Source organism: Streptomyces violascens (assembly GCF_014649955.1).
Classification (GTDB): domain Bacteria; phylum Actinomycetota; class Actinomycetes; order Streptomycetales; family Streptomycetaceae; genus Streptomyces; species Streptomyces violascens.
Window position 1 is genome coordinate 1 of sequence record NZ_BMUA01000023.1, and the last position, 57,671, is coordinate 57,671.

44 protein-coding genes, 1 tRNA gene and 1 pseudogene (1 of these 46 running past the window's edge) are annotated in these 57,671 nt (G+C 72.1%); 20 read left to right on the top strand and 26 right to left on the bottom strand.

Going from position 1 to position 57,671, the window contains the following annotated elements:
• The first annotated feature begins 289 nt into the window (after positions 1 to 289).
• From IE206_RS31880 to IE206_RS31890, 3 genes are read left to right on the top strand one after another with little or no spacing between them, the layout of a single operon-like run.
• Positions 290 to 3,511 (top strand): ABC transporter permease, encoded by a 3,222-nt coding sequence (locus IE206_RS31880; protein WP_189968291.1) that lies wholly within the window; start codon positions 290 to 292, stop codon positions 3,509 to 3,511.
• Between the two features lies 1 nt (position 3,512).
• Positions 3,513 to 6,230 (top strand): FtsX-like permease family protein, encoded by a 2,718-nt coding sequence (locus IE206_RS31885; protein WP_189968293.1) that lies wholly within the window; start codon positions 3,513 to 3,515, stop codon positions 6,228 to 6,230.
• Positions 6,227 to 7,165 carry an ABC transporter ATP-binding protein gene (locus tag IE206_RS31890; protein WP_189968295.1) on the top strand — a complete coding sequence of 313 codons (939 nt, stop codon included), beginning with the start codon at positions 6,227 to 6,229 and terminating at the stop codon, positions 7,163 to 7,165. Before IE206_RS31885 ends, IE206_RS31890 begins: the two co-directional genes overlap by 4 nt.
• A 54-nt stretch (positions 7,166 to 7,219) precedes the next feature.
• Here IE206_RS31890 and IE206_RS31895 read toward each other — a convergent pair whose 3' ends face one another.
• From IE206_RS31895 to IE206_RS31925, 7 genes are all read right to left on the bottom strand, one after another.
• A complete protein-coding gene (locus IE206_RS31895; protein WP_189968297.1) occupies positions 7,220 to 7,912 on the bottom strand; it encodes a DUF8010 domain-containing protein in 693 nt (230 codons plus the stop codon).
• Positions 7,909 to 8,361: an acyl-CoA thioesterase gene (locus IE206_RS31900; protein WP_189968299.1), complete on the bottom strand. Its 453-nt coding sequence runs from the start codon at positions 8,359 to 8,361 to the stop codon at positions 7,909 to 7,911. Before IE206_RS31900 ends, IE206_RS31895 begins: the two co-directional genes overlap by 4 nt.
• A gap of 6 nt (positions 8,362 to 8,367) precedes the next feature.
• Positions 8,368 to 10,032 carry an energy-dependent translational throttle protein EttA gene (gene ettA, locus IE206_RS31905; RefSeq protein ID WP_189968301.1) on the bottom strand — a complete coding sequence of 555 codons (1,665 nt, stop codon included), beginning with the start codon at positions 10,030 to 10,032 and terminating at the stop codon, positions 8,368 to 8,370.
• A 288-nt stretch (positions 10,033 to 10,320) separates the two neighbouring features.
• Complete coding sequence (locus tag IE206_RS31910) at positions 10,321 to 11,727, bottom strand: thioester domain-containing protein (protein ID WP_189968303.1); 1,407 nt, start codon at positions 11,725 to 11,727, stop codon at positions 10,321 to 10,323.
• A 302-nt stretch (positions 11,728 to 12,029) separates the two neighbouring features.
• Complete coding sequence (locus IE206_RS31915; protein ID WP_189968306.1) at positions 12,030 to 12,566, bottom strand: single-stranded DNA-binding protein; 537 nt, start codon at positions 12,564 to 12,566, stop codon at positions 12,030 to 12,032.
• Between the two features lie 263 nt (positions 12,567 to 12,829).
• Positions 12,830 to 14,533: a GTPase gene (locus IE206_RS31920; protein ID WP_189968308.1), complete on the bottom strand. Its 1,704-nt coding sequence runs from the start codon at positions 14,531 to 14,533 to the stop codon at positions 12,830 to 12,832.
• A complete protein-coding gene (locus IE206_RS31925) occupies positions 14,530 to 16,137 on the bottom strand; it encodes a dynamin family protein (RefSeq protein WP_189968310.1) in 1,608 nt (535 codons plus the stop codon). Before IE206_RS31925 ends, IE206_RS31920 begins: the two co-directional genes overlap by 4 nt.
• 365 nt (positions 16,138 to 16,502) lie before the next feature.
• Here IE206_RS31925 and IE206_RS31930 point away from each other — a divergent pair.
• Positions 16,503 to 16,575: transfer RNA gene (locus IE206_RS31930), tRNA-Arg, on the top strand.
• Positions 16,576 to 17,040: 465 nt separating this feature from the next.
• On the opposite strand, the gene IE206_RS31935 is transcribed toward IE206_RS31930, so the two are convergent.
• The 3 genes from IE206_RS31935 to qcrB all read right to left on the bottom strand — a co-directional run bounded on the left by IE206_RS31935 (position 17,041) and on the right by qcrB (position 19,864).
• The gene (locus IE206_RS31935) at positions 17,041 to 17,796 is read right to left on the bottom strand and encodes a TetR/AcrR family transcriptional regulator (protein ID WP_189968311.1); all 756 of its coding nucleotides are present in this window, start codon (positions 17,794 to 17,796) and stop codon (positions 17,041 to 17,043) included.
• An 80-nt stretch (positions 17,797 to 17,876) separates the two neighbouring features.
• The gene (locus tag IE206_RS31940; protein WP_189968313.1) at positions 17,877 to 18,299 is read right to left on the bottom strand and encodes a hypothetical protein; all 423 of its coding nucleotides are present in this window, start codon (positions 18,297 to 18,299) and stop codon (positions 17,877 to 17,879) included.
• Positions 18,300 to 18,310: 11 nt separating this feature from the next.
• Positions 18,311 to 19,864: a cytochrome bc1 complex cytochrome b subunit gene (qcrB, locus tag IE206_RS31945; RefSeq protein WP_226598923.1), complete on the bottom strand. Its 1,554-nt coding sequence runs from the start codon at positions 19,862 to 19,864 to the stop codon at positions 18,311 to 18,313.
• A gap of 240 nt (positions 19,865 to 20,104) precedes the next feature.
• Here qcrB and tsaD point away from each other — a divergent pair, with 240 nt between their 5' ends.
• Positions 20,105 to 21,166, top strand: coding sequence for a tRNA (adenosine(37)-N6)-threonylcarbamoyltransferase complex transferase subunit TsaD (gene tsaD, locus IE206_RS31950; protein ID WP_189968316.1), 1,062 nt, complete (start codon positions 20,105 to 20,107; stop codon positions 21,164 to 21,166).
• A gap of 40 nt (positions 21,167 to 21,206) precedes the next feature.
• Here the strand turns inward: tsaD and IE206_RS31955 are convergent, their stop codons facing one another.
• Positions 21,207 to 22,208, bottom strand: coding sequence for an aldo/keto reductase (locus tag IE206_RS31955; protein WP_189968319.1), 1,002 nt, complete (start codon positions 22,206 to 22,208; stop codon positions 21,207 to 21,209).
• 195 nt (positions 22,209 to 22,403) lie between these two features.
• Between IE206_RS31955 and IE206_RS31960 the strand changes: the two genes are divergently transcribed.
• On the top strand, positions 22,404 to 23,675 hold the full coding sequence (locus IE206_RS31960) for an aspartate aminotransferase type Ic (protein ID WP_189968321.1): 1,272 nt from the start codon (positions 22,404 to 22,406) through the stop codon (positions 23,673 to 23,675).
• Positions 23,676 to 23,771: 96 nt separating this feature from the next.
• On the opposite strand, the gene IE206_RS31965 is transcribed toward IE206_RS31960, so the two are convergent.
• Together IE206_RS31965 and IE206_RS31970 are read right to left on the bottom strand one after the other, a co-directional pair.
• The gene (locus tag IE206_RS31965; RefSeq protein ID WP_189968323.1) at positions 23,772 to 24,641 is read right to left on the bottom strand and encodes an ABC transporter permease; all 870 of its coding nucleotides are present in this window, start codon (positions 24,639 to 24,641) and stop codon (positions 23,772 to 23,774) included.
• On the bottom strand, positions 24,638 to 27,247 hold the full coding sequence (locus tag IE206_RS31970; protein ID WP_226598942.1) for an alpha/beta fold hydrolase: 2,610 nt from the start codon (positions 27,245 to 27,247) through the stop codon (positions 24,638 to 24,640). The genes IE206_RS31965 and IE206_RS31970 overlap by 4 nt, the downstream gene beginning before the upstream one ends.
• A gap of 195 nt (positions 27,248 to 27,442) precedes the next feature.
• Between IE206_RS31970 and IE206_RS31975 the strand changes: the two genes are divergently transcribed.
• Entirely contained in the window at positions 27,443 to 27,865 is a 423-nt protein-coding gene (locus IE206_RS31975) for a GNAT family N-acetyltransferase (protein WP_189968327.1), read from the top strand.
• Positions 27,866 to 27,890: 25 nt separating this feature from the next.
• On the opposite strand, the gene IE206_RS31980 is transcribed toward IE206_RS31975, so the two are convergent.
• The 7 genes from IE206_RS31980 to IE206_RS32010 all read right to left on the bottom strand — a co-directional run bounded on the left by IE206_RS31980 (position 27,891) and on the right by IE206_RS32010 (position 36,644).
• Positions 27,891 to 28,664 (bottom strand): maleylpyruvate isomerase family mycothiol-dependent enzyme, encoded by a 774-nt coding sequence (locus IE206_RS31980; RefSeq protein WP_189968329.1) that lies wholly within the window; start codon positions 28,662 to 28,664, stop codon positions 27,891 to 27,893.
• 56 nt (positions 28,665 to 28,720) lie between these two features.
• Complete coding sequence (locus tag IE206_RS31985) at positions 28,721 to 30,118, bottom strand: APC family permease (protein WP_189968331.1); 1,398 nt, start codon at positions 30,116 to 30,118, stop codon at positions 28,721 to 28,723.
• Between the two features lie 408 nt (positions 30,119 to 30,526).
• The gene (gene mmsA / locus IE206_RS31990) at positions 30,527 to 32,029 is read right to left on the bottom strand and encodes a CoA-acylating methylmalonate-semialdehyde dehydrogenase (protein ID WP_189968333.1); all 1,503 of its coding nucleotides are present in this window, start codon (positions 32,027 to 32,029) and stop codon (positions 30,527 to 30,529) included.
• A gap of 14 nt (positions 32,030 to 32,043) precedes the next feature.
• The gene (gene iolD, locus IE206_RS31995) at positions 32,044 to 33,933 is read right to left on the bottom strand and encodes a 3D-(3,5/4)-trihydroxycyclohexane-1,2-dione acylhydrolase (decyclizing) (RefSeq protein ID WP_373301021.1); all 1,890 of its coding nucleotides are present in this window, start codon (positions 33,931 to 33,933) and stop codon (positions 32,044 to 32,046) included.
• Positions 33,924 to 34,739 (bottom strand): 5-deoxy-glucuronate isomerase, encoded by an 816-nt coding sequence (gene iolB / locus IE206_RS32000; protein WP_189968338.1) that lies wholly within the window; start codon positions 34,737 to 34,739, stop codon positions 33,924 to 33,926. The genes iolD and iolB overlap by 10 nt, the downstream gene beginning before the upstream one ends.
• 16 nt (positions 34,740 to 34,755) lie before the next feature.
• Positions 34,756 to 35,640: a Cgl0159 family (beta/alpha)8-fold protein gene (locus IE206_RS32005; protein ID WP_189968340.1), complete on the bottom strand. Its 885-nt coding sequence runs from the start codon at positions 35,638 to 35,640 to the stop codon at positions 34,756 to 34,758.
• Positions 35,637 to 36,644, bottom strand: coding sequence for a 5-dehydro-2-deoxygluconokinase (locus IE206_RS32010; RefSeq protein WP_189968474.1), 1,008 nt, complete (start codon positions 36,642 to 36,644; stop codon positions 35,637 to 35,639). Before IE206_RS32010 ends, IE206_RS32005 begins: the two co-directional genes overlap by 4 nt.
• A gap of 271 nt (positions 36,645 to 36,915) precedes the next feature.
• On the opposite strand from IE206_RS32010, the gene IE206_RS32015 reads away from it, so the two are divergent.
• The 5 genes from IE206_RS32015 to IE206_RS32035 all read left to right on the top strand — a co-directional run bounded on the left by IE206_RS32015 (position 36,916) and on the right by IE206_RS32035 (position 42,346).
• Positions 36,916 to 37,818: a sugar phosphate isomerase/epimerase family protein gene (locus tag IE206_RS32015; RefSeq protein ID WP_189968342.1), complete on the top strand. Its 903-nt coding sequence runs from the start codon at positions 36,916 to 36,918 to the stop codon at positions 37,816 to 37,818.
• A gap of 1 nt (position 37,819) precedes the next feature.
• Positions 37,820 to 38,827: a Gfo/Idh/MocA family protein gene (locus IE206_RS32020; protein WP_189968344.1), complete on the top strand. Its 1,008-nt coding sequence runs from the start codon at positions 37,820 to 37,822 to the stop codon at positions 38,825 to 38,827.
• A gap of 297 nt (positions 38,828 to 39,124) precedes the next feature.
• The gene (locus tag IE206_RS32025) at positions 39,125 to 39,325 is read left to right on the top strand and encodes a helix-turn-helix transcriptional regulator (RefSeq protein ID WP_189968346.1); all 201 of its coding nucleotides are present in this window, start codon (positions 39,125 to 39,127) and stop codon (positions 39,323 to 39,325) included.
• A gap of 179 nt (positions 39,326 to 39,504) precedes the next feature.
• Positions 39,505 to 39,813 (top strand): heavy-metal-associated domain-containing protein, encoded by a 309-nt coding sequence (locus tag IE206_RS32030; RefSeq protein ID WP_189968348.1) that lies wholly within the window; start codon positions 39,505 to 39,507, stop codon positions 39,811 to 39,813.
• A gap of 145 nt (positions 39,814 to 39,958) precedes the next feature.
• Positions 39,959 to 42,346 carry a heavy metal translocating P-type ATPase gene (locus IE206_RS32035; RefSeq protein ID WP_189968476.1) on the top strand — a complete coding sequence of 796 codons (2,388 nt, stop codon included), beginning with the start codon at positions 39,959 to 39,961 and terminating at the stop codon, positions 42,344 to 42,346.
• A 358-nt stretch (positions 42,347 to 42,704) separates the two neighbouring features.
• Here IE206_RS32035 and IE206_RS32040 read toward each other — a convergent pair whose 3' ends face one another.
• Both IE206_RS32040 and recD2 read right to left on the bottom strand, forming a co-directional pair.
• On the bottom strand, positions 42,705 to 44,003 hold the full coding sequence (locus IE206_RS32040; protein WP_053727334.1) for a citrate synthase: 1,299 nt from the start codon (positions 44,001 to 44,003) through the stop codon (positions 42,705 to 42,707).
• Between the two features lie 180 nt (positions 44,004 to 44,183).
• On the bottom strand, positions 44,184 to 46,406 hold the full coding sequence (gene recD2, locus IE206_RS32045) for an SF1B family DNA helicase RecD2 (protein ID WP_189968351.1): 2,223 nt from the start codon (positions 46,404 to 46,406) through the stop codon (positions 44,184 to 44,186).
• Positions 46,407 to 46,697: 291 nt separating this feature from the next.
• Between recD2 and IE206_RS42735 the strand changes: the two genes are divergently transcribed.
• Entirely contained in the window at positions 46,698 to 46,961 is a 264-nt protein-coding gene (locus IE206_RS42735) for a hypothetical protein (RefSeq protein ID WP_226598925.1), read from the top strand.
• Positions 46,962 to 47,072: 111 nt separating this feature from the next.
• The gene (locus IE206_RS43260; protein ID WP_264198254.1) at positions 47,073 to 47,201 is read left to right on the top strand and encodes a hypothetical protein; all 129 of its coding nucleotides are present in this window, start codon (positions 47,073 to 47,075) and stop codon (positions 47,199 to 47,201) included.
• 64 nt (positions 47,202 to 47,265) lie between these two features.
• On the opposite strand, the gene IE206_RS32055 is transcribed toward IE206_RS43260, so the two are convergent.
• Complete coding sequence (locus IE206_RS32055; protein WP_189968353.1) at positions 47,266 to 47,499, bottom strand: hypothetical protein; 234 nt, start codon at positions 47,497 to 47,499, stop codon at positions 47,266 to 47,268.
• Positions 47,500 to 48,073: 574 nt separating this feature from the next.
• Entirely contained in the window at positions 48,074 to 49,120 is a 1,047-nt protein-coding gene (locus IE206_RS32060; RefSeq protein WP_189968354.1) for a LacI family DNA-binding transcriptional regulator, read from the bottom strand.
• A gap of 158 nt (positions 49,121 to 49,278) precedes the next feature.
• On the opposite strand from IE206_RS32060, the gene IE206_RS32065 reads away from it, so the two are divergent.
• From IE206_RS32065 to IE206_RS32080, 4 genes are all read left to right on the top strand, one after another.
• A complete protein-coding gene (locus IE206_RS32065; RefSeq protein WP_189968356.1) occupies positions 49,279 to 50,433 on the top strand; it encodes a Gfo/Idh/MocA family protein in 1,155 nt (384 codons plus the stop codon).
• On the top strand, positions 50,430 to 51,581 hold the full coding sequence (locus tag IE206_RS32070) for a dihydrodipicolinate synthase family protein (RefSeq protein WP_189968358.1): 1,152 nt from the start codon (positions 50,430 to 50,432) through the stop codon (positions 51,579 to 51,581). The genes IE206_RS32065 and IE206_RS32070 overlap by 4 nt, the downstream gene beginning before the upstream one ends.
• A complete protein-coding gene (locus IE206_RS32075) occupies positions 51,578 to 52,408 on the top strand; it encodes a sugar phosphate isomerase/epimerase family protein (RefSeq protein WP_226598926.1) in 831 nt (276 codons plus the stop codon). Before IE206_RS32070 ends, IE206_RS32075 begins: the two co-directional genes overlap by 4 nt.
• Positions 52,409 to 52,544: 136 nt before the next feature.
• Positions 52,545 to 53,366, top strand: a complete 822-nt coding sequence (locus IE206_RS32080; RefSeq protein ID WP_189968360.1) for a VOC family protein — start codon at positions 52,545 to 52,547, stop codon at positions 53,364 to 53,366.
• Between the two features lie 323 nt (positions 53,367 to 53,689).
• Here IE206_RS32080 and IE206_RS32085 read toward each other — a convergent pair whose 3' ends face one another.
• Positions 53,690 to 54,853: an alpha/beta fold hydrolase gene (locus tag IE206_RS32085; RefSeq protein ID WP_189968361.1), complete on the bottom strand. Its 1,164-nt coding sequence runs from the start codon at positions 54,851 to 54,853 to the stop codon at positions 53,690 to 53,692.
• A 203-nt stretch (positions 54,854 to 55,056) separates the two neighbouring features.
• Between IE206_RS32085 and IE206_RS32090 the strand changes: the two genes are divergently transcribed.
• On the top strand, positions 55,057 to 56,019 hold the full coding sequence (locus IE206_RS32090) for an AraC-like ligand-binding domain-containing protein (protein WP_189968364.1): 963 nt from the start codon (positions 55,057 to 55,059) through the stop codon (positions 56,017 to 56,019).
• Between the two features lie 333 nt (positions 56,020 to 56,352).
• Positions 56,353 to 57,021: pseudogene (locus IE206_RS42740) on the top strand (sugar phosphate isomerase/epimerase family protein); the annotation flags it as partial.
• Here the strand turns inward: IE206_RS42740 and IE206_RS32095 are convergent.
• Positions 56,960 to 57,671, bottom strand: the 3' portion of a protein-coding gene (locus IE206_RS32095; protein ID WP_189968366.1) for an EamA family transporter. It continues 269 nt past the right edge of the window; 712 of the gene's 981 nt are visible here — the last part of the coding sequence; the start codon falls outside the window, past its right edge — the gene reads right to left on this strand; the stop codon is at positions 56,960 to 56,962. The pseudogene IE206_RS42740 and the gene IE206_RS32095 overlap by 62 nt on opposite strands.

The following is a 57,671-nucleotide window of genomic DNA, read 5'->3' on the forward strand; positions in this document are numbered from 1 at the left end:
CTGCCTCGCCCGCCGCCGAGCCGACGTCCTGTTCGCCATGCTCCGCGACGGCACCTTCTACGACCCCCAACCCGCCCCGACCCCTTGACCAAAGTCATAGGGGCACCCCCCCGGGGGGGGCCGGAAGCCCCAAGTTGCGCCCCCCTTGACCGGAATCCGAACTTCCGTGGTCGCATTCCGATCACGATCGGGCAAGATCGTACGGCAAGCGGTTTCCATGACCCCATGCCCTCTGAAAGCATCTGGGCACATTTCGGGGGGATGGCTTGAAAGCCGCCGAGGGGGCCACGTGCCGGGGTTCGTCTTTCTGCGGGTGCGTGCGCACCGGCTGCTGCTGGTCGCGGCGCTGCTCGCGGTGCTGCTCACCACGTCGGTCCTCGCCGCCCTGGCGACGTTCTCCGGGTCCGTCGGGGACGCGGCGCTTCGCCACACACTGGCCACCCGGTCCGCCGCGCCCGCGGCCCTCGCCGTCAAGTCCGAGGTCAAGCCGGACCGGCGCAAGGCCGCGGCGGACGCGGTACGCACCGGAGCCCGCGCCACCTTCGACCAACTCCCGGTCACTACAAGGGAGTTGACCGAATCCGGACCGTACGCCCTGCCGCGCTCCCTGCAGTCGCCGGACGCCCGCGGCGGCGACCCCGACCTCACCCTGTTCGCCGCCATCGACCGCTCACGCGTCCGCCTCACCGCGGGCGCCTGGCCGACCGCCAACGGCTCGCCCGAGATCCAGGTCGCCCTGCCCGAGTCCGCGGCCGGACGCCTCAACCTGCGCCCGGGCGCCACGCTCGCCCTCACCGACCGGCTCGACGGCCCGGCTGTAACCGCCAGAATCACCGGTATTTACAAGGCGGTTGACGTCTCGGACGCGTACTGGCGGCTCGACGACCTCGGCGGCCGCGGCATGCGCAAGCTCGACTTCACCACGTACGGGCCGCTGCTCGCCGACGACTCGGTGCTCGCGGGCGGCCGGGTCAGCGCGGGCCGGAGCGCATGGCTGGCCTCCGCCGACTTCTCCGAGATCGGCGTCGACCGCATCGACCGGCTGCGCGCGGCCGCCACCGACGGGCCCAAGTCCCTTGTGAAGCAGCCCGTGTTCGGGGGCGGCGCGACCGCGGTGACGGCGCTGCCGGAGATCCTCGACCGGGCCGAGCGCTCCCTGCTCGTGTCCCGCTCGACGCTGCTGATCGTGGCGCTCCAGCTGGTGCTGCTCGCCGGGTACGCGCTGCTGCTCGTCGCCCGGCTGCTGAGCAGCGAGCGGTCCGGCGAGACCGAACTCCTGCGGGCCCGGGGCGGATCGCGGGGCCAGATCACCTGGCTCGCGGCCGCCGAGGCACTGCTGCTCGCGGTGCCGGCCGCGCTGGTCGCCCCTCTGCTCGCGGGCCCGCTGACCCGGCTGCTCGCCGGGCAGGGCGCGCTCGCGCGGGCGGGGCTCCACCTGGACACCTCGGCCACCTCCACGGTGTGGCTGGTCGCCGTCCTGGTCGCACTCGGCTGCGCGGCCGCCGTGGTGGCCCCCGCGCTCTCGGCGGGCCGCCTCGGCCGGGCCGGCCGGGACGGGGCCTTGCCCGCGCCGGTCCGGGCGGGCGCCGACATCGGGCTCCTGGTGATCGCCGGGGTCGCCTACTGGCAGCTGGACCGGCAGACCTCCGGCTCCGGCGCGATCAACACGGACGCCTCGGGCGGGCTCGGCGTCGACCCGCTCCTCGTGGCGGCCCCCGCGCTTGCACTGCTCGCCGGGACCGTCCTCGTCCTGCGGCTGCTGCCGCCCGCGGCCCGGCTCGCCGAACGGCGGGCGGCGGGCGGGCGCGGGCTGCCGACGGCGCTGGCGGGCTGGCAGTTCAGCCGCCGCCCGCTGCGCGGCGCGGGCCCGGTCCTGCTGCTCATCCTCGCGATCGCGATGGGGCTGCTCACCCTCGGCCAGGCAGCCACCTGGAACCGTTCGCAGAGCGACCAGGCCGACTTCCGCGCGGGCACCGACATCCGGGTGCTCGGCTCCACCCTCAGCCCCTTCGGCCAGGCCGGCTCGTACGACGCGGTCCCCGGGGTCACCGCGGCCGCCCCGGCCGCGCGCGGCTCGATGCCGCTGAGCGGCGGCCGCTCGGGCACGCTGCTCGCCCTCGACACCCGCCACGCGGACGGCTTCCTGCTGCGCGATGACCTCGCGGGCCGTTCCGCCGAGGACCTGCTCGCCGCGCTCACGCCCAAGCAGGACGCCCCGGCCGGTGTCACGCTCCCGAAGGGCACCGAGCGGATCGGCCTCGACCTGCGGCTGACCGCCGGGGCCCCGGGCGGGCCGCCCGGCACGGTGACGGCCACGCTTGAGGACCGCTTCGGAGAGCAGTTCCGCTTCACCCTCGGCAAGCTGGCCCCGGACGGCCGCCCCCACCCCCTCGACCTCGACCTGACCACAGCCGCGGGCCGCCCGACGGGACACCCGGCCGGGCCCCTGCTCCTGACCGGCCTCGACGTGGTGAGCGAGCTGCCCGACGGCGCGGCCGAGCCGCAGGCGGTCGCCCTGGACGGGCTGCGCGCCACCGGCCCCGGCGGCAAGGAGACCGCCGTCGCCGTGCTGCCGGCCGGCCGGTGGAAGGCGGACACCGACAGCGCCAAGGACATGAACTGGGAGACGGGCACCTCGTCCGTGACCCGCACCGTGCGGCTCACCGCGCCGCGCCCCGCGCCGCCCGCACCGGCCGCCGTCGCCGACGACAGGTTCCTGCAGTCCAGCGGCAGCAAGGTCGGACAGACCATCGACGTGCCGCTGGCGGGCCAGAGCGTGAAGGTGAAGCTCGCCGCCCGCGTGCAACAGCTGCCGACCACCGGAAGCGGCGCGGTCGGCCCGGCCGCAGCCCCCACCGGCGCCGTCGGAACCGACGGCGGGGGGCTGCTCCTCGACCTGCGGGCCGTCAACCGGGTCCTCCAGGACAAGGGCGACGGCCTGACCGCCACCGAGTGGTGGCTGACCACCGCGCCGGACCGCTCGGCCGCGGCCGTGGCGGCGCTCAAGGCCCGCCCCGACGCGGACCCCGCGCAGATCGTGTCCCGTGCGGAGATCGCCAAGGAGCTCGGCGACGATCCGCTGGGCGCGGGCCCGCAGTCCGCGCTCGCGGCCGTGTCGATCGTGGCGGCAGCGCTTGCGGCGGTCGGCTTCTCGGTGAGCGCCGCCGGGTCGCTGCGCGAGCGGGGCCGGGAGTTCGGCGTGCTGCGCGCGCTCGGCACCCCGCGCCGCCAGCTCGCCCGGCTGATCGCCGCCGAACAGGGCGTGCTGATCACGATCGCCCTGCTTGCGGGGCTCGGCCTCGGCGAAGTACTGACCAGAGCGGTGGTGCCGCTGATCGTGCTGACCGACCAGGCGACCCAGCCGGTGCCCGCGGTCCTGGTCGAGCTTCCGGCCGGCCGGGTGGCGCTGCTGCTCGCCGGGGTGGCCGCCGTGCCGCTGCTCATCGTCGCGGCGATCGCGCTGCGCCGCACCGATCCGGCCGTCACACTGCGGCACCAAGGGGGCAACTGACATGTCCGGCACGGCAGTTGCGCCCTGGGTGCGCACCCGGCTGCGGACCGCGCCGGGCGCCGCGGCGGCGCTCGCCCTCCTGGTCCTGCTGACCGCGTGGCTGGCCGCGGCCTACCCGCGCGCGATCGACACGTACGAGGACGACGGGCTGCGCCGGGCCGTCGCCACGGCCGCGCCGGGCCGCACCGCCCTCCAGTTCGCGGCGGGGTCACCGGGCCTCGCCCTGCCCGACGAGCAGCGGGCCGCGCTGGTCTCCCCCCACGAGATGCAGCGGCGCTTCGAGTCGGTCGTGAACAACGTGCCCGCCCCGCTCACGATCGACCGCTCCCAGTCGGCGTACGGGCTGCGCACCACCCAGAAGCTGGAGTCCGACGAGCCGTTCCTGGCGCGGCCGTACGGGCTGCCGCCGCGGCTCACCGTGGCCACCCAGTCCGACCTGGCCGCCCACGCCCGCGTGGTGTCGGGCCGGCTGCCCTCCGGTTCGGCCGACCAGAAGTCGGCGGAGGCCGAGGGCGCCGTCACCACGGCCACCGCCAAAACCCTGAACATCAAGGCGGGTTCGGTGCTGCACGTGGCCACGCTCGGCGGCCCGCGCCTTGCGTTCAAGGTGACCGGCATCGTGGAGCCGCTGCTTCCGGAGGCCGGCTACTGGTCGGTCCTGCCAGTGCTCCGCACCCCGCAACTGCTGTCCGCCTCCAGCCAGCCCGATCCGCCGAAGTACTGGCACGGCGGTCTGCTGCTCGCCCCGGGCGCCGCCCCGGCCCTGCTCGCGACCGACAGCAAGCCCGAGACGTACGCCCAACTCGCCCCTAGCAGCGCAGACTTGAATGCCCGCCAGTTCGACGGGCTGAAGGCGTCGGTCGCGGGCCTGCAGAACGGTCCCGCGCTCTCCCGGATCCGCACCTCCTTCTCCATCTCGACCAGCCTGTACACCGAACTCGACCGGGTGCTCCTCTCGTACGCCACCGTGCGCGACTCGATCACCCCGGTGGTCGCGGTCGCGGGCTCCGGCACCGCGACCGTGGCGGCCGTGGTGCTTCTGATGGCGGGCGGCCTCGCCGCCGCCCGCCGCACCGCCGAGCTCGCCCTGCTGCGGGCCCGCGGCGGATCGCTGCGCCAGATCGCCGGGCGGCTGCTCGCCGAGAGCGCGGTCGTGGTGGTCCCGGCCGCGGCCCTCGGCCTGCTGCTCGCGGTGCTCGCCGTGCCGCACGGCCGCCTCGGCCCCGCGCTCGCGGCGGCGGGCGGGGTCGCGGCCCTCGGCTGCCTCGCCCTGCCGGTGCGCGCGGCCCTCACCCACCGCACGGTCCGCTCGGCCGCCGAACGCGCCGATCTCGTACAGGAGAAGCCCTCGGCGCGGCGCACGGTGGCCGAGCTGACGCTGCTCGTGCTCGCGGCGGGCGCGGTGTTCGCGCTGCGCCGCCGCGGCACCGGCGGTGGCCCCGCCGACTCGCTGGTCAGCGCGGCGCCGGTGCTCGTCGGGGTGATCGCGGCGTTCGTCCTGATCCGCCTCTACCCGCTGCCGCTGCGCTGGGCGGCCCGCCCGGCAGCCCGGCTGCGCAGCACGGTCGCCTTCCTGTCGCTCGCCCGCGCCGGACGCGCCTCGGGCGGCGGTGTGCTGCCGCTGCTCGCCCTGCTCACGGCGCTGACGACGGCCGCGTTCGGCGGCTCGGTCCTGGCCGGCGCCGACGACGCCCGCGACCGGGCCGCGCTGTACGCGACCGGCACCGACGCCCGCATCGACAGCGACCTGGCGCTGCCCAAGGACCTGCCGGGCCGCATCGCCCGGGTCCCCGGCGTCCACGGCGTCTCGCCCGTGCACATCGAGTACGCGGTGCGGCTGCCGGACGACGACACGACCGCGGTCGCGGGCGTGGACCCCACGACGTACGCCGCGCTGACCGCGGGTACCGCGCTCGGCGTCCCGGCGGACCGGCTCAAGGCGCCGGCAGCGGCCCCGGGCAAGGCGGTTCTGCCCGCCGTGGCCTCGCCCTCGGTCGCCCGGCGCCTCGGCAAGGAGCCGGTGAAGCTGCGCGTCGCGGGCTACGACGTGACGATCAGGGTGGTCGCCGCCCAGGACGGCTCGGCGGCCGTGCCGTCCAGCGACTTCATCCTGGTGGACACCGCCGGACTCGGCGCGAAGGACCCGACCGCGCTGCTCGTCGGCGGCACCTCCATCGACGCCAAGGCGCTGCGCAAGACCGCCGTGAGCGGCCATGTGAGCGTGCGGCTCCAGTCCGAGGCCCGGCGGGAGTTCGCCGACTCCCCGCTCCAGAGCGGCGCCGGGCGCATCTACGCGGCGGCCGTCGCGGCGGGCGCGGGCCTGGCCGTCCTCGCACTGCTCCTCTCGCTCCTGCGCGGCGCCCCCGAACGCTCCGCGCTGCTCGCCCGCCTTCGCACCATGGGCCTCACCCGCCGCCAGGGCCGCACGCTGCTCGTCCTGGAGGCGCTGCCGCCGGCGTTCCTCGCGGCGGCGGGCGGCGCGCTCACCGGCTGGGCGTCGATCGTGCTGCTCGCGCCCGGCATCGACCTGGCGGGCCTGGCGCTCGCCACCAGCAGCGGTCTGGCGCCGGTCGGCTCCGAGCTGCGCGCGGACCCTTTGTCGCTGCTGCTGCCCGCCGTGTGCGTGGTGCTGCTCGCGGCGGGCGTGGCGACCGCGCAGGCCTGGTGGAGCGGCCGCCGCGGATCCATCACCGAACTCAGGGCAGGAGACGCTCGATGACCACATCGCTCGAAGACCTGGAGCGCCGGGCCACGGCCCACCGCGACCGGCCCGTCTACGGCCACGACGCCCTGATCGCCTGCGACCGTCTGGTACGGGTCTTCACGACCGACGGCGTGGAGGTGCAGGCCCTCCAGGGTCTCGATCTCCTGGTCACCGACGGTGAGTTGATGGCCCTGGTCGGCGCATCGGGCAGCGGCAAGTCGACGCTGATGAACATCCTGGCCGGCCTGGACGTGCCGACGGCCGGAGCCGCCAGGGTGGCCGGCCGCGACCTGCTGACGATGGACTCCGGGGCGCGCCTTGGCTACCGCCGCGATGTGGTGGGCTTCGTCTGGCAGCAGACCGCCCGCAACCTGCTGCCGTATCTGACCGCGATTCAGAACGTGGCGCTGCCGATGCAGCTCAAGGGCGGCCTGTCCAAGCGCGGCAAGGCCGAGCGGGCCGACTCGCTCCTGACGATGCTGGACGTCGCGCACTGCCGCGACCGGCGCCCCCACCAGCTGTCGGGCGGCGAACAGCAGCGCGTCGCGATCGCGGTGGCGCTGGCCAACAGCCCGTCCGTGCTGCTCGCCGACGAGCCGACGGGCGAGCTGGACTCGGCGACGGGCGAGCAGATCTTCGCGGCGTTCCGCACGGCGAACGAGGAGCTGGGGACGACCATCGTGATCGTCACCCACGACCAGGCCGTGGCGAGCGAGGTCCGCCGCACGGTGGCCATCCGCGACGGCCGCACCTCGACGGAGGTCCTGCGCCGCACCGAGGTCGACGCGGCCACGGGCGAGGAGTCCCTGGTCGCCCGCGAGTACGCGATGCTCGACCGGGCCGGGCGACTGCAACTCCCGGCGGAGTACACCCGCGCCCTGAACATGGAGCACCGGGTGGCCCTGGAGCTGGAGACCGACCACATCCAGATCTGGCCGGACGAGCGGTAACTGCCTTACGGGGCACGGCAGTCGGGCCGCCGGGCACGGCGCTCGGGGTGCGGGTCAGGCGGGCGTGACGGTCAGCCCGCCGAGGCCGGCCCTGCGCAGCGCGACGGACCCGTACGGCGTGCGGAGCCGCAGCCACGGGCCGGAGGCGAACAGCGCCACCGGTTCGGGCGCAAAGGGTGCGCCCGCCGAGGCGAGCGCGCGGACGGGCCGCAGGAAGCCGAGCGACTGGGCCGCGTGCACGGCCCGCAGCGGCAGCTCGGTGGAACCGAGCGTGCGGGACCAGATCTCGCGCCCGATCAGCTCGCGCTCGGCGCGGGTGCGCCGCTCCTCGGGCAGCGCCTCGTCCCGGGCACGGAACTCGGCGACGGCGGCCGTCACCGCGCCCCGCATCTGTTCGGGCCCGGGCAGCCCCGGCACCGGCTGCCAGCCGCCGCGCGGCGGAAGCACCCCGGCCCACGGCGGCCCGGTGACGGCCTCGGGGACGGTCGTGGTCGCGTGCAACTCGTCGAGGGATTCGAGGAGTTCACCGGCGGATACGGTCACGTCCAGGGCGACGGAGTCGTCCTGGAGCCGGGCCGTGCGGATCGCGAGCACCTCGAAGGAGGGCGGCCGGCCGAACACGGCGAGCGCGCCGCCGCCCGCCTGGAGGCGGACCGCGGCGGCCCGGTCGTAGTGGATCAGCCGGCCGAGGAAGGCGGCGAGGTCCGCCGCCTCCCTGGCATCGTCGAACCGCAGCAGGGCGTTCATGCCGCGGCCCGCTCCTGCCCGTCGTCGCGCGTGCCGTCGTCCAGGTACTCCTTGAGGAAGGCCTTCTCCTCGGCGGTGATCCGCCGCGGCCGGCCCGCCGCCAGGTCGTAGGGCACGACGACGGTGGCCGCGGCGACGTACACCAGGCCGCCCTCGCCGGGCTCCTTGATCTCGTAGGAGATGGTCAGTGAGGCCGCGCCGATCTTCGTCACCCACGACTCGATGATCACCGGCTCGTGCCGGTGGACCAGGGGCCGCTTGTAGTCGATCTCGTGCCGGGCCACGACGGACCCGCCCTGGAACGACGGCGACCCGTCGCCCGGCTGCAGCCGGAACATGAAGTCGATGCGGGCTTCCTCCAGGTACCGGACGAAGACCGCGTTGTTGACGTGCCCGAAGGCATCCATGTCCGACCAGCGCAGCGGGCAGCGGTAGATATGACGCGTCACTGACACTCAGCCCCGGGTGAGCTTCTTGTACGTGGCGCGGTGCGGGCGGGCCGCGTCCGCACCGAGGCGCTCGATCTTGTTCTTCTCGTACGACTCGAAGTTGCCCTCGAACCAGTACCACTTGGACTCGCCCTCGTAGGCGAGGATGTGGGTGGCCACTCGGTCCAGGAACCAGCGGTCGTGGGAGATCACGACGGCGGCACCGGGGAACTCCAGGAGCGCGTTCTCCAGCGAGGACAGCGTCTCGACGTCGAGGTCGTTGGTGGGCTCGTCGAGGAGCAGCAGGTTGCCGCCCTCCTTGAGCGTCAGCGCCAGGTTGAGGCGGTTGCGCTCACCACCGGACAGGACACCGGCCGGCTTCTGCTGGTCCGGGCCCTTGAAGCCGAAGGCGCTGACGTACGCGCGGGACGGCATCTCGACCTGGCCGACGTTGATGTAGTCGAGCTCGTCGGAGACGACGGCCCACAGCGTCTTCTTCGGGTCGATGTTGGCACGGCTCTGGTCGACGTAGCTGATCTTGACGGTCTCGCCGACCCGGATGGAGCCGTTGTCCGGCGTCTCCAGGCCCTGGATCATCTTGAACAGCGTGGTCTTGCCCGCACCGTTCGGACCGATGACGCCCACGATGCCGTTGCGCGGCAGCGTGAAGCTCAGGTCGTCGATGAGGACCTTGTCGCCGAAGGCCTTCGAGAGGTTGTTGACCTCGACGACGATGGAACCCAGGCGCGGGCCCGGCGGGATCTGGATCTCCTCGAAGTCCAGCTTCCGCATCTTGTCGGCCTCGGCGGCCATCTCCTCGTAACGGGCGAGACGGGCCTTGGACTTGGTCTGGCGCCCCTTGGCGTTCGACCGCACCCACTCCAGCTCTTCCTTGAGCCGCTTCTGGCGCTTCTCGTCCTTGCGGCCCTCGACCTTGAGGCGGGCGGACTTCTTGTCCAGGTACGTGGAGTAGTTGCCCTCGTACGGGATGGCGCGGCCGCGGTCGAGCTCCAGGATCCACTCGGCGACGTTGTTCAGGAAGTACCGGTCGTGGGTGACCGCGACGACGGCGCCCGCGTACTTCGAGAGGTGCTGCTCCAGCCAGTTCACCGACTCGGCGTCGAGGTGGTTGGTGGGCTCGTCGAGGAGCAGCAGGTCGGGGGCCTCGATGAGCAGCTTGCAGAGCGCCACGCGGCGCTTCTCGCCACCGGAGAGGTTGACCACGGGCCAGTCGCCGGGCGGGCAGCCCAGGGCGTCCATGGCCTGCTCCAGCTGTGCGTCCAGGTCCCAGGCGTTGGCGTGGTCCAGGTCTTCCTGGAGCTTGCCCATCTCGTCCATGAGCGCGTCCGAGTAGTCGGTCGCCATGAGCTCGGCGACCTCGTTGAAGCGCTTGAGCTTGCCCATGATCTCGGCGGCGCCGTCCTGGACGTTCTCCAGGACGGTCTTGGACTCGTCGAGCTGGGGCTCCTGCATGAGGATGCCGACGCTGTACCCGGGCGACAGGAAGGCGTCGCCGTTGGAGGGCTGCTCAAGGCCCGCCATGATCTTCAGCACCGTGGACTTACCGGCACCGTTGGGCCCCACCACACCGATCTTCGCGCCGGGCAGGAAGCTCAGCGTCACGTCGTCAAGGATCACCTTGTCGCCGTGCGCCTTGCGCGTCTTGCGCATCGTGTAGATGTACTCAGCCAAGAGAAACCGTCCGGCAATCGATGTGTGGGCAGATACACCCCATCTTGCCTGACGGCTAGCCCTGGGGGGAAACCCGTATCGCGCTGCACCCCTGACCTGCCCACCTTCGGACCACTCCCGTAACCGATCCCTCACGGACTGTCGCTGTCGACCGGCTGCCCGGCCGGCCCGCGCGGTCCCGGAAGTTGCCCCGCACGACGAAGCGGCCCCGGTACGCGATCGCGTACCGGGGCCGCTGCCCGTCACCGGGCGCTCACTTCGAGCTCAACTACTGCCGTGCAGACTCGCTTACTGACCGGCGGTCTTCCTCTTGCGGAGGAAGAACACCGCGCCGCCGCCGAGCAGCACCAGGACGACCGCCGCGCCGGCGATCATCGGGGTGGCGCTGGAGCTGCCGGTCTCGGCCAGGTTGGTGCCACCGTTGGTCCCGGTCGAGCTGCCACCGGCCGAGGCGGGGCTGGGCTTCGAGGACGGGGCCGGGCCGGTGCCCGCGGTCTTGCAGTCCAGGACACCGGAGAAGTGCTGGCCCGCGATGGTGAAGTCGTACTTCTGGTCCTCGGCGACGGGGAACAGAACGGACTTCGAGCCGCCGGCCGGAACCGTCGCGATGGTCTTGCCACCGACGGTCACCGGGAAGGCCTCGTCACCCTTGTTGGTGACGGTGATGTCCACGCCGCCCTTGGCGCAGTCCTTCTTGACCGACACCGCCGGGATGGCGCCCTGCTTGGCCCAGGTCACCTTGGCCTCGGCGTTGACCGTCGAGTCGCTGGAGCCGGCCAGGATCTGCGTCTGGCTCTTGGAGTCACTGGCGAACGCGCGGCCGACCGGCACCTGAGTGGTGGCGGACAGGCGCAGCGAGCCGGAGCCCGGCTGGGCACCCGCGGGCACGTCGAAGAACAGCTGGCTGTTGTTGGCGGCGGAGCTTACGGTCTTCCCCGCCTTGTCGACGATCTTGACGCCGGCAGCCTGGAGCTCCTGGGACGGCGTGACCGTCACCTTGTCGGCGTTGGTGTGCACCGTGACCGGGCCGAGCTTCTGGCCGGCCTTGCCCGCCACCGACGCGCCGTCGAGCGTCAGGGAGGCCTTGGGCTCCTCGACGACCTTCGCGTTGTTGAACAGCCAGTCGGCCAGGGTCTGCGCGTCCTTGTCGACCGCTTCGACCTTGACGTGGTCCGAGTAGCGCCAGATCGCGACCTGGGTGGCCGCGGCCGCCTCGCCGTTGCTGAGCTTGCCCGTGACGCCCGCGTCCTTGGCCAGCTGGCCGAGGTCGTTCTTCTGCGGGTAGGAGTTCTCCAGGATCCAGCGGATCTTGCCGGCGTCCTTGTTGTTCGCCAGCGAGGTGCCGCTCCACGGCGTCTCGCGGTACTGGGCCTCGCGCTGCGTCGGATTGTGGATGTCGATGCAGTACGTGCGCAGCGTGCCGCCACCGTCGACGTTCATCCGGAACAGACCGGCGGAGACCTGCTCCTTGTTGCCGTTGTCGCCCGTGATGACGGCGTAGGCGGACGAACCGGGCTCCAGGCCCTGGAGGGTGGCGGTCGCGCCGCCCTGGCCCTGCTGGTCAGGCGTGTCCGCGACGGCCGCACCGGCGCCGGCTATCGCTCCGGCCGCGACGAGTCCCGAGACGGCTGTGGCGGTGGCGAGGCGCAGAGCACCCCGCTTGCGGGCAGTACGCCCGTGAACGGCTGAAAACACAGAATTCCCCTTCGGGCGAGGCACTTTCGCATGTGGTGCGCGTGCACTGGGGTGCGCGTGGGGGAAGTGCCTCACCGGCAGACTCAAGTGCCCCGTGAGTACGCGGGAATCCTAGGGATACGGAAGTCAACGATCCGCAGCGATGACATCAGATAAGCATTCTGATTCGGAATCGTTATCCCGGAACGCGTGTGGCACCTGGCCTTATCGACAAATCCCCGGTACAGAAGGGGAGTTTCGGGACACCTTCACCGCTCAACCATCCCTCCGCTCCCCCTCCCCGCTCCCTCAAGTGCCCCCGGTTAGGCGCCCGTAGGAGCGGCCGCCGGAGCGGCGGATGTGGCCGATTCCCATACCACTTCCGGGACACCGCCGGCCGAAATCGCCCGGCCCGCCCGGGACGAAGCCGGCTCGCGGCCGGGTGCCGGGCCGCCCTCCGCGCCCTGGGCCCCGGCCCGTTCGACCGGGGCCGCCTCTCCCTTGAACACCCGGCGGAACGCGGTGGTCCCCCGCGACATGTCGTGCCCGATCGCCACCGCGTCGACGTCCGCCGAGAACCACCGCGGCCCGTCCCCCCGGTCCTCGTCCCGCACCTTCAACCGGCCGTGCACAAGGAGCGGTTCTCCGATCGCGACCGAGCCCGTCAGATTCATCCCGAGCGCCCGCGCCGCCCACACCGTGTAGAAGCTGGTGGCCCCGTCCACCCAGGACTGCTTCTCCCGGTCGAAGCGGCGCGCGGTCACCGCGAGCCGGAACCTGGCCGCCCCGCCCGTCGCCGACTCCCGCCACTCCACCTGCGTCGCCACATTGCCGACCAGCGTCACCATCGTCTCGTTCACTGCCCACAACCCCCGTACCCCGTAGAAACCGTGGGCCCGATCTCTCGTACGCCGGAGCGGAATGAGGCAATGAAAAGCCCCGCCCGGCCCGGCACTCGATCGAACCCTTGCGCTGTCGATCTCCATGCTGGACCGGACGGGGAGTCTGTGCCGGAGCCTGTGGACCACCGCCCCGTTGTGGAAAACCCGCTCACCCGGCCGTGCGGCTCGGGCTCACCCCGGCCGCACTCCTCAGCCGGAGCCGGGGCCGGGCCCGCCCCGGATCACCCCGGCCCCGCCACCGCCGCGTACTGCTCCCGCACCTCCCGGTACCGCAGCAGTTCGGTGGCCACCGGATCCAGGACCCTGGCCCGGCCGCAGCCTGCCGCCGCCTCGCGGAGTCTGCGTTCGGTCTCCTGCCCGTAGCGCCGCCCGGGCCCGCGGGCCGCCACCGCGCACGCCCACTCCACCAGCGGACCGCCCACGATGCCGCCCAGCATCACGAGCGCGGGGACGATGAGCCCCGGCTGGAGAACCCCGACGATCTGGCCGAGCAGCCACAGCCCGCCGGCGACCTGAATGCCCGTCATCACCATCTGGGCCAGCACCGCGGCCGGCCACCAAGGGGGCCGGGGCGAGGTACCGCGCTCCAGTTCCTCCCGTACCGCGAGTTCGTCCAGGGCCTCGGGGAGCCCCTCCGCACCGCGCACGGCGGATTCGCGCACGGCCTGCGCCCAGGGTGCGGGCAGCCCGGCCGAGGCCTCGTCGGCGACCATACGGACCGCCTGCTCGACCCGCTGACGGGCGGTTACCTCCTCCTCGACCTCGGCGTCGGCCCGGGTCCGCTGCACGGCCGGGGAGCAGAGCCGGTCCAGCCAGCGCCACAGCCGCAGCCACGGAGTCCCGCACGCGTGCTGGGCGTTGCGCTGCCACTCGCGTTCGGCGGCCTCCCCGGCGGCCGAGGCGCCGACCGCCGCGGCGAGACGGTCCGCGAAGTCCTTGCGGGCCCGCTCGTCGAGCCCGGACCGGCCGTCCGCGACGTACAGCGGGCGCAGGTCGGCGGCGGCCGCGTCCACGTCGGCGGCCAGCCGGCGGGCGGCGGCGCCGCGTTCCTGCACGAACCGGCCGAGCAGTTCGCGGAGTTCGCCCACGCCCTTGCCGGTCAGCGCGGACACGGAGAGGACCGTGGCACCGGGCTCGCCGTGTTCGCCGAGCGCCATGCCGTCCTCGTCGAGCAGCCGGCGCAGATCGTCGAGCACCTGGTCGGCGGCCTCTCCGGGCAGTCGGTCCACCTGGTTGAGCACGACGAAGCTGACCTCCGCGTGCCCGGCGAGGGGCCGCAGATAGCGCTCGTGGAGCACGGCGTCGGCGTACTTCTCGGGGTCCACCACCCACACGATCGCGTCGACCAGGGCGAGCACCCGGTCGGCCGCCTGGCGGTGCGAGACGACCGCCGAGTCGAGGTCGGGCAGGTCGACGAGGACCAGGCCCTCCAGGTCGGTGCCCGCGCTGTCGAGCGGCCGTCGGCGCAGCCGACCGGGGATGCCGAGCCGGTCGAGCAGCCCGGCGGCGCCGTCGGTCCAGCTGCACGCGATGGGTGCGCCCGTGGTGGGCCTGCGCAGCCCGGTGTCCGAAATCTGGCTTCTGGCAAGGGCGTTGAAGAGAGTGGACTTGCCGCTTCCGGTGGCGCCCGCGACGGCGACGACGGTGTGCCGGGCGGAGAGCCGCTGGCGGGCGGACGCCTCGTCGAGCACCCGCCCGGCCTCGGCGAGCGCCTGGGCGTCGATCCGGGTGCGGGAGAGCCCGACCAGTTCGCGCAGCGCGTCGAGCCGGCCCCGCACCGCACCGACGTACGGCCCGCCGATGGGCTCGAACTCCAGGTCGTCCTCCTGGGGTTCCTCGTCCTCGGGGGTGGTCGTCTCGCCGGGATCGGGGGCGCGCCGCGCGATCAGCCCGTCGGCCCATTGGTCCTCGACCTGCTGCGTCATGCCGCTTTCCTCTCCTTCTGCACCACGGACAGTGCGGCGATCAGCTCGGCCTGCGGCTCGGGTGTCACCTCAAGCGCGTCCAGCGGCGCGAGCCGGCGCTCACGCTCGGCGCCGAGCACCTGGTTGATGTACGTCACGACGAGTTCGGCGCCCTTGTCGCGGAGCCGCAGCGCCCCCTGGGCGCCGATCTTCTCGGCGAGCCGCTCGCCCGCCCGGCCGGCCCTGCGCCCGCCGAGCAGCGCGGCCGCAAGCAGCGCCGCCACGGTCTCGGGATCGGGGGCCACCGAGCGTTCCATCTCCCGCACTTCGTCCTCGGCCAGCTCTTCGAGCACCCGCCGCCAGCGCCGTACGGCGAGCCCGATCCGGTCCTCCGGGTCCACCTGGCGTACGGCGCTGCCGAACCGCGCCGCGGCCGGCTCGCGCGCCCACGCCTCCCTGACCCGCTCGTCCGCCGCCGCAGCCGCGCACCGCAGCAGTTCGGCGAGGCTGTCCACCAGCGCGTCGAGGAGCTCGGCGGAGGAGGCGCCGCGGGGGTGGGCGCGCCAGCGAGTGAGCGCGTCCCCGGCGAGCACCCCGCCGGCCTGCAACCGCCGCCGCACCCGGGCGCCTTCCTTGGCGTACGCGTCCTCGACCGCGCCGGTGAGGCGTACGGCGGCGGCGTACTGGGCGGCGACGGCCGAAGCGAGCTCCGGCATCCGTGCGTTGAGCGACTCGATCGCGCCCGACGCGGTACGGGCCACGGCCTGCTGGCGAGCGGCCGGGTCCTGACAGCGGTGGATGAGCCAGGCGCGCAGCGCGGCGACCGCGGTGGCGGGCAGCAGCCCGTGCGAGGCCCCGGCGGACTCGGGCAGTTCGGGCACGGTGAACCGCGGCACGTCCCCGAGCCCGGCCTTGGTGAGCAACGCCCCGTACTGCCGCGACACTTCGGCGAGCACCGGATGCGGCACCCGGTCGAGCACGGTGACGAGCGTGGCGTCGTACTCCTTGGCGGTACGCAGCAGGTGCCAGGGCACCGCGTCGGCGTACCGGGAGGCGGTGGTGACCATGACCCATACGTCGGCGGCGCAGATGAGTTCGGCGGCCAGGATGCGATTGCTGACGACCAGTGAGTCGATGTCCGGGGCATCCAGGAGGGCGAGCCCGCGCGGCAGCGTGGTGGCGGTCTCGACGCGTACGGCCCCGTCGTCGTCCCCGCCGGGCAGCTCGTCCCCCTCGGCGCCGTCCTGCTGCTGCGGCGGCAGCCATACGCGGGTGAGTTCGGGCAGCACCCGCGCCCCGGCGAACCAGTCCTTGTCATCGGGATGGCATACGAGCACCGGAGTACGGGTGGTGGGCCGCAGCACCCCGGCCTGGCTGACCCGCCGCCCCACAAGGGAGTTGACCAGGGTGGACTTCCCCGCCCCCGTCGACCCGCCAATAACAGCCAGCAGAGGCGCTTCAGGATCTTTGAGCCGGGGCAGCAGATAATCGTCAAGCTGTGCGAGCAGCTCGCTGCGTGTCTGCCGGGCGCGTGGAGCACCCGGCAGGGGCAACGGGAGACGCACGGCGGCGACACTGTCGCGCAGGGCGGAGAGTGCGTCGATGAGCTGAGGCCGTACGTCCATGGTCACCACATGCGAAGAATGCCCAATTTTGCCGCCTTTTTGAAGCGTATGGCCACTTCCGCGCGCGTCCGTAGGCCGCCAGGACATGCCGAACGGACACATGGGACACACGGGACGAGTGGGACGCAGGCATAACGAGTGCACAACACCCTGCGCCGCGAGCGTCAAAAGCGCTGCATGATTCGCACCCGCCTGCGATTATCGGTTCGCTTCACCGAACCTCCACATCGTGCCACGCAGGTGAAGCAACCGGGACGAGGTGACAGGAGCCCTATCCTTGTCCCCGGCAAGGTCATCGGCCCGGGATCCGTCCCGGACCTCCGCCCTTGCCCGCCCGGGGCTCCAGGCCACCGAGGCCCCATCCGGCCCCCGTAGCTCAGTGGATAGAGCAGGCGCCTTCTAAGCGCTTGGCCGCAGGTTCGAGTCCTGCCGGGGGCGCCCAAGATCACTGGGCGCTCGGCCCTCCTTCGGGAGGGCCTTTTTGCTGGTGGGGGCAGGATAGCGAGAGCCGGGTAGAACGGGCGTAGGGGTTGGCCCGGGCCGCTGGTGGGCGGGTGCGGGCGTCTCGCGTTTCCGGCATCGCACCACTGCCATTCTTCCGCTTCCCCTACGGCGACACCACGCCCCGGCAGATCGCCGAGGCCAACGCGCTCGGCCACGCCGACATCGAGTGGACCACCAGCACCACCGGCTACCGCGGCACCGCCACCGGAATGACGTCCAGAAGGCCGTCAAGCGCTCCCTCGACGCCCTGCGTCCCGGCGAGATCCCGGCTGCACATCGGCTCGCTCGACGGCCAGGGCCCCGTCCTGGGCGCTGAGGCGCTCCCCCGGATCATCGACGCCGTCCGAACCCACGGCTATACGATCACGGACCCTGGAGCCTCCTCGCAGGGTGAGGCCGTCACGCCTCCGGCGGCTCTCCCCCCAGCTCCCGGTGTACGAGATCCGTCTCCTGCGCCGTCAGCGGCCGCTCCGGCAGCGGGCGTTGGGCCGTGGAGCGGAAGCCGTCGAGCAGGAGGGACAGGGGGCGGCGCCAGGAGCCCGGGCGGATGGATTCGATCGCGGGGAGCGAAGCGCCCAGGGCGCTCAGGGCGAAGAGGAGGTCCTCCGTGACCACGTCCGTGCGGAGTTCGCCGGCCGCCGCGGCCCGGCGCATCAGTCCGCTCAGGGTCTCGTGGTTGTGGACGTGGATCGCGTCCAGGGTCGGGGCGCCCTCGATGCCCGTGGTCATCAGGTCGCTGACCCCCCGGTCCCGGGCCAGCAGCGCGCACACGCCCTCCAGGTACGCGGTCAGCGCGCCCCACGCGTCGTCCTCCCGGCGCGCCCGCTCGCCGGCGGCCATCACCGCGGCCAGGTCGTCGTGGAAGACCGCCTCCACCAGGTCGCCCCGGGCCGGGAAGCGCCGGTACAGCGTCGCGTTGCCCACCCCCGCGCGCTTCGCGATCTCATCCAGCGGGACGTTGATCCCCTGCTCCGCGAACAGTTCCCGCGCCGCCGCCACCAGCAGATCCCTGTTCCGCAGCGCATCCCGCCGCAGGGGCGCGGGCTTCTTCTGGTTCTGCCGCTGATGGTGCTGCTGCTGATGGTTCTGCCGCTGATGGTTCTGCTGCTGACGGTGGTGGTGATCATTCTGCTGTTGGTTCTCCGGCGGGGCCATGGGGCCAGACCTTATATCGGCAAGCGAGGAACCCTCCCCGGTTGCCCGGGGCGACCCCCGCCCGGCTGCCGCCGCCCCCCTCAGTTCACGCTGTACGACCAGTCCGGCTGCCACGCCCTCCCCATCAGGCCCCGGTCGCCCGCCCCCAGCACCAGGCGGACCCCCACCGTCCCGGCCGGCCCGTGCCGCAGTCGCGCGCGGGCCAGCCTCACCACCGCCGTCAGGCCGTACTTGTCGATCAGCGCGGTCCGGTAGCTCACCGTGGACTCCTCGTCGAGGAACGCCGCTCTCGCCCTGAGCGCGGCAGATCCGATCAGGATCCCGGAGCCCGCGCGCAGTCGCCCGGCGAGCGACGAGGCCTTCGGCATGAGGATGCCGAGAGCCGAGGCGCCGTCCTGGATCACCCATCTCCGTTCCGTCACCGCCGCGCCGTCCGGACCGTACGTCGTCATCAACAGGCGCCTGGCTGCGCCCAGTTGGCCGACCCCGGTGCGCGTCGACATCCGCACCCCGCTCACTGTCCGCCGCCCCCGGCCGTCAGGCTCTCGCGGTCCTTCGGGGCCGCCTTCGCGACCTGCCCGCCCTCGCCGAAGTACGCGCGGGACAGCCGGGCCCGCAGCGACCGCCCGCCGGCCATCGGTTCGGGCTGTTCGTGTGCCGTCAGGGTGTGAAGGCGCTCCGCGGGCAGCGGCTCGTGCACCTCGACGTACTCGCCGTGCGGCAGCTTCCTGATGCGGCCGGTCTCCCTGCCGTGCAGCACCAGGTCGCGGTCGCGCCGCTGGAGGCCGAGGCACCAGCGGCGCGTGATGTCGAAGACGAGCACCGGCACCACGAAGAAGCCGATCCGCACCGTCCAGGTCATCGCGTTGAGCGAGAGGTGGAAGTGGGTGGCGAAGAGGTCGTTGCCGCCGCCGACCAGCGTCACCAGGTACAGGCTGATCCAGGCCGTGCCCAGCGCGGTGCGTACGGGCGCGTTGCGCGGCCGGTCGAGGAGGTGGCGCTCGCGCCGGTCCTTGGTGATCCACGCCTCCACGAAGGGATAGACCGCGATCAGGCCGAGGATCGTCGGGAAGAGGAGGAAGGGGATGAGCACGCCGAGAGCGAGAGTGTGGCCCCACGCGCTGATCTCCCAGCCCGGCATCACCCGGATCAGGCCCTCCGCGAAGCCCATGTACCAGTCGGGCTGGGCGCCCGTGGAGACCTGGTCGGGGCGGTACGGGCCGAACGCCCAGATCGGGTTGATCGTGGCGATCGCGGCCACCACCGCCGTCACCCCGAACACCAGGAAGAAGAAGCCGCCCGCCTTCGCCGCGTACACGGGAAGGAGCGGCATGCCGACCACGTTCTTCTCGGTGCGGCCGGGCCCGGCGAACTGCGTGTGCTTGTGGAAGAAGACCAGGATCAGATGGGCCACGAGCAGACCCAGCATGATGCCCGGGATGAGCAGGACGTGCAGGCTGTAGAAGCGCGGAATGATGTCCGTACCCGGGAACTCCCCGCCGAACAGGAACATTTGGATGTACGTTCCGACCACCGGCACCGAAAGGATCACGCCCTCGATGAAGCGGATGCCCGTGCCGGAGAGCAGGTCGTCGGGGAGCGAGTAGCCGAAGAAGCCGTCCAGCATGCCGAGGAACAACAGGCCGAAGCCGAACAGCCAGTTGACCTCCCGGGGCTTGCGGAAGGCGCCGGTGAAGAACACCCGCATCATGTGCACGAACATCGCCGCGATGAAGATCAGCGCCGCCCAGTGGTGGATCTGCCGGATCAGCAGCCCGCCGCGCACCTCGAAGCTGATGTGCATCGTCGAGTCGAAGGCCTCGGAGACCTTCTGGCCGTTGAGCGGGACGTACGAGCCGTCGTAGACGACCTCCACCATGCTCGGCTTGAAGAACAGCGTCAGATAGACGCCGGTCAGAATGATGATGACGAAGCTGTACAGGCAGATCTCGCCCAGCATGAACGACCAGTGGTCCGGAAAGATCTTCCGCATGTTGCTCCTGGCGAGCCGGTGGAGGCCCACCCGCCCGTCCGCCCATTCGGCGATCCGCTCTCCACGTCCGGCCACCCCGAACCCCCTCGCTCCGGCGCGCCCCCACTGAGGACGCGCACGTCGGACGTCGGCAGGGACCGACCGTTCCACTCCCCTGCCGACGTCCGCATACTAACTGGGGAGAGATCCCCAGTTAAGCCCGGCTCCACTCCACCCCAGGCCCCCGCCCCTCGCGGCCCCCGCCCGCCCCGGCACCCCTATCCTTATTGCGAACTACTTGCAATAACGGCAGGGCAGGCGGAAGGGGTGTTCGGGGTGGGCCGTCCAGTGGTGCTCGGGATCGAGTCGTCCTGCGACGAGACGGGGGCCGGTCTCGTGCGGAACGGGCGGCTGCTCGGCCATGCGGTCGCGTCGAGCATGGACGAGCACGCCCGCTACGGCGGGGTCGTGCCGGAGATCGCCGCCCGCGCCCACGTCCACTCCTTCACCCCGGTCGTGCACCGGGCGCTGGACGATGCGGGGCTGCGGATGTCCGACATCGGCGCGATCGCCGTGACGACCGGACCCGGCCTCTCCGGCGCCCTCCAGGTCGGCCTCGCGGGCGCGAAGGGGCTGGCGTACGCGCTGGACGTACCCCTGTACGGCGTCCACCACCTGGCCGGGCATGTCGCCGCGGACACTCTTGAGCACGGGCCGCTGCCCGACCCGTGCATGGTGCTGATCGTGTCCGGCGGCCACACCTCGCTGCTGCTCGTGCGGGACCTGGCACGCGACCCGATCACGCACCTCGGCGACACCCTCGACGACGCGGCGGGCGAGTGCTTCGACAAGGTCGCCCGCGTCTTCGGGCTGCCCTATCCCGGCGGCCCCGCCATCGACCGGGCGGCCAGGGGCGGCGACGCGGGCGCGGTCACCTTCCCCCGGCCTCTGACCGGGCCGCGCGACGACCCGTACGCCTTCTCCTTCTCCGGGCTCAAGACGGCCGCCGCCCGCTGGGCCGAGCGCCACGCCGGCGCCGAGCTCCCCGTCGCCGACGGCTCGGCGGCCCTCCAGGAGGCGATCGCCGACGTACTGACCCGCAAGGCCGTGGACGCCTGCCGCACGCACGGCGTCGACACCCTGGTCGTGGTGGGCGGGGTCGCAGCGAACTCCCGCGTACGGTCCCTGGCCGAGCAGCGCTGCGCGGCGGCCGGGATCACCCTGCGCGTGCCGCCACTCGGCCTGTGCACCGACAACGGCGCGATGATCGCCGCGGTGGGCGACCTCCTGGTCCGCGCGGGCGCCGAACCCGCCCCGCTTGACGTCTCCATCGACCCGTCCGCCCCGCTGGACTACGCGGCCCTGCACCCGGTCGCGCGGGGTGCGCGGGCCGCCTGACGAAGGCGGGCCTGCCGCGCCCCGGCAAGGGGGTGCCCCCTCAGTGCCCCAGCCTGGCCAGGGCCGCGTCCGGGTAGCGGCCCCCGGCGACCGCACCCTCGGGGACGGCGCGGGTCAGCAGGGCCACCTGCCCGGCGGTCAGGGTCAGCTCGGCCGCCGCCGTGTTCTCCTCCACGTAGCGGCGCTTCTTCGTGCCGGGGATCGGGACGACGTCCTCGCCCTGGGCGAGGAGCCAGGCCAGGGCAGCCTGCCCGGGGGTGCAGCCGAGCTCGGCCGCGACGGCGCGCACCGCGTCGACCAGCGCCAGGTTGTGCCCGAAGTTCTCCTCGGCGAAGCGCGGCCAGCGCCTGCGGTTGTCCGCGCCGTCCAGGTCGGCCGTGGAGGTGATGCTGCCGGTGAGCATGCCGCGGCCCAGCGGGCTGTACGCGACCACGGCGATCCCCAGCTCGCGGCACGCGTCCAGCATGGCGCCCTCGACGACGTCCCGGGTGAACAGCGAGTACTCCAACTGCACGGCGGCGATGGGGTGTTCGGCATGCGCCCTGCGCAGCGTGTCGACGCTGATCTCGCTGAGCGCGAGATGGCCGACCTTGCCCTCGGCGACCAGCCCGGCCATCGCGCCCACCGTCTCCTCGATCGGGACGGCGGGGTCGCGGCGGTGCACGTAGTACAGGTCGATGTGCTCGACGCCCAGGCGCCGCAGCGAGGCCTCGCAGGCGTTGCGGACATGGGCCGCCGAGGTGTCCACCCGGTCCACCCGGCCCGTGTCCGGGTCGTGCCGCAGCCCGAACTTCGTCGCGAGCACCAGGCGCTCCCGGACGGCCGCGCGCCGCCGCAGCCAGCGGCCGAGGAACTCCTCGTTGGCGCCACGGCCGTACGCGTCAGCCGTGTCGAGCAGCGTGACGCCCAGGTCGAGCGCCCGGTCCAGGGCCCGCTCGGACTCGGCGTCGTCCGCCACCCCGTACGCCGTCGACATGCCCATGCACCCCAGACCCACGGCCGAGACGGTCGGGCCCCCGGTGCCCAGCTCGCGATACCTCACGTGGCGTTCAGCTCCCCTTCTGTCACTCTGCGAAGTTCCGGGCTCCGATTCTCCCGTATTGAGCCTGCGTACGGGGGCTGCGCACGGAGGCGGGGAAGCCGGTCGTCCGGGCCTCAGGGGGCTCTTTGTAAGCTCGACAGGGCGCACCCACCCCATGCCGTTCCACGCACGCGCGGCCCCGCGAGAGGAATCACCATGACCACCGAGCTGAGCCCCGACGCCCTGGCCGGGCTCCTCGACCAGGCCCGGCAGGACTACGCGGCGCTTGCGGCCCGCAGCCTCAAGCTCGACCTCACCCGGGGCAAGCCCGCGCCCGAGCAGCTCGACCTCTCCGAGGACCTGCTCAGCCTGCCCGGCGGCCGCTACACCGCCGCCGACGGCACGGACGTACGCAACTACGGCGGCCTCCAGGGCCTCATGGAGCTCCGGGAGATCTTCGCCGAGGTGCTCCAGGTGCCGGCCGGGCAGCTGCTCGCCGCGGGCAACTCCAGCCTGGAGCTCATGCACGACTGCCTGGTCCACGCGATGCTGAGCGTCGTCCCCGGCGCCGAGTCCCACTGGGTGGACCAGGAGCGCCTCGCGTTCCTGTGCCCGGTGCCCGGCTACGACCGGCACTTCTCGCTGTGCGAGCGGTTCGGCATCGAGATGATCCCGGTGCCGATGACCGATGCGGGCCCGGACATGGACGTCGTGGAGCGCCTGGTCGCCGAGGACGCGGGCATCAAGGGCATCTGGTGCGTGCCGAAGTACAGCAACCCGAGCGGCATCAGCTACAGCGACGAGACCGTGGCGCGCCTGGCCCGCATGGAGACCGCGGCCCCCGACTTCCGGATCTTCTGGGACAACGCGTATGCCGCCCACCACCTGACCGACGAGCCCACCGAGATCGCCGACCTGCTCGGCGCCTGCGCGCAGGCCGGTCACGCGGACCGCGCGTTCGTCTTCGGCTCCACCTCGAAGATCACGGCCGCGGGCGCGGGCGTCGCCTTCTTCGGCTCCTCGCCCGCCAACGTGCAGTGGCTGCTCGCCAACAACTCCAAGCGCTCGATCGGCCCCGACAAGATCAACCAGCTGCGCCACGTCCTGTTCCTGCGGGACGCGGACGGCGTGCGGGCCCACATGGAGCGCCAGCGCGCGCTGCTCCAGCCGAAGTTCGAGATCGTCCAGCGGATCCTGGAGAGCGAGCTCGGCGGCACCGGCCTCGCGAGCTGGACTGTTCCCAAGGGCGGCTACTTCGTCACCCTGGAGGTCCCCGAGGGCTGTGCGAAGGAGGTCGTGGCACGGGCCGGCGAGGCGGGCGTCGTGCTGACCCCGGCCGGTGCGACGCACCCGTACGGAAACGACCCGAAGGACGCCACCATCCGCATCGCGCCCAGCTACCCGGGCCTGGCGGAGCTGGAGCAGGCGATCCTGGGCCTCACGGCCTGCGTGCGGCTCGTCGGGTACGAGAAGCTCCTCGCGGCCTGAGCCGGACGAACCGAAAGCGGGAGGCCGCCTTCGCACCCGGGGTGCGAAGGCGGCCTCCCGCTTTCCGGGGATACGAGCCGGGGACAGGGCCCGGGCCTACGACACGATGTCCTTGCGGGCGAACCCGCGGAAGGCCAGCGCGAACAGGACGAGCGCGTACGCGACCGACACCGCCGAGCCCTTCAGCATGCCGCCCCACTCCAGGTGCGGCTGGAGCGCGTCGGCCCAGGCGAACTGCCAGTGCGCGGGCAGGAAGTCCCGCCAGTCGCCCAGCGCCGTCACCGCGTCCAGGACGTTGCCGACGATGGTCAGGCCCACCGCGCCGCCGACCGCGCCGAGCGGCGCGTCCGTCCTCGTGGAGAGCCAGAACGCGAGCGCCGCCGTGACCAGCTGGGACACGAAGACGAAGGCGACCGCGATGGCGAGCCGGGGTATCGCCTGGCCCGAGCCGAGCGAGCCGCCGGTCGGGATCTGGAGCGGCCCCCAGCCGTAGACCGCCGTGCCCGCCGCGAGCGCCACCACGGGCAGCAGCACGATGGCCGCCGCACTGAACCCGAGCGCCACCGCCAGCTTCGACCACAGCAGCCGGGCCCGCGGCACGGGCGCGGCCAGCAGGTACCGCAGCGAGGACCAGCTCGCCTCCGAGGCCACCGTGTCGCCGCAGAACAGCGCGACGGGCACCACGAGCAGGAAGCCCGCCGACACGAACAGGCAGGTCGCGGCGAAGTTGGCGCCGGACGCGGTCGCCGTGTCCATCAGGGTGATGCGGCCGTTCCGGCTGCTCGGGCTGCCGCCGATGGCGAAGGCGACGATCAGGACGAACGGCAGCGCGCCGAGCACCGCGCCCATGACCAGGGTGCGCCGGCGCTTGAGCTGCCGCACGGCCTCGACGCGCAGCGGCAGGGTGCGCCGGGCCCGGTAGCCGGGGGCCGTCTCGCCCGACGGGGACTCCATCAGCGTGGTCATGCGGAACCTCCGATCAGGGTGAGGAACGCGTCCTCCAGGCGGCGGTGCGGGCCGACGCCGGTCAACTGCACGTCCAGGCGCAGGAGTTCGGCGATGAGCTCGGTGGTGGTCGCTCCTTCGAGGCGGATCAGGAGGCCCTCGTCGGTGCGCAGCGCCGAGCCGATGCCGGGCAGGGCCGCCACCTTGTCCACGACGGCCTCGGCGACGGGTTCGGCGGTCGTGACGAGCAGGGTGTCGCTCGCGCCGGTGATCTCGGCGACGGGACCCGCCTGGACGAGCCGGCCCCGGTCCATCACCACCAGATGCGTACAGGACTGCTCGACCTCCGACAGGAGGTGGCTGGAGACGATCACGGTGCGGCCGCCCTCGGCGTACCGGATCATCACGTCCCGCATCTCGCGGATCTGTGGCGGATCGAGCCCGTTGGTCGGCTCGTCGAGGATCAGGAGGTCCGGCATGCCGAGCATGGCCTGCGCGATGGCGAGCCGCTGCCGCATGCCCTGCGAGTACGTGCGGACCGCGCGCTGGAGGGCGTCGCCCAGGCCCGCGATCTCCAGTGCCTCCTCGATGCGGGAGTCCTCGGCGGGGCGGCCGGTCGCCGCCCAGTACAGCTCCAGGTTCTCGCGGCCCGACAGGTGCGGCAGGAAGCCCGCGCCCTCGACGAACGCGCCGACCCGGGACAGCACGGGCGAGCCCGGCCGGATGGCGTGGCCGAACACGCGGATCTCGCCGCCGTCGGGCCGGATCAGGCCCATGAGCATGCGCAGGGTGGTGGTCTTGCCCGCGCCGTTGGGCCCGAGCAGCCCGAGCACCTGGCCCTTCTCGACGCGGAAGGAGAGGTCACGCACGGCGTACCGGTCGCTGGACTTGGCGTACTTCTTGGTCAAGCCGGTGATCTGGAGCGGTACTTGGGCCAGCTCCGGGTCCGGGGCGGGGGTGTGGGTGCGCCGGGTGACCAGGAGCGCGCCGCCGATGAGAGCCCCGGCGAGCGGCAGGCCCCACACCCACCAGGAAAGACCCGCGGAGGCGGTGCGCGCGGCGGGCACGGTGGGCACGCTCAGGCCGCCGCCGTCCAGGGACACGGTGTACGTGGCGGGGCCGGCCGGGGAGGCGAAGCCGAGGTCGGTGGCGGCCAGGACGAGGCGAAGGCGGTGACCGGCCTCGACGTTGTGGTCGACGGCGGGCAGGGTCAGCTCGACGGTCTTGCCGTCCTTCGCGCCGTCGACCCGTATCGGGGCGACGAGCTGGGAGGGCAGCACCTGCTGCTTGCCGTCGGGGCCGACGTCGTACACCTTCCCGAAGAGCACGGCAAAGTCGCCGCTCGACTTCACCCTGAGCCTGACGGTGGGCGAGCCGGTGACATGGACGCCGGTCTTCAGGGGCGCCGAGTCGAACCTGGCGTACTGGCCGGGGAAGTCGAGGGAGAGGCCGACGCCGAGCGAGGACAGGCCGGACAGGCCCGAGCCGAGGCCGGGCACCGCCGAGATCGCGGGCGGCGCCCCGCCCGGCGGGTTGTCGAAGCTCTGCTCGCGGCCGGTCAGCGCGATCGTCTGCCGCCCGCTCTCCAGACCGGGGTAACCACCGCTGCTCGCCCCCCTCAACTGGGCCGCGCCATCAGTGGAGTTGACGCCTCCGGTACGGGTGACGCGGAAGGCGGGGCCGGTGTCAGTCCCCTTCTCGTCCTTCAGATACCGGTCGAACCACTGGGTGACACGGGCCTGGGTGCGGCCGGCCTCGCGGTCGCCGCCGTCGTGCCCGCCCGCGACCCAGTCGACGGAGACCGGCGCTCCATTGCCGGAGATCCTCTTCGCCATGGCGTCGGCCTGCCCGAGCGGGAACAGCGAGTCGGTCTGGCCCTGCATGATCAGCGCGGGCACCTTGATCCTGTCGCCCACGGCGGACGGGCTCTTGGATTCGAGGAGCTTCTCGGCCTCGGCGTCGGGCTGTCCGGCGGTCGCGACGCGGTTGTACATGCCGCAGATCCGGGGCTCGAACTTCTGGCAGCCGCCGGCCGTGGAGACGAAGATCCCCGCCCAGAGCTTCTTGTAGACCCCGTCGGGGAAGAAGACGTCCGACAGGTTCCAGTACGTCATCTCCGGGGCGATCGCGTCGACCCTCTTGTCGTACCCGGCGGCGAGCAGCGAGATCGCCCCGCCGTACGACACCCCGGTCACGCCGACGCGCGGGTCGCCCGCGCCGTCCAGCCGCACTTCGGGCCGCCCGGCCAGCCAGTCGATCAGCCGGGAGACGTCCTTGACCTCGAACTGCGGGTCGTTGAGCCCGATCTGGCCGGTGGACTTGCCGAAGCCGCGCGCGGACCAGGTCAGCACCGCGTACCCGTCCCGCGCGAGCTGCTCGGCCTGGCCCCTCACCTCGTCCTTGCTGCCGCCGAAGCCGTGCCCGATCAGCACGGCGGGCCGCTTGTCCTTGGTGCTGCCCGCCGTGAAGAACGAGGTGTCGATCTTCGCTCCGGGCATGTCGAGCACCCGGTCCTCACGGTGCACGGCGGGGGCGCCCGAGGCGCCCGCGGCACTCCAGACGCCGGCCCCGGCGAGCGCGGCAAGGGCGGCCGCCCCCGCGGCCACCCGCCATCGGCGTCTGCGCATGCTGATCTCCATCCCACAACGGTATGCGCCCGCACCGACAACCGAGCCTGCCGCTGGGTGGAAGTGCCTGCTGTACCCGGGGAGTACGGTCGCTCTGTCCCGTACCGCAGCGGGAGTAGTGGACCCACCGCACGCGCCCCGCGAGGGACTGACGGGGCCGCCGTGGACACGCCGTACGAGAAGGGAGCGCCCGTGATGGAGAGTCCGTACGAGATCCGCCGCGCCACCACCACGGCCGAGCTGACCGCCGCGCAGCACCTGTACGACGGCCCGGCCCGCGAGGAGTGGGCGGCCCGGTTCCTCGCCGCGCCGGGCCATCTGATGCTGATCGCGTACGCCGACGGCGCCCCGGTCGGCTTCGTGTCCGGCATCGAGATGCTGCACCCGGACAAGGGCAGCGAGATGTGCCTGTACGAACTGGCGGTGGCCGACGCGTACCGCCGCCGGGGCATAGGGCGCGCCCTGGTCGACGCGCTGGCCGTCGTCGCGCGGGACCGCGGCTGCTACGACATGTGGGTGGGCGTGGACACCGACAACGACCCGGCCCTCGCCACGTACCGCGCGGCGGGCGCGAAGGACGACGGCCCGTTCGCGATGCTGACGTGGCCCTTCGGCTGAGCCCGGTCCGGGTGAGAGCCCGGGCTCAGCCGAACGACGCCGCGCTCAGCCACTGGTCGAGCACGGCCGCCTCGCCGAGGACCTCGACGGACGGGGCGTCGGCGGGCAGGCGGCGGTAGAAGACGCGCAGGATGTCGGCGAGGGGGCCGCGCAGGGCGACCGTCGCCTTGTCGTGGGCGTGGCTCCAGGTGAAGCCCTCCTCGCCGATCTCGATGAGCCACTCGGCGCCGGGGGCGTCGGTGGCGTGCAGGTGCAGGGACTGGCCGGGCTCGCCGAGCGGGGTCTCGGAGCGCTTGAACGCCCGGGCGAAGTCGATGATGCCGAGCCATTCGTCGAGGGCGTCGGCGGCCACGTCGGCGGGCAGCGTGTAGACCGCGCCCACCGCGCCTGCCGCGTCCGCACGGTGTACGGCGGTCTCGTGGGTCATCCGGCGCGACCAGAACGAGGCGGTCGTCATGCCCGCCCAGGACCAGACCTCCATGTCGGGCCCGGCGTCCCGCAGCGCGCCGGCGCAGAGCTCGACGCCCTCGGCGAGCCAGGCGTCCAGGGCGGCCGGGTCGTCGCTCTCGGGCCCGCCGCGGCCGGCCACCTGCTCCGGCGAAACCGGCTCCGTGGCCTTGGTGCTGACGATGTGGTGGACCCAGCGGTGCGCTCCGCCCACGTGCCGGGCGAGTTCGCGCAGGGTCCAGTCGGGACAGGTCGGCACCTTCGCCGAGAGGTCCGCACCGGACAGGTGGGACCTCAACTCGGCGGTCTGGCGGACGATTTCGTCGCAGTACGTCGCGTGTTCGAGAGTCATGGCGCCACCCTAGGCGACCCCTGTGACAACCCGCCGGACACCCACGGGGCGCCGCCTCAGGCCTGCGCGTCCTCGGGGATGCTGACCAGCCAGCGGGTCTCGCGGCGCGGCCGCAGGTACAGCGCCCAGTACAGGGTGGCGACCGCGGTGATGCCGCCGGTCCACAGCAGGTACTGGGTCTCCTGCTGGGTCAGGATGTAGGCGAGTACGGCGATGAGGAGGACCGGCACCGCGGGCCACAGCGGCATCCGCCAGGCCGGGACGTCCTTGTGCGAACCGCGCCGGCAGAGCAGGGCGGCGACGGCGACCAGGAGGTACATGGCGGTGACGGAGACGCCGGTGACGCCGTAGAGGGTGTCGAGCTTGACGAAGCACAGCGCCGCGCCGGGGACGCCGACCAGGAGGGTGGCCACCCACGGGGAGCCGAACCGGCCGAGCCGGGACAGGCCCCGGTTGACGGGCTCGGGCCAGGCCTTGTCGCGGGCGGAGGCGAACAGGACGCGGGAGTTCTGGATGACCATGACGATGCCCGCGTTGATGATGGCGAGGGCGACGCAGAGGCTGACGAAGGTGCCGACCGCCGAGTTCGACCACGCGGTGACCATCTCGCTGAGGTTGCCGCCGGTGAGGGCCGCGAGGTCGGGGGCGCCCATGGTGATGGCCACAACGGGCACCAGGATCACGGCGGTCGAGATGGCGAGGGTGGCGAGCACGGTGCGGGCGACGTTGCGCCGCGGGTGCTCCAGCTCCTCCGACAGGTACACGGCGGTCGAGAAGCCCTGGGTGATGAAGAGGGCGATGGCGAGTCCGGAGATCACCATCATGGCGGTGACCGTCGAGGGCGTACCGCCGTCGGTGGCGACCGAGCCGTGCACGAGGGCCGAGGCGCCGCGCTCGCTGTGGGCGAAGCCGAGTACGGCCACCACACCGGCGGCGACGACCTCAAGTACGAGGAAGATCCCGGTGATCCAGGCGTTGGCGCGCAGGTCGAGCAGGCCGGCCAGGGTGGCGAGCAGCATGACGCCGGCGCCCGCGAGGGGCGCCGGGATGTGCACGATCGGCGCGAGGTAGTCGGCGGTGCCCATCGCGATGACGGGCGGCACGATCATCACGACGAGCAGCGAGAGCACGAACACCAGCCAGCCCGCGAGCCGCCCCGCCATCGTCGACACCATGGCGTACTCGCCGCCCGCGCTGGGGATGAGGGTGCCCAGCTCCGAGTAGCAGAACGCGACGCCGATACAGAGCAGCGAGCCGATCGCGATGGTGAGGGCGGTGTAGGTGCCGAGGGTGGCGAAGAGGTCGGGCACGACGACGAACAGGGTGGAGGCGGGCGTCACGCAGGACAGCGTGAGGAGGGTGCCGCCCACGACGCCGATGGAACGCTTGAGCTTCTGCGGGGTGGGGCCGGTCGCGGGGGCGAGCGCCTGGGGGGCGCTGAGCGTTTCCGTCATCGTGCGGTTCCGATCGACTGGTGCGGTTCCGAAGCGCGGGAGCGGTATCGCCTCCAGAGGCGGGGTGGTGAATGAATCGGCGGCTCCCGGGTTGCCGACATGCAATCCTTCGGAGAACCGCAGGTCAATAGGGGGTTACCTGCGGAATCCGAAGATCCGGCGCGGCTGAACGCCGGTTTTCGGCGTCAAGAACGTGTCAAGACTGGAGTTCGGCCGGTACGGGAACCGCAGCGCGCGGGCCGAAGTTCGTCGGCAACTTTCCGCGGTACGGACGCGTACGGACCGGTAGGAGCGCGTACTGACGCGTACTGACGCTCCGGTTGCCGCTCGACCGGCCGGGTACGGCGACGGCCGCCGCCCGCACCCCTTTCTTCGGGGGGCGGGCGGCGGCCGTGGCGGATCAGGCGGTCAGTGGTTCCGGGGGAAGCCCAGGTCCACGCCCGAGGGGCCGTCGGCCGGGTCCGGCCAGCGGGTGGTGACGACCTTGCCGCGGGTGTAGAAGTGCGTGCCGTCGTTGCCGTAGATGTGGTGGTCGCCGAAGAGCGAGTCCTTCCAGCCCCCGAAGGAGTGGTAGCCCACCGGCACCGGGATCGGCACGTTCACGCCGACCATGCCGGCCTCGACCTCCAGCTGGAAGCGGCGGGCCGCGCCGCCGTCCCGGGTGAAGATCGCGGTGCCGTTGCCGAACGGCGAGGCGTTGATCAGCGCCAGGCCCTCCTCGTACGTCTCGGCGCGCAGTACGCACAGGACCGGGCCGAAGATCTCGTCGCGGTAGGCGTCCGCCGAGGTCGGGACGTGGTCCAGGAGGGACAGGCCGATCCAGTGGCCGTCCTCGAAGCCCTCGACCGTGTAGCCGGTGCCGTCCAGGACGACGGTGGAGCCCTGGGCGGCCGCGCCCGCGACGTACGAGGCGACCTTGTCGCGGTGGGCAGCGGTGATCAGCGGGCCCATCTCGGAGGACGGGTCGTTGCCGGGACCGATCTTGATCTTCTCGGCGCGCTCGCGGATCTTCTCCACCAGCTCGTCGCCGATCGCGCCGACCGCGACGACCGCGGAGATCGCCATGCAGCGCTCGCCCGCCGAGCCGTACGCGGCCGAGACGGCGGCGTCGGCCGCCGCGTCCAGGTCGGCGTCCGGCAGGACCAGCATGTGGTTCTTGGCGCCGCCGAGCGCCTGCACCCGCTTGCCGTTCGCGGAGGCGGTGGTGTGGATGTAGCGGGCGATCGGGGTCGAGCCGACGAAGGACACCGCGGCCACGTCCGGGTGGGCGAGCAGCGCGTCGACGGCCACCTTGTCGCCGTGCAGGACGTTGAAGACGCCGTCGGGCAGGCCCGCCTCGGCGAGCAGCTCGGCGATCTTCATCGACGCCGACGGGTCCTTCTCCGAGGGCTTCAGGATGAACGTGTTGCCGCACGCGATGGCGAGCGGGAACATCCACATCGGCACCATCGCCGGGAAGTTGAACGGCGTGATGCCCGCGACGACGCCCAGCGGCTGGCGGATGGAGGCCACGTCCACCCGGCTGGAGACCTGCGTGGACAGCTCGCCCTTGAGCTGGGTGGTGATGCCGCAGGCCAGGTCGACGATCTCCAGGCCACGGGCGACCTCGCCGAGCGCGTCCGAGTGCACCTTGCCGTGCTCGGCGGTGATCAGCTCGGCGATCGCGTCCCGGTTCGCGTCGAGCAGCGCCCGGAACTTGAAAAGGACGGTGGTGCGCTGGGCCAGCGAGGACGTGCCCCAGGTCGCGTACGCCGCCTTGGCGGTGGCCACGGCCTGGTCCACCTCCTCCACCGACGCGAAGGCGACCTGCGTGGTGACCGCGCCGGTCGCCGGGTCGGTCACCGGGCCGAAGCTGCCCGACGTGCCCTCGACGCTCTTGCCACCGATCCAGTGGTGGACGGTCTTCGTCATGTCCAAGTGCTCCTTCACAGATGGCGGCGTCGGGCGGTGACGTGCCGTTCGTACTCCTCGCGGGCCGTGACCGCCGACGTGCGGGTCGCGGTCTCGGCCACGGGCACATCCCACCACGCCTGGGCCGGGGGCGGGCCCGACACTGTGTCGGGCGTTTCGGTCTCCACGTAGACACATGTGGGGACGTCGGCCTTGCGCGCCTCGGCAAGGGCTTCTCGCAGGTCACGCACGGTTTTGGCGCGAAGTACGCGCATCCCGAGCGAGCCCGCGTTGGCCGCCAGGTCGACCGGCAGCGGATCGCCGCCGTACGTCCCGTCCGCCGCGCGGAACCGGTACGCCGTGCCGAACCGCTCACCTCCCACCGCGTCCGAGAGCCCGCCGATCGAGGCGTACCCATGGTTCTGGAGGATCACCACCTTGATGGGGATGTTCTCCTGCACGGCGGTGACGATTTCGGTCGGATTCATCAGATACGTACCGTCGCCGACCAGCGCCCACACCGGCCGGCCGGGTGCCGCGAGGGCGACTCCGATGGCCGCCGGGATCTCGTAGCCCATGCAGGAGTAGCCGTATTCGACGTGGTACTGGTCGCGCGAGCGGGTCCGCCACAGCTTGTGCAGGTCGCCGGGGAGCGAGCCGGCCGCGTTGATCAGGATGTCGTCCCCGGTGACCAAGGTGTCGAGTACGCCGAGGACTTGGGCCTGGGTGGGACGGGCCTCGTCGGACGCGGGGGCATAGGCGGCACTCACCCGTCCCTCCCACTCCCCCTTCAACCGCGCGCACTCGGCCTCGTACGCGGCCGGTACCCGGTATCCCTTCAGCGCCTCGTGCAGCGCGGCGAGGCCGGTGCGGGCGTCGCCGACGAGTTGCCGGCCGCCCATCTTGAGCGCGTCGGCGGGGCGCACGTTCAGGTTGATGAAGCGAACGCCGGGGTTCTGGAACAGGGTGGCGGAGGCGGTCGTGAAGTCGCTCCAGCGGGTGCCGACGCCGAGCACCACATCGGCGGTGCGGGCCAGTTCGTCGGCAGCGGCCGTGCCGGTGTGGCCGATGCCGCCGACATCGCGGGGGTGGTCGTGGAGCAGCGCGCCCTTGCCGGCCTGGGTGCTCGCGACCGGGATGCCGGTGTCCTCGGCGAACGCGCCGAGCACGTCCTGGGCCCGGGCGTGCCGCACCCCGCCACCGACGACGAGGAGAGGCCGCTCGGCCCGCCTCAACTCGCCCACCGCGCCCGCCAGTTCATCGGGATCGACGCCAGGAGCCCGAACCGACCACACCCGCTCGCGGAAGAACTCCTCCGGCCAGTCGTACGCCTCCACCTGGACGTCCTGCGGCAGCGCGAGCGTGACCGCGCCGGTGTTCGCGGGGTCGGCGAGGACGCTCATCGCGTTCAGGGCGGCCGGGATCAGCGCCTCGGGGCGGGCGATGCGGTCGAAGTAGCGGGAGACCGGGCGCAGGCAGTCGTTGACCGACACGTCGCCCGCGTACGGGACTTCGAGCTGTTGAAGGACCGGGTCGGCGGGGCGGCCGGCGAAGGTGTCGCCGGGCAGGAGCAGCACCGGCAGGTGGTTGATGGTGGCCAGGGCCGCGCCGGTGACGAGGTTGGTGGCGCCGGGCCCGATGGAGGTGGTCACCGCATGGGCGGAGAGCCGGCCCGACTGGCGCGCGTAGCCGACGGCGGCGTGCACCATGGCCTGCTCGTTGCGGCCCTGGTGGAAGGGCATGGCGTCCGGCCCGGATTCGAGCAGCGCCTGCCCGATCCCGGCGACGTTGCCGTGCCCGAAGATGCCCCAAGTCGCGGCGATCAGACGGTGGTTGACGCCCTCGCACGAGGTGTACTGGCGGGCCAGGAAGGCGATCAGCGCCTGTGCGGTGGTGAGGCGGCGCGTCGTACCGGTCACTGGTATCCCTCCACGTGGTCGGGGTGGAAGGAGATCTTCCACTCCCGTTCCTGCCCCGGGCCCGCCATCACGTTCAGGTAGTACATGGCGTTGCCGGGCTGGGCGATGGACGGCCCGTGCCAGCCGTCCGGGACGAGCACCGCGTCGCCGGTGCGCACCTCGGCGAGGAGGTCGGCGCCGCCGTCGCGGGACGGCGAGATCCGCTGGTAGCCGTAGCCGTCGGACCGCTCGAACTCGAAGTAGTAGATCTCCTCCAACTCGCTCTCTCTGCCCGGTAGTTGCTCGTCGTGCTTGTGCGGCGGGTAGGAGGACCAGTTGCCGCCGGGCGTGATCACCTCGACGGCGATCAGCCGGTCGCAGGCGAAGGCGTCCGCCGAGGCGAAGTTGCGCACGGTACGGGAACAGTTTCCGGAACCCCGGGCTTCGACGGGTACCTCCGGCGCGGGGCCGTGGCGAGCGGGGAGTCGTCGCTCGCACCGCGCTCCTGCCAGGGCGAAACGGCCTCCCGCGCCGGAGGCGATCTGGGCGTGCGCGTCACGCGGCACATAGGCGAAGTCGGTCGGCCCATCGAACACGCCCGCGCGCCCGGCCAGTTCGAGGTCGAGACCATCGGCGCGCACCGTACAACCACCGCCGAGCGGCACCACGAGCCACTCGCTGTCCCCGGCGTCCAGCAGGTGTGAGCCGCCGGGCGGGAGATCGAGCACGCGCAGGGAGGAGTAGCTCCACCCCGCCCGCGTGGGGTCGATGTCGAGGGCGTACGGAACGCGGACGGTCTCGCCGGCCCGTACGAGCAGTTCCTGGTGATCCATGTCCGATCCCTACCCCCTACAGCAGTCCGACGGCGGTATCGACGGCCGCCGCCACATCGCCGTCGGCCGGATAGAGCAGCGAGCGCCCGGCGACCAGGCCCTGCACGGTGGGCAGCCGCAGCGCCCCGCGCCACTTCTCGAAGGCGGCGTCCTGGTCGTCCCCCGTGTCGCCGCCGAGCAGCACCGCGGGCAGCGTACTGGTGGCCATGACCTCGGCCATGTCGTCGGGGTTCTCGGTGACGGGCACCTTCAGCCAGGTGTACGCGGAGGTTCCGGCCAGGCCCGAGGCGATGGCGATGGACCGGGTGACGGCCCCGGCGGAGAGGTCATTACGAATCCGTCCTTTCCGCCGATGACAGATGAACGGCTCGACGAACACGGGGAGTTGGCGCTCGGCCATCTCGTCGACGGCCCGGGCGGCGGCGTACAGGGTGTCGAGCGAACCTGCGTCCTCGTAGTCGATCCTGAGCAGGAGCTTGCCCGCGTCGAAGCCGAGCCGTTCCAGGTCCTGGGCGCGGTGGCCGGTGAAGCGGTCGTCGAGTTCGAAGGTGGCTCCGGCGAGGCCGCCGCGGTTCATGGAGCCGATGACGACCTTGTCGTCGAGGGCGCCGAGCAGGAGCAGGTCCTCCAGGACGTCGGCGCTGGCGAGCACGCCGTCGACGCCGGGCCGCGACAGGGCGAGCCGGAGCCGGTCGAGCAGGTCGCCCCGGTCGGCCATGGCGAGCCCGTCGGCGCCGACGCCGAGCGCGCCCCGGGCCGGATGGTCGGCGGCGATCACCATGAGCCGCCCGCCGTCGCGGAGCAGCGGTCTGCGCACCCGGCGGGCGGCGGCCTCGGCGACGGCTTCGGGGTGGCGGGCCCGCAGCCGCGCGAGCCCGGCGGGCCCGAGGTCGGCGCTCACGCCCGGCCGCCTTCCAGGACGCGCTCGACCTCGGCGGGGTACGGCATGGCGGAGGAGCAGGCGAGCCGGGACGCGACGATGGCCCCGGCGGCGTTGGCGTACCGCATGACACGTTCGAGCCCCCACCCCGCGAGCAGCCCATGGCAGAGTGCCCCGCCGAACGCATCGCCCGCACCGAGCCCGTTGACCACGTCGACCGGCACGGGCGGCACCTCGGCGACGGCCCCGTCCCGGTGCACGGCGAGCACGCCCTTGGGCCCCTGCTTGACGACGGCGAGCTCGACCCCGGCGGCGAGAAGGGCCTCAGCAGCGGCCCGGGGCTCCCGCTCGCCGGTGGCGACCTCGCACTCGTCGATGTTGCCGACGGCAACGGTGGCGTGGCGCAGGGCCTCGCAGTAGTAGGTGCGGGCGACTTCGGGCGCTTCCCAGAACATGGGCCGCCAGTCGAGGTCGAAGACGGTGAACCGCCGGCCCGCAGCCGGTCCGTCCTCCCGGAGGCCCGCGGCGGAGCCGCCGAGTGTCACAGCGGGAAGGGGCGGGGTGGGGAAAGAACCGCCCCGCACCCCCAACGCCGCCAGCGTCGCCCCCCGGCTGGGCTCCGCGCACAGCCCCGTCCCCGTCACCCAGAAGATCCGCGCCGCCCCAATGGCCGCAAGGTCCAACTCTCCTTCCCGCAGCTCCAGATCGGGCGCCTTGGGCAGCCGGTAGAAGTACAGCGGGAAGTCGTCCGGAGGGAACACCTCGCAGAAGGTGACGGGCGTGGGCAGCCCGTCCACAGGGGTGACCCAGCGCGCGTCGACCCCGAACTCGCCCAGTTCCGTACGGAGATACTCGCCGAATGGATCGCGCCCGGTACGGGTGACGACGGCGGTGCGGCGGCCGAGCCGGGCCGCGGCGACGGCCACGTTGGAGGGCGAGCCGCCGAGGAACTTCCCGAAGGAGCTGACCTTCGCCAGTGACACCCCGGTCTGCAGGGGGTAGAGGTCGACGCCGATCCGCCCCATGGTGATCAGGTCGTAAGCGGCGCCGCCCTCACCACCGGACGCGGCGCCGTACGCGCAGTCGTGCCCGCGGCCGCCCTCGCTGCCGTACGCGGAGTTGTACCCACGGCTGTCCTCGCTGCCGTACGGAGCCTCGTCCATGCACGTCCCCTCGGGTCGCCGCGTCGCCGGTGACCCCAGGTCTAGCCCTCGCCCACCACCCCTGTCAATCTTTTGTCCTTACATTCGGACGTGGCCTTGACACTCCTCCCGCGGCCCCGGAAGGCTGGCCCCCATGACGACGGCGAAGACCCGCATCCGGATCGGTTCGGCCCCCGACTCCTGGGGCGTCTGGTTCCCCGACGACCCTCGCCAAGTCCCCTGGCAGCGCTTCCTGGACGAGGTCGCGGGCGCGGGCTACCGGTGGATCGAACTCGGACCGTACGGCTATCTCCCCACCGACCCCGCGCGCCTCGCCGAGGAGACCGCCGTACGCGATCTGCGGGTCTCGGCCGGAACGGTCTTCACGGGGCTGCACCACGGCCCGGCGGTGTGGGAGAAGACCTGGGCTCATGTCGCGGACGTGGCCGCGCTGACACAGGCCACCGGCGCCCGGCACCTGGTCGTCATCCCCTCCTTCTGGCGCGACGACAAGAGCGGCGCGGTCCTGGAGGACAGCACGCTGACCGCCGCGCAGTGGCGCGATCTCGCCGGTCAGACCGAGCGGCTCGCCCGCGAGGTGCGGGACCGCTACGGCCTGCGCGTCGTCGTGCACCCGCACGCCGACACCCACATCGACAGCGAGGAGAACGTGGCCCGCTTCCTGCACGCCACCGACTCCGACCTGGTCTCGCTGTGCCTGGACACCGGGCACTACGCGTACTGCGGCGGCGACAGCGTCAAGCTGATCGAGACGTACGGGGAGCGGATCGGCTACCTCCACCTCAAGCAGGTGGACCCCGAGGTGCTGGCCCGAGTGCACGCCGCCGGAACGCCGTTCGGGCCGGCCGTCGCGCAGGGCGTGATGTGCGAGCCCCCGCACGGCGTGCCCGCGCTCGAACCGGTCCTCGCCGCGGCCCAGGACCTGGACGTCGACCTCTTCGCGATCGTCGAGCAGGACATGTACCCCTGTGATCCGGACAAGCCCCTGCCGATCGCCGAGCGCACCCGCGCCTTCCTCCGCTCGTGCGGGGCCTGACATGACCCTGGGCATCGCCGTCATCGGCACCGGCCGGATGGGCGCCGACCATGTGCGCCGGATCGACTCCGTCATCGGCGGCGCCCGCGTGGCCGCCGTCGCCGACCTGGACCCGGAGCGCGCGAGCGCGGTGGCCGCGGGCATCGAGGGGTGCAGCATCCACACCGACCCGGCGGCCGCGATGGCCGCGCCCGGCGTGGACGCCGTCCTCATCGCCTCCTCGGGCCCGGCCCACGAGGCGGCCCTGCTCGAAGCCTTCGCGCGCGGACTGCCGGTCCTGTGCGAGAAACCGCTGACCCCCGACCCGGCCGGCACCCTGCGCGTCATGGAGGCCGAGCAGCGCCTGGGCCGTCGCCTGGTCACGGTGGGGTTCATGCGCCGGCACGACGCCGAGTACCAGCGACTCCGACTCGCGCTCAGTGGGGGCGAGTTGGGGCGGCCCCTGATGCTGCACTGCCGCCACCGCAACGCGAAATCGCCCTCCTTCTTCACCACCGAGATACTGATCCGCGACTCGGTGGTGCACGAGGCGGACGCCACCCGCTGGCTGCTCGGCCAGGAGATCACCGCCGTACAGGTCCTGCGCCCGCGCCCCACCTCGTACGCCCCGCAAGGGCTCGGCGATCCGCAGCTGGTCCTCTTCGAAACGTCCGGCGGGGTGGTCGTGGACGTCGAGATCTTCGTCAACTGCGGCTTCGGGTACGAGGTGCGCTGCGAGGCGGTGTGCGAGCGCGGGACCGCCTCGATCGGCGAGAGCGGCGGCCTCGTCACGCGGGCGGCGGGGCACGCGGGCAACGCCATCCCGCAGGACTTCACCGTCCGGTTCGCCGAGGCGTACGACCGCGAGGTGCGGGCCTGGGTGGACGCGACGAGGCGGGGCCGCGTCGAGGGCGCGAGCACCTGGGACGGCTGTGCGGCGGCGCTGGTCTGCGAGGCGGGGGTGCGGGCGCAGGAGTCGGGCGGGCGGGTAGAGGTGGAGCTGCCGGAGCGCCCGCCTCTGTACGAGTAGCCACCGCCGTACAAATGGCGGCTGCGTACGTCGAGCGACCACCAGCCGTGATTGTCACGCGTTGTCACCCATCTGCCCCAACCGTCCTTGTTCAGCACATGCGTTACAAGCATCCGGCTCCCGTCACACATGTCTCGATTACACGGGTCTTGCGTCACAGGCGGTCGACAGGGGCTCCCCCGGTCTCACTCTCCGTCGTTGAACGGGCACAGGCTGAGTGATCGCCAAGCGTTCGCGTCGCAGCTCCCCCGACGGCCTTCCGGCCGCCGCTGCGGCGTACGCAGGGAGGTGCCCCACATGACCGACCGAAGGCTCTGGTCCTACAAAGAAATCGCCGCGCACATCCGGGTGCAGCCGGACACGGTGCGCTCCTACCGCAAACACGGGCTCCTGCCGGCGCCGGACCTGGTGGAGAACGGCAAGCCGTACTGGTTCGCGGACACGATCCGGGTCTGGGTCGCCCAGCGGCCCGGCAACAGAGGCCGCCGCGCGAAGTGAACCCGGGCGCACCGATGCGGGCGGTTGTGTCGTTATCACCCCGAATCACCCCAACCGCGTCCGGGCAGGCTCGCCTAATACCCCCTAGGGGTATAGTCTGGGGTGCATGAGGGTGCCTCGGCCGTCCCTTGGCCCCCTGATGCACCATGGATCCGTACGCCCGCGAAGAGGAGAACGCCATGACCGCCGAGATCGAGACCCCCGTAGCGACCGGTTCCTGCTGCTCGCCCGCCGGAGGCTGCCAGGGTGGCGGGGCGACCGACGTCCAGGTGGGCGCCGTCACCACCGTCTACAAGGTCTCCGGCATGACCTGCGGCCACTGCGAGGGCGCGGTGGCCGGCGAGATCTCCGAGATCGAGGGCGTCGGCTCGGTGAAGGCCGTCGCCGCGACCGGTGAGGTCACCGTGGTCTCGGCGGCCCCGCTCGACGAGGAGGCGGTTCGTGCGGCCGTCGACGAGGCGGGCTACGAACTGGTCGGCCGCGTCTGACCCGCAGGGCATCCCCTCCGCTTCTCCCCCGTCGGGCCGCACCCGGCCGGCTTCCCGCCGGCACCGTGCGGCCCGGCCCGCTTTCTGGAGCCCCATCGTGCAAACCACCACCCCGGATCACGTGGTCGAACTCGCCATCGGCGGGATGACCTGCGCGGCGTGCGCGGCGCGCGTCGAGAAGAAGCTGAACCGGATGGATGGGGTTTCGGCGACGGTCAACTACGCCACGGAGAAGGCGCGGGTCGCCTTCGGCGAGGGGGTGGGGGTGGGGGACCTCGTGGCGACGGTGGTGAAGACGGGGTACACCGCCGAGCCCCTGAAGCCCCGGGACTCCGCCCCGGATCCCGAGCCCGATACGGCTGCGGACCGTGCCCCGGTTGCGCCCGCCCTTCCCCGAGGTCTCGACTCCGCTCGACCGGGGGAGAGCCCGATCGCCGTGCGGAACGCCTGCCCACCACCTGCGGGGGTGGAGAGGGGCGGCCGGGCAAACTCGGCCCCTGCGGCGCTTGAGGAGCGGGGTCCGGGGCCGAGCCCCGTGGCCGCCGGGCGGGGGTCGGTCGACGACCGCAGCACGATGCGGCTGGCCGCGTTGCGAGTGCGGCTGACCATCACAGCTGTCCTTTCCGCGCCCGTCATCGCGCTGGCGATGATCCCAGCGGCCCAGTTCGACAACTGGCAATGGCTCAGCCTCGCCCTCGCCACCCCCGCCGTCCTCTGGGGCGGCCTCCCCTTCCACCAGGCCGCGTGGGCCAACCTCAAGCACGGGTCCGCCACGATGGACACCCTCGTGTCCACCGGCACGCTCGCCGCGTTCGGCTGGTCGCTCTGGGCGCTCCTCTTCGGCACCGCGGGCATGCCCGGCATGCGGCACGGCTTCAGCTTCACCACTACCCGCGGGGACGTCGCTGGGACGATCTACCTCGAAGTCGCCGCGGGCGTCGTCACGTTCATCCTGCTCGGCCGCTATCTGGAGGCCCGCGCCAAGCGGAAGTCCGGCGCCGCCCTGCGCGCCCTGATGGAGCTGGGCGCGAAAGACGTCGCCGTGCTGCGCGACGGGGCCGAAGTGCGCATCCCCGTGAGCCGGTTGCGTACCGGGGACCGCTTCGTCGTACGGCCCGGCGAGAAGGTCGCCACGGACGGCACGGTCGTCGAGGGTGCCTCGGCGGTCGACGCGTCGATGCTGACCGGCGAGTCCGTGCCGGTGGACGTGGGCGTGGGCGACGCCGTCACCGGGGCGACCGTGAACGCCGGGGGCCGGATCGTCGTCGAGGCGACCCGCGTCGGCATGGACACCCGGCTCGCCCGCATGGCCCGCCTGGTGGAGGACGCCCAGAACGGCAAGGCCCAGGTGCAGCGCCTCGCGGACCGCATCGCGGGCGTCTTCGTGCCGGTGGTGTTCGTGATCGCGCTCGCCACTCTGGCCGTCTGGCTCCTGGTCACGGGCGATGCCACCGCCGCCTTCACCGCGGCCGTCGCGGTACTGATCATCGCCTGCCCGTGCGCCCTGGGCCTGGCCACCCCCACCGCGCTGATGGTCGGCACCGGACGCGGCGCCCAGCTCGGCATCCTGATCAAGGGTCCGGAGGTCCTGGAGTCGACCCGCCGCATCGACACCGTCGTCCTCGACAAGACCGGCACGGTGACCACCGGCCGCATGAGCCTGTACGAGGTCCACCCCGCCGAGGGCGTCGACGAGAAGCAACTCCTGCGCCTGGCCGGCGCCCTGGAGCACGCCTCCGAGCACCCCATCGCCCGCGCGATCGCGTCCGGCGCCGAGGACCGGGCCGGGGCACTGCCGCCGGCCGAGGACTTCCGCTCGCTGCCCGGCCGGGGCGTGGAGGGCGTCGTCGAGGGCCACCGCGTGTACGTGGGCCGGGACGGCGCCCTGGCCCTGCCGCCCGAGCTCGCCGCCGCCAAGAACGCCGCCGAGGCCCAGGGACGTACCGCCGTCACCGTCGCCTGGGACGGGGTCGCCCGGGGCGTGCTGGCCGTCTCCGACACCGTGAAGGAGACCAGCGCCGAGGCCGTCGCCCGGCTGCGGGCGCTGGGCCTGACCCCGGTCCTGCTCACCGGCGACCACCACAGTGTCGCCACAACCGTGGCCGCGGAAGTCGGTATCGAGACGGCCGATGTGTACGCGGAGGTCCTCCCCGAGGACAAGGCCGCCGTCGTCCAGCGCCTTCAGGCGCGGGGCCGCACCGTCGCCATGGTGGGGGACGGCGTCAACGACGCGGCCGCTCTGGCCGTCGCCGATCTGGGTCTCGCGATCGGCACCGGCACGGACGTCGCCATCGAGGCGGGCGATCTCACCCTCGTACGCGGTGACCTGCGGGTTGCCGCCGATGCGATCCGATTGTCCCGCCGGACCCTGGCCACGATCAAAGGCAACCTTTTCTGGGCATTCGGCTACAACGTGGCCGCCGTCCCCCTGGCCGCCGCGGGCCTGTTGAATCCGATGATCGCGGGTGCGGCTATGGCGTTCTCGTCGGTGTTCGTGGTAACCAACAGCCTACGGTTGCGTTCCTTCACCTGACCTCCACAAAGAGATCTAGATCACAGAGGTTTTGAGGTAACCATCGGGAGGGGTCGGGAGTCTAAGTGGGCGATGCCACGGATGTCTTGGGGGACGTCCATGGAATGTCTTGGGGGACGTTCCAGGCAACGCGTTGGCCGGGGCACGTACGTCGGGAGCTTTGAGCGGCCCACCCGACAGGTACGTACCCCGGCAGACCGCCTAGACCCCCGGCTCGGATCCCGTGGGGGGAATCCGCACCGGGAAACAGGGAAGCGCCCCGACTGCCGACCCGTGGGGGGATCGGCAGCGGGGCGCTTTCCGACTTCTGACGCCGAACTGCCCGGCGGTTACCGGGAGTTCAGCTGGCGCAGGGCGCTCAGCGAGCCTCGACCGGCACGAAGTCCCGAAGAACCTCGCCCGTGTAGATCTGGCGCGGGCGGCCGATGCGGGAGCCGGGCTCCTTGATCATCTCGTGCCACTGGGCGATCCAGCCCGGGAGACGGCCGAGCGCGAACAGGACCGTGAACATCTCGGTCGGGAAGCCCATGGCGCGGTAGATCAGACCCGTGTAGAAGTCCACGTTCGGGTACAGGTTGCGCGAGACGAAGTACTCGTCGCTCAGCGCGTGCTCTTCGAGCTTCAGCGCGATGTCGAGCAGCTCGTCGGACTTGCCGAGCGCCGACAGGACGTCGTGCGCGGCAGCCTTGATGATCTTGGCGCGCGGGTCGAAGGACTTGTACACCCGGTGGCCGAAGCCCATCAGGCGGACGCCGTCCTCCTTGTTCTTCACCTTGCGGATGAAGGAGTCCACGTCGCCGCCGTTGGCCTGGATGCCTTCCAGCATCTCCAGGACGGACTGGTTGGCGCCGCCGTGCAGCGGGCCCCACAGCGCCGAGATGCCCGCCGAGATCGACGCGAACATGTTGGCCTGCGAGGAGCCGACCAGACGCACGGTGGAGGTCGAGCAGTTCTGCTCGTGGTCCGCGTGCAGGATCAGCAGCTTGTCCAGCGCCGAGACGACGACCGGGTCCAGCTCGTACTCCTGGGCCGGCACCGAGAACGTCATGCGCAGGAAGTTCTCGACGTAGCCGAGGTCGTTGCGCGGGTAGACGAAGGGGTGGCCGATCGACTTCTTGTACGCGTACGCCGCGATCGTCGGCAGCTTGGCGAGCAGCCGGATCGTGGAGAGGTGGCGCTGCTTCTCGTCGAACGGGTTGTGGCTGTCCTGGTAGAAGGTGGACAGCGCGGAGACCACCGAGGACAGCATCGCCATCGGGTGGGCGTCACGCGGGAAGCCGTCGAAGAACCGCTTCACGTCCTCGTGCAGCAGCGTGTGCCCGGTGATCTCGCTCTTGAAGCTGGAGAGCTGGTCGACGGTCGGAAGCTCGCCGTTGATCAGCAGGTACGCGACCTCGACGAAGGTCGAGCGCTCCGCCAGCTGCTCGATGGGGTACCCGCGGTAACGCAGGATGCCCTGCTCACCGTCCAGGTAGGTAATGGCGGATTTATAGGCGGCCGTGTTGCCGTATCCGCTGTCGAGGGTGACCAGTCCGGTCTGGGCTCGGAGCTTCCCGATGTCGAAGCCCTTGTCGCCGACGGTGCTGTCGATCACCGGGTAGGTGTACTCGCCATCGCCGAACCGCAGTACTACAGCGTTGTTCGCGTTCTCGCTCACGTCATCCCTCACCGACGTAGTGCCTCTTCTTCGAGGTGCCCTGACTGTCTCTACCATCCCCCATTTGGCTCAGCAGAGTGCACTCGGGGTCGCCCATTGGGCTTATTCACGGCACTCAGTGCCGCTCAACCTGCTCATCCTGCCCCGTTCGCCCCAGTTACGAAAGCCCTGGGTGATCTTTCACACCAAAGTGCCCCCTGACAGCCGGTGAGCGAGTGCGGTAAAGCGTCTGCCTGCGGAAACGGTACGTACCGCCTGGCCGATGGCCTTGCGGGACCCCACCAGGACCACGAGCTTCTTGGCGCGCGTCACCGCCGTGTAGAGCAGATTGCGCTGGAGCATCATCCAGGCCCCGGTGGTGACCGGGATGACGACGGCCGGGTACTCGCTGCCCTGGGAGCGGTGGATCGTCACGGCGTAGGCGTGGGCCAGCTCGTCCAGCTCGTCGAAGTCGTACGGCACCTCCTCGTCCTCGTCCGTCAGGACCGTCAGGCGCTGGTCGTCGAGGTTGAGCGCGGTGACCACGCCGACGGTGCCGTTGAAGACGCCGTTCTTGCCCTTCTCGTAATTGTTGCGAATCTGGGTGACCTTGTCGCCGACGCGGAACACCCTTCCACCGAACCTTTTCTCCGGCAGGTCGGGCCGGGCGGGCGTGATCGCCTGCTGGAGCAGGCCGTTGAGGGTGCCGGCGCCGGCCGGGCCGCGGTGCATCGGGGCGAGGACCTGGATGTCACGGCGCGGGTCGAGCCCGAACTTCGCGGGGATGCGCCGGGCCGCGACGTCGACGGTGAGCCGGCCCGCGTCCTCCGTCTCGTCCTCGACGAAGAGGAAGAAGTCGTCGAGGCCCGAAGTGATGGGCTGCGCACCGGAGTTGATGCGGTGGGCGTTGGTGACGACGCCGGACTCCTGTGCCTGCCGGAAGATCCGGGTCAGCCGCACACTCGGGACGGGACCGCCCTCGGCGAGCAGATCGCGCAGCACCTCCCCGGCGCCGACCGAGGGCAGCTGGTCCACATCGCCCACCATCAGCAGATGGGCGCCTGGCGCCACCGCCTTGACCAGCTTGTTGGCGAGCAGGAGGTCGAGCATGGAGGCCTCGTCGACGACGACCAGGTCCGCGTCAAGGGGCCGGTCCTTGTCGTACGCCGCGTCGCCACCCGGCTTCAGTTCGAGCAGGCGGTGCACGGTCGAGGCATCGGCGCCCGTCAGCTCGGCCAGGCGCTTGGCGGCCCGCCCGGTGGGCGCGGCGAGCACCACCTTGGCCTTCTTGGCGCGGGCGAGCTCCACGACCGAGCGGACCGTGAAGGACTTGCCGCAGCCCGGGCCGCCGGTGAGGACCGCGACCTTGCTGGTCAGAGCCAGTTTGACGGCCTCCTGCTGTTCGGGCGCGAGCTCGGCGCCGGTGCGCCCGGCGAGCCAGCCGAGCGCCTTGTCCCAGTCGACCGCGGCGAAGGACGGCATCCGGTCCTCGCCGGTCCGCAGCAGCCGCCCGACCTGGGCGGCGAGCGACAGCTCGGCCCGGTGGAAGGGCACGAGGTAGACGGCGGCGACGGGCTCGCCCCCGTCCGGCGCGGGCACCTTCTCCCGCACCGCCCCCTCCTCGGCGACGAGCTCGGCCAGGCAGTCGATGACGAGCCCGGTGTCGACCTGGAGCAGCTTCACCGAGTCGGCGATCAGGCGCTCCTCCGGGAGGAAGCAGTGCCCCTGGTCGGTGGACTGGGACAGCGCGTACTGCAGGCCCGCCTTCACGCGCTCCGGGCTGTCGTGCGGGATGCCGACGGCCTGGGCGATCCGGTCGGCGGTGAGGAACCCGATCCCCCAGACGTCGGCGGCGAGCCGGTAGGGCTGGTTCTTGACGACGGAGATGGAGGCGTCCGCGTACTTCTTGTAGATGCGCACAGCGATGGAAGTGGAGACGCCGACCCCTTGCAGAAAGACCATGACCTCCTTGATGGCCTTCTGCTCCTCCCAGGCGGCGGCGATCTTCTTGGTCCGCTTGGGTCCGAGGCCCGGTACCTCGATCAGGCGCCCCGGGTCCTGCTCGATGATGTCGAGGGTGTCGGCGCCGAAGTGCTGGGTGATGCGGTCGGCGAAGACCGGGCCGATGCCCTTGATCAGGCCGGAGCCGAGGTAGCGGCGGATGCCCTGGATGGTGGCGGGCAGCACGGTCGTGTAGTTCTCGACGGTGAACTGCTTGCCGTACTGGGGATGGGAGCCCCAGCGCCCCTCCATCCGCAGCGACTCCCCCGGCTGCGCGCCGAGCAGCGAGCCGACCACCGTGAGGAGGTCGTTGCCGCCGCGGCCGGTGTCGACGCGCGCGACGGTGTAGCCGCTCTCCTCATTGGCGTACGTGATCCGCTCGAGGACCCCCTCCACCACCGCCGTACCCGTGAGACTCGACATGCCCCGACGCTACCGCCCCGCACTGACAATGCGGACAACACGGCTGTGTACCAAGGGAGTCCGGTCCCGGGATGCTTGGTGTGGGGGAAAATTCAAGGGGGCCCGGTCCGTCGACCGGGCCCCTTGTTTTCCCTCCCCGTCAGCGCTTCCCGAAATCCCCCCGGATCCCTCCCCTGAAGCACTGACGCCCCTTAGACCTCCGTCACCCCGGAAGGGTTGCACAACTGCGGGCAGTAATTTTTCCGGGCCGCCGAAGTGATGACGAAGCGGGGTGAACGTGGTGTTTGCCGCATGAGCGACGATTCCTTCGAGCAGGACGTGCTGAACGAGCTGGGGGACGACGGGCTCCTGCGGATCGCCGGGCTGCTGGGTACGGATGCGGCGGGCGCGCAGGACATGGTCGGTACGACGGTGTCGACGCTGGCGGGCGGGCTGCCGCCGGCGACCGCGGAGGAGGTCCGCCAGGCGGTGGCCGAGGCCCTGCCGCAAGCCCCGCCCGAGGAGGCCCCCTGCAGGGCGTGGCCACGCTGGGCGGCGGGCTCGGCGGGATGCTGAGCGGCGGGGGTGCGGCGGTCTTGCGGCGGGGGTGCCTGCGAAGGCGGCCCGGCCGGTCGCGAACGCGGTGGCCAAGAAGACGGGGTTGCCTGCGGCGACGGTGGCCAGGGGGTGTCGCTGCCGGTGGCGCTGGCGGTCCTGACGAAGCGGGCGGCCTCGAAGTCGGCGACGGCTCCCGGTGCGGGCGGGGGTGGCCTGGGTGAACTCCTGACCCAGATCCTGGGCGGGGCGAAGAAGTAGCCACGGCCCAGAACGCCGCACTCCCGTACAGACACCGTGACCGGGCCGTACGGGAGTGGGGGGCTCAGCCGCGCAGAAACCCGTCCCCGTGAGCGGAGATGTGGGCTTCCAGGGCGGTGAGGGCCTGCTGGGTGGCGTCCGGGGTGCCGCTGCCGCGGCGCTCGGCGTAGTACGCCGCGCCGAGCTTCTTCAGCAGGTCGTTTCCGGCGCGCTGCTGCTGGACGTCGTCCACCTTCTGCTTGCCCTGGTTCAGGGCGCTCTGGGCCTGCTCCTTGGCCCGGTCGAGAAATCCTGCCATTGACTGCCTCCGATCTCCGATCGTTTCCCGGGATCACTTCCCCCCTCGTTGCCACGCATGCCCAGGCGTACGCCCGATTGGCGGGGCCGGGCCGGGTGCGCCGGGGCTCCGCCCCAGACCCCGTTGTTCCCCACCCCGCCCCTTCCCGAGACCCGCCGGGGGTTGGGGAAGGGAAGCCGGGTTCCCTGGGGCTCCGCCCCAGACCCCGTTCGCGCCTGAAGGGCGCTCGTCCTCAAACGCCGGACAGGCTGAAATGCCCCGAGGCGGGCCAGGACCAGCGCTGCTGGGGGCGCGGGGAACGGCGCGAGCAACCAAGCACGGCCCGCAGCCGAAGGGCTGGCTCATGCGCGCAGCGCATGGCTTTCAGGGGCGCGGGGAACTGCGCGAGCACCACGCACGACCCGCGGCCGAAAGCCGGTTTCAGAGGCGCGGGGAACTGCGCGAGCACCACGCACGACCCGCGGCCGAAAGCCGGTTTCAGAGGCGCGGGGAACCGCGCGAGCACCACGCACGACCCGCGGCCGAAAGCCGGTTTCAGGGGCGCGGGGAACTGCGCAAAAAGGCACCCACCCCCTCAACCCCCCGCCCGCACCGCCCCCGTAGACCCCCGGACCATCAACTCCCCGTGCACCGTGGCGATCCCCCCGGGCGGCGCCGGTTCCAGGCCGAGGGCGAGGCGGCCCGCCCTCGCGCCCGCCTCCGACAGCGGCAGCCGGACCGTCGTCAGCGCCGGGACGGCATCCGCGCTGAAGGGGAGGTCCACGAAACCCGCCACCGAGACGTCCCCCGGGACGCAGAGCCCCCGGTCACGCAGAGCCGCACACGCCCCCAGCGCCACCGTGTCGTTCGCGGCCACCACCGCCGTCAACTCCGGCTCCCTGCGCAGGAGTTCAAGCGTCGCGTCGTACCCCGAGCGCCGGTCGTAGGAGCCGTGGACCACCAGTCCGTCCTGGCGAAGGCCGGCCGCCGCCAGGGCGGAGCGGTGGCCCTCCAGGCGGTGCCGGGTCGTCGTGCGCTCGGGGGGACCGGCGACGTAACCGATCCTGCGATGGCCGAGGCCGATGACGTGGTCCGTCAGGCGCCTGCTCCCGCCCCGGTTGTCGAAGGCGAGGGTCGCGGTGACGCTGTCGCCGGGCAGCGGCGGCCGGCCGCACAGCACGATGCGGGTGCCCGCGTCCGCGAGCCGCGCGAGCTTCGCGCCGACCGCCGCCGCGTGCTCGGGGTCCTCAAGCGCGCCCCCGGTGAGGATGACGGCGGCCGCGCGCTGGCGCTGAAGCAGCGTCAGATAGGTGAGTTCGCGTTCCGGCGAGCCCCCGGTGTTGCAGATGACGGAGAGCTTCTCGCGGGCGCCGCGCTCCTCGCCGATCGCCGCCTGGGCCGCGCCCGCCATGATGCCGAAGAACGGATCGGCGATGTCGTTGACCAGGATGCCGACCAGGTCCGAGGTGGCCGCGGCGAGCGAACTCGCGGGCCCGTTCAGAACGTAGTCCAGCTCGTCGACCGCGCGCAGCACCCGCTCGCGCGTGGCCGCCGCCACCGGATAGTTGCCGTTCAGGACCCGTGAGACCGTCGCCGGGGACACCTGGGCCCGGGCCGCCACGTCCGCCAGGGTCGCTGTCATCTCTGCCTCCGAAACGGTCGGGCCGTGATCGCGCCGGTCAGAGCCCGAGGCTCTCAAGCTTTCGGCCTCTTGTCCGAGGCGCTGTGCGCAGGCTAGCGTCCCGCCCTGTAGAAAGCGCTTACTATCCCCCTTCTGCCCCCACCCTCCGGAGGGATCACATGACGGGACGCAGGACCGTGCGGATCGCCATGAACGGCGTCACCGGACGCATGGGCTACCGCCAGCACCTCGTACGCTCCCTGCTCGCGCTGCGCGAGCAGGGCGGCCTCGACCTCGGCGACGGCACCACGCTGTGGCCCGAGCCGGTCCTGGTCGGCCGTCGCGAGCACGCCCTGAAGGAGATGGCCGACCGGCACGGCCTCACCGAGTGGTCGACCGATCTGGACGCCGTCCTCGCCGACCCCACCGTCGACATCTACTTCGACGCCCAGGTGACCTCCGCCCGCGAGGAGGCGATCGGGAAGGCCATCGCGGCCCGGAAGCACATCTACACCGAGAAGCCCACCGCGACCGGCCTGGCCGGCGCGCTCCGTCTCGCCCGGCGCGCCCGCGGCGCCGGCGTCAAGCACGGCGTCGTCCAGGACAAGCTCTTCCTGCCGGGCCTGCTGAAGCTGAAGCGCCTGATCGACGGCGGATTCTTCGGCCAAGTCCTCTCCGTGCGAGGCGAGTTCGGCTACTGGGTCTTCGAGGGCGACTGGCAGTCCGCCCAGCGTCCGTCGTGGAACTACCGCCGCGAGGACGGCGGCGGCATCGTCGTGGACATGTTCCCGCACTGGGAGTACGTGCTCCACGAGCTGTTCGGCCGGGTCACCTCCGTGACCGCGCACACCGCCACCCACATCCCGCAGCGCTGGGACGAGCACGGCAGGCCGTACGCGGCGACCGCCGACGACGCCGCGTACGGGATCTTCCAGCTGGAGGGCGGCGCGGTCGCGCAGATCAACTCCTCCTGGGCGGTCCGCGTCAACCGCGACGAACTCGTCGAGTTCCAGGTCGACGGCACCGAGGGCTCGGCGGTCGCGGGGCTGCGCAACTGCCGTGTCCAGCACCGCAGTTCGACACCCAAGCCGGTCTGGAACCCGGACCTCCCCGCCACCGAGCCGTTCCGCACGCAGTGGCAGGAAGTCCCGGACAACGACACGTTCGACAACGGCTTCAAGGCGCAGTGGGAGCTGTTCCTGCGGCACGTCGCGCTCGACGAGCCGTACCACTGGGACCTGCTCGCCGGCGCGCGCGGAGTCCAGCTCGCCGAGCTCGGCCTGCGGTCCGCCGCCGAGGGCCGCCGCCTCAACGTGCCGGAGATCGCGCTGTGAGCCTCCTGCTGCCCCGCACCGACGGCACTACGCGGGCGTACGAGCCCCGCGCGACCCCGCTCGCCCTGCCCCCGGGCCCGCCTCCCGCCTCCCGTACGGTCTTCTCGGCCGCCCATGTCGTCGCCGACCCGTACGCGGACACCTCGCCCGGCTCCCCCGCCGCGATCGACTGGGACGCCACGCTCGCCTTCCGCCGCCACCTGTGGTCGCACGGCCTCGGCGCCGCGGAGGCGATGGACACGGCCCAGCGCGGGATGGGCCTGGACTGGCCGACGGCGGCGGAGCTGATCCGCCGAAGTGCCGACGAGGCAAAGGCAGTTGGCGGACGTATCGCCTGCGGGGCGGGCACGGACCAGATCGGCTCAGGGAATCTGACCGAAGTGAAGGCGGCGTACGAGGAGCAGCTCGGGGTCGTCGAGGGGGCCGGGGCGCAGCCGATCCTGATGGCGTCGCGGGCGCTCGCAGCGGCGGCCCGCACCCCCGAGGACTACCTCTCCCTCTATACGGACCTGCTCCGCCAGGCCTCAGAGCCGGTGATCCTGCACTGGCTGGGGCCCATGTTCGACCCCGCCCTCGACGGCTACTGGGGCTCGGCCGACCTGGACACGGCGACGGAGACCTTCCTGGAGGTCATCGCCGCCCGCCCCGACAAGGTCGACGGCATCAAGGTCTCCCTCCTGGACGCCCGCCGCGAGGTGGAGCTGAGGCGCCGCCTCCCGGACGGCGTACGGTGCTACACGGGCGACGACTTCAACTACCCCGAACTGATCGCGGGCGACCAACTCGGCTTCAGTCACGCCCTGTTGGGCATTTTCGACCCGCTCGGACCCGTGGCTGCGGAAGCGGTACGCGCCCTCGACAAGGGCGACACGGGCAGCTTCCGCGCCGCCCTCGACCCCACCGTCGAACTGTCCCGGCACCTCTTCGAGACCCCGACCCGCTTCTACAAAACGGGGGTGGTGTTCCTGGCGTGGCTGGCGGGACATCAGGCGCACTTCACGATGGTGGGTGGGTTGCAGTCGGCGCGGTCGCTGCCGCACCTGGCGCGGGCGTACGAACTGGCCGATGCGCTGGGCCTGTTCCCGGACCCGGGACTGGCCGAGACGCGCATGAAGTCCCTCCTGAACGTGTACGGAGTACCCCAGTGACCCCCTCTTCCCGCTTCAGCATCAACCAGATGACGGTGAAGCAGCTCTCCCTGCCGGACCTGGTGGACGCGTGCGTACGGCTCGGGGTGGGCGGGGTCGGCCTGTGGCGCGAGCCGGTCGCCGCGTACGGGCTCGATGCCGCGGCAAAGCTGGTCCGGGAGGCGGGACTTGAGGTGACGTCGCTGTGCCGTGGCGGCTTCTTCACGGCGATCGACCCGGCCGAACGGGCGGTGGCGATGGCCGACAACCGGGCCGCCGTCGACGAGGCGGCGACCCTGGGCACGGACACGTTGGTGCTGGTCTCGGGCGGGCTTCCGGCCGGTTCGAGGGACCTCGCGGGCGCGAGGGAGCGGGTGTCCGAGGCGCTGTCGTCGCTCACCCCGTACGCCGCGTCGCGGGGCGTACGGCTGGCGATCGAGCCGCTGCATCCGATGTTCGCCTCGGACCGCTGTGTGGTGTCGACACTGGACCAGGCTCTGACTCTGGCTTCACCCTTCCCTTCCTCGCAGGTGGGGGTCGTGGTGGACACGTACCACGTGTGGTGGGACGACACGGCGCCCGCGGCGGTGGCCCGGGCGGGCGCGGCCGGCCGCATCCACGCCTTCCAACTGGCGGACTGGGTCACGCCGTTGCCGGCGGGCGTCCTGCACGGGCGTGGCCAGCTGGGCGACGGCTCGATCGACTTCGCGCGGTGGCACTCGCTGGTCGAGGCAGCGGGGTATGCGGGCCCGATCGAGGTGGAGCTGTTCAACGGAGAGTTGTGGGCGGGGGACGGGGTGGCCGTGCTGGAGGAAACGGCCCGTCGGTTCGCCGAGGTGCTGGCTTAGCCCGTGCGGTACGTGTCGCACATTCGCTGCCCGTGTGCGACCGGACGCGCACGTAGAGTGCCGTCGCGAAGAGCCCGGCCGTCACACGGCACAGGACAGTCACACGGCACAGGACAGAACAGAGGAGTCGATCGACATGACCGAGTACCCGGAAGGCGCCCCTTGCTGGGTGGACGCGATGTTCGCCGACGTGGAAGGCGCCAAGACCTTCTACGGGGAGGTCCTGGGCTGGACGTTCGGCGAGGCGGCCAGTGAGTTCGGCAATTACACGCAGGCCTACTCCGACGGCAAGGCGGTCGCGGCCGTCGTCCCGCCGATGCCGGGCGGCGACGCGCCGTCGCAGTGGTGCCTGTACTTCGCCTCGCCCGACGCGGCGGCCACCGGCGAGAAGATCAAGGCGGCCGGTGGCGAGCTGATGATGGAGCCGATGCAGGTCGGTACGTTCGGCACGATGCTGATCGCGAAGGAGCCGAGCGGCGCGGTCTTCGGCGTCTGGCAGCCGGGCGAGCACAAGGGCTTCGAGAAGGCCGGCGAGCCGGGGTCGTTCGCCTGGGCGGAGGTCTTCACGCGGGACGTGGCGAAGGTGGACGGGTTCCTGCCGAAGGTCTTCCCCTTCCAGGCCCAGAAGATGGACATGGGCGACGCCGGAGAGGGCGCGGCCATGGACTACAAGGTCTTCAGCCTGGGCGAGGGTGCGGGGCATCCGGCGCTGGGGCGGATGGCCATGGGCTCCGAGTTCCCGCCGGAGATCCCGGCGCACATCCAGGTCTTCTTCGGGGTCCCGGACTGCGACGAGGCGGTCTCTGCGGCGCAGAAGCTGGGTGGCCGGCTCCACTTCGGACCGACGGACAGCCCGTTCGGGCGGATGGCGGCGGTTACGGATCAGCAGGGGGCGGCGTTTGCGGTCATTGACATGGGGACCCGGGTGGGGGACGTACCGGAGATGACACCGGCCTAGGCCCCCACCCCGCCCCTTCCCCAAACCCGCCGGGGGTGGATGGGCTGAGCTCGACTCCTGGGGCTCCGCCCCAGACCCCGTATCGCGCCTGAAGGGCGCTCGTCCTCAAACTCCCCCAGGGCCTCAAGGGCCAGGGGGAACCCCCATGACGGGCTGAAGATGCTCGGTGCCGGCAGAACCGATACCGCTAGGGGCGCGGGGAACTGCGCGACCGGCCACCGACGGCCCGCAGCCGAAAGAGCAGCACATGCGCGCGGCGCATGGCATCCAAGGGCGCGGGGAACTGCGCAATCGGCTCACCTGCCCGCCGCCGACCGAACCGCTCACCCCAAACCCCCCGGGTTCAGAATCACGAACCGCCAGGTTCCGTCCTGAGCCCGGGCCGCCACGTTCACAGCCGTCCCGCACGCACCGACCCGCTCCCCGCCCGCCCCCGCCAGGGACAGGCTCCAGTCCGCGACCACCAGCGCCGTACCGTCCCCCACCACCACATGGCGAACGGTGTTCGCGATGCACGGGTCCGCCGCGATCGTCCCCTCGACCTCCGCCCGCAGCGCCGCACTTCCCCGGATGACCTCCCCCGCGACCGTACCCATCACCGCCCCCTCCCCGTACAACGCCAGAACCGCATCGGCATCGTGAGCATTCAGAGCGTCCTGAAAAGCACGCGGCAGCAGCGCCGGATCGCCGACGGGCGGTGGCGGCACGGCGCCATGTCGCAGGAAGGCAGCCACGCACGCGTTCACCTCTCCGGGGTGCGTCAAGCTCGGGGTGTGGCCCGCGTCCGGGATGACCGCCAGGCCCACGGCGCCGGGCAAGCGATCGCGGAGCATCCGCCCCAGCGGCAACGGCACCGGAAGGTCGGCCTCCCCGTGCACGATCAGGGCCGGCTGCGTGATCTCCCCGAGGCGTGCGGAGATGTCGTCCACGCCCATCAGCACGGCCACCGCATCGGCCAGCCGTTCCCGCGGCTGGGCTCGCCACTCCCGCAGCCACTCCTCGTGGACGTCCGGCCTGCCGAGCAGCAGATCGAGAAGAACCGGAGCCACCGCGCCCGGGCCACCCGCGCGGAAGCCTTCGCCGACCCCGCCCATCTGAGCCAGCGCCTCCCCGGGCCAGGCCACGGCCGCGGTGTCGATCAGGACGAGGGACCCGACCCGTTCCGGCGCGCGCAGGGCCGCGCGGAGCGACAGGAAGCCGCCCTGGGAGTGGCCGACCAGAGCCGCCCGCTCGACACCGAGATGGTCGAGCAGGCCCAGCAGATCGTCGGCGGAGTCCCAGTACGTGTACAGATCACCGTCGTCCTTGGTGCGCCCGTGCAGCCGCGCGTCCCACACCACGCACCTGAACTCCCCAGCCAGTGCGCTTACTTGGGGCTCCCACATCCGGCGGTTCATGAGGTTGCCGTGGCTGAAGACGACCACCGGGCCGTCGCCCCCGGTGTCCTCGAAGTACAGCTGCTGACCGTTGACGGATGCGTAAGGCATGCGCCTTCTCCTGTCGGAATCGGGAACGGGAACGGGAGCCGCTCGTCCAATCGGGAGCGGCCGTCGGAGACGGACTCCACCGTGCCCGTCCGGAGCGGGGCCGGTTTGCCCGTGCGCGCACACCCGGTTGTCCATACGCGCACGGGAATCCGCCACCAGGGCTCTGACGTTCCCCTGGGTGAGCGAGGGAAGGGCGAGGCGCCGTGACCGTACGCCTGCGGACGCAGGACCATGCCGCGGCGGAGCGGCGCGCATTCTGGCAGGACGTGGTGTGCGACAGCTTCGTGCCGGTGCACGTCAGGCCACTGCACGACGACGATCCGTTCCGTGGGGAGATCACGGCGGACCGGCTCGGCGCGGTCCGGTTCTCCGAGATCACGGCCGACCCGAGCCAGGTGGACCGTACGCCCCGGCTGATCGCGCGCTCGGACGCGGAGTACCTGCTGGTGGGCCTGGTTCAGGGCGGCAGCGCGGTGGTTCGGCAGGACGGCCGCGAGGCGGAGCTGCGCCCCGGGGACCTGGCCTGTTACGACACCTCCCGGCCCTACACCCTCGTGTGCGGGGAGGACTTCTCGATGCTGGAGTTCATGCTTCCGCACCGTCTGGCCCACCTGGACAGCGGCCGGACGGGCGAGGTGACGGCGACGCGCTTCTCGGCGAGCGAGGGGGTGGGCGCACTGGTCTTCCCGTTCCTGACCCGCCTGGCCAGGCACTCCTGCGACTACGCGGACAGCGCGGCCGTGCTCGCCCAGACCGCCGGCGACCTGCTCGCCACGATGCTGGCGGAGCGGGTCCGCCCGCCGGGCGACGACCAGGGGGCCGCCCGCCGCACCACGCTGCTACGGGCCCGCGCGTACATCGACCAGAACCTGGCGGACCCCGGTCTGTCCCCGGAACGGATCGCGCGGGCGCACCACGTCTCCCTCCGCCACCTGCAGAAGCTGTTCGCCGAGGAGGGGACGACGGTGACGGGCTGGATCAGGGCGCGGCGCCTGGAGGGCTGCCGACGGGAACTGGCCGGGCCATACGGGGCGGATCGCACGGTGGGGGCGATCGCGGCGCGCTGGGGGTTCCCGAACTTGGCCCACTTCAGCCGGGCCTTCAAGGCGGTGTACGGGGTGGGGCCGCGCGAATTCCGCGCGGCGGGGGGTGGGGCAGGACGCTGACCCCCACCCCGCCCCTTCCCCAGACCCTCCGGGGGTTGGAAAGGGGTGAAGCCGGGTTTCCTGGGGCTCCACCCCAGGACGACCGAGGGGCCGCGCCCGGCAACCAATCCCCCGGCGGGTTTCGGGAAGGGGCGGGGTGGGGCGCCTTCCGGGGTCTGGGGCGGAGCCCCAGGGACAGCCGCCGAGCCGCATCAGAGCGGCATCCCCCGGAGGGCCCCGCGGCGGAGCCGCAGACTGTCACAGCCGGAAGGGGCAGGGTGGGGGAAGATCCCCCCGAGCCGAAAGGACCCCGCCCCCATGAAATTCGCCCTATCCACCCTCGGCCTCCCCGGCATGCCCCTCCCCGAGGTCGCCCACCTCGCCGCCCGCACGGGCTACACCGGCGTAGAACTCCGCGCCCACCCCGAGTCCCACATCCACCCCCACCTCACCCCCACCCAACGCAAGGCCGTCACCGCCGAGTTCAAGAAGGCCCGCATCGAAATCCTCTCCATCGCCGGCTACGCCCGAGTCGCAGACCGGGCCGACAACACCGACCTCCCCCAACTCATCGATCTGGCAAGGGACTTGGGAGCCAGCTATCTCCGCGTCTTCCCCGGCGGAGCCGACAACCCCCACGCCGACGACACGGCCGTCCACCGGCTGGCCCAAGCCGCCCAGCAACCCGGCGTCGGCACCGGCGGGGTCCGCATCCTCCTCGAAACCCACGACTCCCACCGCACGGGCGAAGCAATCGCCCGAGTCCTGAACCGCATCGAAGGCAAAGAGAACAAACAGAACACCGGCGCCCTCTGGGACGTCATGCACACCTGGCTCGGCGGCGAGACCCCCGCCGAGTCCTACCGGCACCTCGCCCCCCACCTCGGCTACACCCAGGTCAAGGACATCGCCTCGGCGAGCGACACCACCCCCCTCCCCCTCGGCAAGGGCGCACTCCCCCTCAGCGAGTGCCTCGCTCTGCTGCCGTCGGACGGCTGGGTGTGCTGGGAGTACGAGAAGCGCTGGTATCCCGAGGCCGCTCCCCTCCCGGAACTGCTCCAAGCCGGACGGGAGTACTTGACGCAACTGCTGGCCGGGACAGCGAAGTAAGCCCCACCCCGCCCACGAGCAGCGCCGCCGCGCACCACCGCAGCGGCGTCACCGACTCACCGAGGAGCACCGCCGCCGCCGACATCCCGAACACCGGAACCAGCAGGCTGAACGGCGCCACCGTCGACGCCGGGTAGCGGCGCAGCAGCATCCCCCACGCCCCGAACCCGAACACCGTACTGATCCACGCCACGTACACCAGCGCCCCGGCACCGCCCCGGTCGAACCCCGCCAGCGCCTCCGCATCCCGCCCCGGGCCCTCAAAGACAACAGAAAGAACCAGCAGCGGGAGCACGGGGACCACCGACACCCACACCATGAAGTTGAGCGCGTCCGGCGGGGCCGCCTTGCGGGTCAGCACGTTCGACACGCCCCAGCACGCCGCCGCCCCCACCGTCAGCGCGAAGGCGAACAGCGGGCCGCCCGACCCCTCGTCCACCCCCGCCACCACGATCCCCGCAAGAGCCACGCACATCCCCAACAGCCTTGCCCTGCCCGGTCGTTCACCCAGTACCACCATCGCCACGACCGCCGTGAACACAGCCTGGATCTGAAGGACGAGG

Excerpts from the sequence above, each read along its gene's own strand:
- IE206_RS31885 (WP_189968293.1), top strand. The coding sequence starts at position 3,513 with ATGTCCGGCACGGCAGTTGCGCCCTGGGTGCGCACCCGGCTGCGGACC.
- IE206_RS31890 (WP_189968295.1), top strand. The coding sequence starts at position 6,227 with ATGACCACATCGCTCGAAGACCTGGAGCGCCGGGCCACGGCCCACCGC.
- IE206_RS31895 (WP_189968297.1), bottom strand. The coding sequence starts at position 7,912 with ATGAACGCCCTGCTGCGGTTCGACGATGCCAGGGAGGCGGCGGACCTC.
- IE206_RS31920 (WP_189968308.1), bottom strand. The coding sequence starts at position 14,533 with ATGACGCAGCAGGTCGAGGACCAATGGGCCGACGGGCTGATCGCGCGG.
- IE206_RS31925 (WP_189968310.1), bottom strand. The coding sequence starts at position 16,137 with ATGGACGTACGGCCTCAGCTCATCGACGCACTCTCCGCCCTGCGCGAC.
- IE206_RS31935 (WP_189968311.1), bottom strand. The coding sequence starts at position 17,796 with ATGGCCCCGCCGGAGAACCAACAGCAGAATGATCACCACCACCGTCAG.
- IE206_RS31940 (WP_189968313.1), bottom strand. The coding sequence starts at position 18,299 with ATGTCGACGCGCACCGGGGTCGGCCAACTGGGCGCAGCCAGGCGCCTG.
- IE206_RS31960 (WP_189968321.1), top strand. The coding sequence starts at position 22,404 with ATGACCACCGAGCTGAGCCCCGACGCCCTGGCCGGGCTCCTCGACCAG.
- IE206_RS31965 (WP_189968323.1), bottom strand. The coding sequence starts at position 24,641 with ATGACCACGCTGATGGAGTCCCCGTCGGGCGAGACGGCCCCCGGCTAC.
- IE206_RS31970 (WP_226598942.1), bottom strand. The coding sequence starts at position 27,247 with ATGCGCAGACGCCGATGGCGGGTGGCCGCGGGGGCGGCCGCCCTTGCC.
- IE206_RS31975 (WP_189968327.1), top strand. The coding sequence starts at position 27,443 with ATGGAGAGTCCGTACGAGATCCGCCGCGCCACCACCACGGCCGAGCTG.
- IE206_RS31980 (WP_189968329.1), bottom strand. The coding sequence starts at position 28,664 with ATGACTCTCGAACACGCGACGTACTGCGACGAAATCGTCCGCCAGACC.
- IE206_RS31985 (WP_189968331.1), bottom strand. The coding sequence starts at position 30,118 with ATGACGGAAACGCTCAGCGCCCCCCAGGCGCTCGCCCCCGCGACCGGC.
- mmsA (WP_189968333.1), bottom strand. The coding sequence starts at position 32,029 with ATGACGAAGACCGTCCACCACTGGATCGGTGGCAAGAGCGTCGAGGGC.
- iolB (WP_189968338.1), bottom strand. The coding sequence starts at position 34,739 with ATGGATCACCAGGAACTGCTCGTACGGGCCGGCGAGACCGTCCGCGTT.
- IE206_RS32010 (WP_189968474.1), bottom strand. The coding sequence starts at position 36,644 with ATGGGGCGGATCGGCGTCGACCTCTACCCCCTGCAGACCGGGGTGTCA.
- IE206_RS32015 (WP_189968342.1), top strand. The coding sequence starts at position 36,916 with ATGACGACGGCGAAGACCCGCATCCGGATCGGTTCGGCCCCCGACTCC.
- IE206_RS32020 (WP_189968344.1), top strand. The coding sequence starts at position 37,820 with ATGACCCTGGGCATCGCCGTCATCGGCACCGGCCGGATGGGCGCCGAC.
- IE206_RS32025 (WP_189968346.1), top strand. The coding sequence starts at position 39,125 with ATGACCGACCGAAGGCTCTGGTCCTACAAAGAAATCGCCGCGCACATC.
- IE206_RS32030 (WP_189968348.1), top strand. The coding sequence starts at position 39,505 with ATGACCGCCGAGATCGAGACCCCCGTAGCGACCGGTTCCTGCTGCTCG.
- IE206_RS32035 (WP_189968476.1), top strand. The coding sequence starts at position 39,959 with ATGACCTGCGCGGCGTGCGCGGCGCGCGTCGAGAAGAAGCTGAACCGG.
- recD2 (WP_189968351.1), bottom strand. The coding sequence starts at position 46,406 with ATGTCGAGTCTCACGGGTACGGCGGTGGTGGAGGGGGTCCTCGAGCGG.
- IE206_RS42735 (WP_226598925.1), top strand. The coding sequence starts at position 46,698 with ATGAGCGACGATTCCTTCGAGCAGGACGTGCTGAACGAGCTGGGGGAC.
- IE206_RS32055 (WP_189968353.1), bottom strand. The coding sequence starts at position 47,499 with ATGGCAGGATTTCTCGACCGGGCCAAGGAGCAGGCCCAGAGCGCCCTG.
- IE206_RS32060 (WP_189968354.1), bottom strand. The coding sequence starts at position 49,120 with ATGACAGCGACCCTGGCGGACGTGGCGGCCCGGGCCCAGGTGTCCCCG.
- IE206_RS32065 (WP_189968356.1), top strand. The coding sequence starts at position 49,279 with ATGACGGGACGCAGGACCGTGCGGATCGCCATGAACGGCGTCACCGGA.
- IE206_RS32080 (WP_189968360.1), top strand. The coding sequence starts at position 52,545 with ATGACCGAGTACCCGGAAGGCGCCCCTTGCTGGGTGGACGCGATGTTC.
- IE206_RS32085 (WP_189968361.1), bottom strand. The coding sequence starts at position 54,853 with ATGCCTTACGCATCCGTCAACGGTCAGCAGCTGTACTTCGAGGACACC.